We start from the raw sequence: 55,959 nt of genomic DNA, 5'->3' as shown, positions 1-55,959 counted from the left end.
AGGCGCATCGGCGAAGCCATCACCGCAACGGATACCGCCAATACCGTGACCCATGCCGATCTGATGGCCGAAGGCTTCGATCCGCGCTTCAACACGCACGACCAGGCGCTGTTCCGTGGCACCGGCGCACCTCCAGCCGACGTCGCCGCCGAGCAGGCGCGGCTGGATGCTGCCGACACGCTGGTACTGGTCTACCCGCTGTACTGGTGGTCGTTCCCCGCGCTGCTGAAGGGCTGGATCGATCGCGTGTTCACCCAGGGCTGGGCCTACCAGGACGGTGCAGACGGCAAGGTGCAGAAGAAGCTGCAGCGGTTGCGCGTGCACCTGGTCGGCATCGGTGGGGCCGGCGCGGACATGATCGAACGGCGCGGTTACGGCGCGGCGATGAAGACGCAGATCGACATGGGCATCTTCGACTACTGCGGCGCGCACGTGCTGACGTCAGACCTGCTGCTGGATGCCGATACCGGTGCGGCCGAAACGCATCTGCAGACCGCGCTGGCGATCGGCCGTAAAATTGGAACTCCGATGCACTGATCGCCGTGTTCCGCCGATGCCTGCCAACGCCGCTCCCACGCGCCGCCGATTGACCCGCGAGCAACGCGCCCGCCAGTTGCTGGACGTGGCCTGGGCGCTGGTTGGCGAAGAAGGCACCGACGCGTTGACCCTGGGCCGGCTGGCCGAGGCCGCGGGCGTGACCAAGCCGGTGGCCTACGATCACTTCGTGACCCGCAACGGCCTGCTGGCCGCGCTCTACGATGACTACGACGGCCGCCAGACGGTGGTGTTCAACGAGCGCATCGGCCGTGCCCGGGCGCAGTTGGCCGATCGTGCGGCGGCCATCGCCTCCGGCTACATCGACTGCATCCTCAGCCAGGGCAGTGAAGTGCAGGGCATCCTCGCCGCGCTGGTGGGCGCGCCGGAACTGCACGAGGTGCGGCGGCGCTACCAGCAGGATTTCATCGACAACTGCGATACCTGGCTGGGCCCGTTTGCTGCCGACGGCACGGTGCCATTGGCCGGGCGCTGGGCGATTCTCGGTGCGGCCGAAGCCCTGTCCGAAGCCGTGGCAGCAGGCGCGCTGGACAATGCCGCAGCCGAAGCCGAGCTGCAGCGGCTGATCGTGGCAACGGTCAAGCGGCGCTGATCCGCTCAGGCGTCGGCGGTGCTGTCGGCCAGCGCCGCGAACCCGGCGGCCAGCCGCTCGCGCACAAGGGCATCGCGTGCGTCGCGGCTTTCAGAACCCAGCACCACGGTGATCAGGCGCACCGGCTGATCCCGCCCGGGCACTGCCCGGCAGGCGGTGGCGGCCAGGCAGAAGCCTGCGGCCTGGGTGTAGCCGGTCTTCAAGCCATCCACGCCGTGATCGCCAAGCAGGGCGTTCTGGTTGCTGCGGCTGAAGCTGCCGTGCGCGAACACGCGCTGCGCGGTGATCGCCAGGATCTGCGGATGATCGTTCAACAGGCAGGCGGCCAGCACCGCCATGTCGCGCGCGCTGGACGCATGGTGCGGGGTGGTGATGCCGGACACGCTGGCGAACCAGCTGCTGCGCAGGCCGAGCTGGCGCGCGTGCCGGTTCATGCGCTCCAGGAACGCAGGCTGTGATCCGTCCAGATGGCGCGCGATGGCCAGCGCCGCGTCATTGCCGGAGACGATCATCAGTCCTTCCAGCAGGCGCGCGAGGGTGACTGTTTCACCGGGCACCAGGCCCATGCGCGTTTCATCATCGGCTACCGCGTGCACATCCCCGGCGGCGATGGTGACCGCTTCGTCCCACGCGCCTCCGTTCTCTTCGACGCATTCGTACGCGGCATAGGCGGTCATCAGCTTGGTCAGCGAGGCCGGTTGCCTGGCGATGTCCGCGTTGTGCTGGTGAATCACCGCGAACGTTGCCGCATCGAGGGTGATGGAGGACAGCGGTGCACGCGCGGGAGCAGGAGACGGCATGGAAACGAGGATGGCAGTGGGGGCCTGCAGGATAGTGTGCAGCGGCTGCACGAAGCTGCAATATTGCAACGATATAACGTATCGACATTGTGGGCTGCCGATGGCCCGACGGGACACCCGATGACTGCACGCATTCCACGCCGCTGGCTTCATTCTTCGTTGCTGCTCGCGCTGGCCGCACTTGGCGGCTGCCAGCCCAATCTGCGCGCCGAGGCTGTTGCTTCCGGCCCAGCGCGCCCGCACAACGTGATCGTGATGATCAACGACGGCGCCGGTTGGGGCACCTGGGACGCCGCCGCCTACTGGCAATACGGCAGCCGCGAACGGGCGCCGTATGCGGATTTTCCGCAGCGCCTGGCGGTAACCACCTTCCCGTTGAACGCCAGCAGCCAGCCGACCCGCGACAACGCGCAGACCCTGGGCTACGACGCGGGCAAGGCCTGGGATGACACACCGGTTCCTGCGCAGGACCTGCCGTTTGCGGGCTACCAGTACCTGGCTGCGGTGGCTACCGACAGTGCGGCGGCGGGCACCGCGTTGTCCTCGGGCATCAAGACCTACAACAACGCCATCAACTTCAACAACGATGGCAATCCGGTCGAGTTCAATACGCTGCGCGCCAAGCGCCTGGGCATGGCCACCGGCGTGGTGACTTCGGTACCGTTCGCGCATGCCACGCCGGCCGCGTTCGCGGCGCAGAACGAATCGCGCAACAACTATCACGCCATCGCCCATCAGATGCTGGCGCAGGGGCATATGGATCTGGTGATGGGCACCGGAGGCCCGGGCTACAGCGTTGATGGTCGCGCCTGTGACGAGAGTGCCGGCACGGCCAAGGCCGAGGGCTGCGCGAACCCGTGGGAATGGGTGTCGCAGCAGGATTGGCAGCAGCTGGAAGCGGGCAGCACCATCGGCGGCAATCCGTCGGGGCCGTGGCGCCTGATCCGCAGCAAGGAAGCGTTCGCCGCGCTGGCGCAGGGACGGTTGCCGGCCGACCGGCCGCTGATCGGCGTGCCGCGCGTGGCCAACACGCTGCAGCAGGCGCGCCAGCTGCAGGTGCTGGGCAAGGATGCAGCCACGCCTTCGGGAGTGAGGAAGATCGACAGCGTGCCCGATCTGGCGACCATGACGCGTGGCGCACTGCAGTTCCTGCAGCAGCGTTCGTCCAACGGCCTGTTCCTGATGGTGGAAGGTGGCGCCACCGACTGGGCCGCCCATACCAGTGCCTGCGGCACTGAATGGCACTACGGCCAGTGCAGCGACCAGCCGCAGTACGGCCGGCTGATCGAGGAAACCGTGGAGTTCAACGACGCGGTGACAGCAGTGATCGAGTGGATCGAACGCAACGGTGGCTGGGAGCGCAACCTGCTGATCGTCACGACCGACCACGACAACAGCATGCCGATGGGCCCGGATGCACAGAACGTCGCCTTCGAGCCGGTGCGCAACAACGGCCGTGGACGCATGCCCGGGATCAGCTTCCGTCCCACCGGCAACCATTCCAATGCACTGGTGCCGTTGTGGGCCAAGGGGGCGGGCGCGGAACTGCTGGGCCAGCGCGTGCGGGGCGTCGATGCCGGCTACCGCCAGCATGTGCGCTGGAACGACGGCAGTTACATCGACAACACCGACGTGTCTGCCGCGGTGCAGGAAGCGCTGCAGCGTTAGGGGTGTGCCGGCCGCTGGCTGGCAGCTGCAGGTTTCCCGGTCGGCGAGGTTGCCGGCCAGCGGCCGGCACTACCGGGGGCGGTGCTGGGCGTCGGCGACGGGCTGGCCAGCTGGCGTGCCAGCTCGGCGCTGGCCACGTGGCCGTGCAGGAACAACAAGCCGCTGAAGATGTTCATGAGCGTGCCTCCACTTGAGTGGATTGCACGATACGGGCAGCATGGACGGGCAAAAAGCGACATTTCCGCAAGCATGCCTTGAGAGGAATTCAAGCCTGATGTCCCGCCCTCCGCTCCATGCCCTGCAGGGCTTCGTGGCTGCTGCTCGGCTCGGCAACCTGTCGCGCGCGGCGGCGTCGATGAACCTGACCGTCAGTGCGCTCAGCCATCAGATGCGGCAGCTGGAAGAACGGCTCGGGCAGCCGCTGCTGATCCGCCAGCCGCGTGGTGTCACCCTCACCCTTGAGGGGCAGCGCCTGCTCGACCAGGTCGGACCGCATCTGGATGCGATCAACGAAGCCTTCCAGCCCTATGCCGCACGTGCCGAGCACGTGCTGACGATCAGCGCGGTGCCGTCGATGGCGTCGGCCTGGCTGGTGCCGCGCCTGGGTCACTTCGTGGCCGAGCATCCACAGATCGAGATCAACCTGCAGTCGAGTGAACGCCTGATTGATTTCGAGCGGCAGCGCCAGTTCGACGCCGCGCTGCGTCTGGGCAGCGGGCAATGGCCGGGCCTGGTGGTGGAACCGCTGTTCGACGAGTGGCTGGTGCCGATGGCGAGCCCGGCGCTGATCGAACGCATGGGCGGCATTGACCGTGTGCCGTTGACCCGGTGGCCGCTGCTCGGCGATCCGGACGGCGCGTGGGGCGCCTGGTTCGCGTTGAGCGGGCAGAGCCCGCCGTCGCGTTTCGTGGCGGTGCTGGATGATTCGGAAGCGCACCATCGCGCCGCTCTGGATGGCGTGGGCGTAGCGCTCGGGCGGGTGACGCGGGCGCGGCTGCTGCTGGATTCGGGCCAGCTGGTTGCACTGTCCAGCCAGCGCCTGAAGACCGACTGGCCGCATTGGCTGGTGTACCCGCAGCGCTCGGCCAGCCATCGCGGTTTCCTTGCGTTCCGCGACTGGCTGCACGCGCAGGCCGCCGAGCATGTGCGGCACATGGCAGACGCACATCTATAGCGCCGAGCCATGCTCGACCATTGCATCTGGATCTGTAGCGTCGAGCCATGCTCGACTGCTGGTGCTCGACTCTACAGTCATCGCACCAGCGTGACCGCCTGCCCGGCACGCGCGAACGCTTCCTCAAGTAACGGGCCGGCCTTGATCGCCTCCACTTCCTCGAACAACGCCCGCAATGCATCGGCCGGGCGTGAGGCCGGCGCCGCCACTGCCTGCTGGATCGCGGTGAAACGGCCGGCCAGCACACGGTGGCCGGGATGCACCTGCGCCCATGCTTCCAGCGGCTGGCGTACACCGGCGGCGGCATCCAGGCGCTGCTGATCGAACAACGTGATGGCCGCCGCCGAGGTCTCTGCCCGCTCGATCGTGGCATGGCGCAGTTCGCGACTGAGGAACAGGTCATAGGCCGCGCCACGCCCCACCGCGATGCGCAGCCCCTCGCGATCCAGGTCGGCTACCTGCTGCAAAGGGCTGTCCGCGCGAACCAGATAGGTACCTTCGATCTCCAGGTACGGGGCACTGAAGGCAATGCGGTCGGCACGTGCCGGATCGATGGCCAGGAAGGCCAGATCCCAGCCGTCTTCGCCTGCTGCCTCGACCACCGAGGCTGCGGCATCGTGGCAGGTGAAGCGAGCCTGCACCCCCATCCGTTGCGCCAATGCGGTAGCCAGTTCCAGTGAGGGGCCGCGCGGTGAGCGCGCATCGCCCTGTGCCAGCACCGGGTTGCCCAGGTTGATCGCCACGCGCAGGAAACCGTGCGGTGCCAGCGTACTTCGGTGGTCGGCCAGGGACATGCGGGACTCCACGGGGCAGGGGAGACCCAGCATGCCAATAACGGTGTCCGCGTGGCGTGGAATCAGCCGCGCGCGGCGAAGGTGCCGTGGAAGCCCAGTGGTACCGCATAGGGCAGCCAGGCCTGTGCCAGCGGACCGTCGTCCAGGTGGCGGGCATCGAGCACCGCCAGGCCGCTGCGCTTGTTCACCGGGTCAAGCAGGGTGCCGATCAGCCAGCCATCATCGGCGTTGCGGCTGCCCGGGCGCGGTACGAACACATGCTCTTCGGCCATGATGTCCGGGCCATAGTTCCACAGCTGGCGGCGCCCGTGCTCGATGTCGAACGCGGCCACGGCGTTGAAGTACGGCGCATTGGCCGTGCCGTCGATGGTCGGCGCATACAGCCGTGCGCCACGTGTGTTCGCCGAGCGCGGGTCGAACAACGGGAACTCCACTGCGCTGATGCCCAACATCTGCCAGCGGGCCTGGCCACGACGCAGGTCCAGATGCAGCTCGACCAGGCTGGCGCCACTGTTGGCAGCGTGTGCGCCATCACCGGCCATCGCTTCCTTCATCGGCGAGCGCGCCTCATTGATGTCATCGTGGCGCACTGCGCGCAGCACGATGCCGCCATCGCGGGTGAACGCGTCGCCGAAGTGGTAGATCGCCGCGAACGGGGCTTCGAACCACTGCGCCTTGTCCGGCGCATCCTTGGCGACCACCGCGATGCGTACGGGACGCTGCGGTGCGAACTGCATGCGCTCGAAGAAGCTGCCGCCTGCGCCGGTGAAATCGAACGGCATCATCACGAACACCAGGTGCTGGTCGGTCATCGCGAAGGCATGCAGGTAGCCATGCTCGGGTGTTTCGATCACATTGGCGCTGCGCAGCTGGCCGTTCGCACCGATGTGCCAGACCAGCAGGCCATGGCCCCCCATCAGGCTGATCGAGCCGAAGTTCCAGAGGCTGCCGTCGCGGTCGCGCAGCGGGTGCGCCGAGAACGGCAGTGCAGCGAGGTCCGGACGCCAGGTCACCGGACCCAGTGTCTGCAGCGAATCGGGATCTACTTCGAACGCCGAACCGGACTCGCACAGCGCGAACAGGCGGCCATTGATCATGGTTACCGAAGTGTTCGCCACGTTGGCATCGTCGTTGTTTCGAACTGCCAGCGCACCGGGAACGCTGGTGCCGGCAGCCGGATACTGGAAGCGGCCGGCCTTCTGTTCACGGGTGAATTTCGGCGTGGCGACCATGCGCCCGTGATGGGTCAGGCTGCCATCACCATTGAAGCGCCAGCCATGCACCATGCCGTCGCCGTCGAACCAGTGGTCATAGCGGAAGCCATCGCGCTCGGTCCACGCCGGGCCGTTGCGGTACAGCGTACCGGCCAGGCCTGACGGCAGCTTTCCCTGCAACTGCACGGTGGCCGGGCCGAGGCTTTCGCTGCCGACGCTGCGCCAGCCAAGCAGCCACGGGTGTTCCTGCATGCCCTGCGCGAACCGCGCCGGGTCGCCGGCGAAGGCGGGAGCGCTGCGCAGCGCGGTGGCGCCCAGGGCCAGGCAGGCACTGCTGCTGAGCAGGGTACGAAGGAAGCGGCGACGGTCCATGGTGGCCTCGGGTATGGATGCGGAATCAGCGCAGGGTGATGTCGATGGCGGTGCCGGCGGCCGGCACGTCGACGCGCGCCTCGTCGAAGGTCGGCTTGCGCATCACCTGCGGGTTGTTGCTGAAGCCGTAGCCTTCCACCGGCATCCCGACCAGGTTGGTGTCGAGCTTGCCGTTGTCGTTCTCGTCGTGGGTGAGCAGCACGGCATAGCTGCCGGCCGGCACGCCCTTGAACGTGAAGTGGGCACTGTCGCCGCTGGGCGCCGCCTGCTGGGCCTGCACGGGCTTGGCCTTGCCGTCCCAGGCGGCGGCGTTGCCGACCAGCGCAACGCGCAGGGTGCCGGTCTGCGCGCGGACGTCGTGCACGGTCACGGCCAGGTCGGCGGCGTGGGCACTGCCGGCCAGGGCCAGGGCAGTCAAGGCAGTGCTGAGCAGGGCGGTGCGGATCATGGCAGTGGCTCCGGAAGTGTGTGTGGCGGTGTGGAGCCAGTCTGCGTGGGGCGCTGCACCGGGTTCAGGGCCAGTGGTCATCGATTCGACGTGCCAGAAGTCACTTTCTGCGCCGGACCCATTGCCGCCGGCGTGCGCGGCCGTCAGCATCTGGCCATGCCCAGCCTGTTCCGCCATCTGTTGCGTCCGCTCAGCCTTGCCGGCCTGATCACCGTGCTGGTGGTCGGCCTGTCGTTCGCAGTGCAGCGCAGTGGCGCCGGGCTGAGCCTGCTGTTGCTTGCTGTGTTCCTGCTGCTGTTCGTGGTGCACGGCTGGGCGTCGATGCCATCCCGCGTGCGCGCCGCCGCTGCGGTGTTGCAGGCGCTGCTGGCGGTTGTGCTGGTTGCGCTGCAGCCGCGTACCGGTACCGCCCCGGTGCTGCTGGTGGTGCTGGTTGCACAGCTGGCCGAACACTGGCCGCCGCGCTTCGTGCTGGGCGTTGCGCTGCTGGCCAACCTGGCGGTGTATGCCGTGCTGCGCCACAGCGGCTTCAGCCAGCCGCTGCTGGTGGTGCTGCTGTATGGCGGTTTCCAGGCCTTCGCCGCGCTGACCGCGCACTATGCCCGCAGCACGGCGCTGGCCCGCGATGACCTGGCCCGGGTCAACGCCGACCTGCTGGCCACCCGCGCGCTGCTGGCCGACAGCGCACGCGATGCCGAGCGCCTTCGCCTTGCGCGCGAGCTGCACGATGTGGCCGGGCACAAGCTCACCGCGATGCGGCTCAACCTGCGCGCCCTGGCCGCTGACCCTGCGCTGGCCGGTCGCGAAGGGCTGGTGCTGGCCGAACAGTTGTCCGGCGAGTTGCTGGCCGACATCCGCCAGGTGGTGCAGTCGATGCGCGATGATCGCGGCCTCGATCTGGCCACCGCGCTGCATGCGCTGGCCGCACCCTTCCCACGACCGAAGCTGCAGCTGCAGATCGGCGACGGGGTGCGCGTGGCTGACCCATTGATGGCCGAGACCGTGCTGCGGCTGGTACAGGAAGCCCTGACCAACGCCGCCCGGCACGGCAATGCAGACACCGTGTGGTTGACGATCAGTGAAGAGGAATCCCAGTTGCGTATCGATATCCGCGATGATGGCCAGCGCGCCGAACGCATCCGCGAGGGCAATGGCATCGCCGGCATGCGCGAGCGCCTGGCGGCCGTACAGGGGCGGCTGGAGTTGGCCCGAACCGCGCAGGGCGGCATGCATCTGACCGCGCGGTTGCCGGCATGAGCCCGGCCGCAATCCGCGTAGCGCTGGCCGACGACCAGGCATTGGTGCGTGCAGGCCTGCGTGCGCTGCTGCAGGGCCTGGGGGTGGACGTGGTGCTGGAGGCCGAGGATGGCCAGGCCCTGCTGGATGCGCTGGATACGCAGCGCGTGGACGTGGTGCTCAGTGACATCCGCATGCCAGGGCTGGATGGGATCGAGGCACTGCGCCAGCTGCGGGCGCGCGGCGATGCCACGCCGTGGCTGCTGCTGACCACCTTCGATGAAAGTGATCTGCTGCTGCGCGCCAGCGAGGCCGGCGCACAGGGCTTCCTGCTCAAGGATGCCGCGCCGGCCGACCTGCGCGAGGCCATCGAACGCGTTGCCGCTGGCGAGACCCTGCTGCTGCCGGTCAGTACCGATCCGGTGCGCGCGCGTTACCGCTTCCACGATGAAGCGCCGCCCACCGATACCTTCGGCGAACGTGAAGTGGCAATCCTGCGCCTGCTGGCCGGGGGCTACAGCAACAAGGAGATCGCGCGCAGCCTGTTCCTGGCCGAGGGCACGGTGAAGAACTACGTGTCCGCCATCCTGGACAAGCTCGGCACCCGCGACCGTACCCGTGCCGTGCTGAAGGCGATTACCCTGCGCATCATCTGAGTGGAGGTGGCAAGGAGTGTCAGTGAACCCGATCCTGCATGTGGAAATCCCGGCGACTGACCTGGACCGGGCCATCACGTTCTACCAGCGATGGCTGCAGGTTGCGGTGGACGAACCCATCGTGCTGCACGACTGCCGGATGGCCTATCTGCCGTTCTCCGATGAGGCCGCCGGTGCCAGCATTGCGCTGGTGCACGGCGCGGACTATCTGCCTTCCGAGCAGGGCGCGCGCATCTACATCGGCGTCGATGACCTGGATGCCAGCCTCGACCGTGCGCTGCAGGCCGGAGCCGAGCTGCGCTTCGGCCCGGCCGATGCGGGTGACTGGCGTGTAGCCGAGATCCGCGACAGCGAAGGCAACCGTATCGCATTGCAGTCGCGCACAGCGCCGTAACGTCAACGCTGCGGTGCGCGCATCTGTAGAGTCGAGCTTGCTCGACTGATTTTGACGTCGCCGTAGATGCATCAGTCGAGCAAGCTCGACTCTACAGCGTCGCGGCGCGTGAGCGCTGCAGCCAGTCGTTGATCGCGGGATCCAGCCGCGGGTCGTCCGGAAGCTGGATGCCGAAGCGCTGCTCCAGCACGTCGCGCACATCACCCACATCATGCAGCGGGCGCTTGTCCGGTGCCTGTCCGGGGCGGTACTCGGTGTAGTTGCCGCTGCCGATGGTGCGGCGCCAGTCCGGCCCGGTCAGCGACGCGCGCAATTGGCCGGGGAAACTGGAATCGGGATGGGTACATACGTACCAGTTGCCCACCACGTTGTCGATCGGCGCCGGCGCCTGCAGATCGAAGCGGTACATCGCCCGCCAGCCGTCGCTGGATTCGGCCGACAGCATGAAATCACCGCCGTCTTCCAACCGCTGCAACAGATAGCGTTCGTGCGGGGTGGCCTGCGGCTGCGGGTCATGCAGGCGCAGCGGTACGGTCGGGGTCAGGCTGCCAAAACCGGCATCCACCAGCCAGTTATCGCCGTCCACGTGCACGCGCAGCAGCAGATGGGTACGCGCGGTCAGTTCGCCGTCCTGGGCGGCCAGCAGTACGCGCGCGCTCAATGGCTGGGCATCGAAGCCCAAGGCCTGCAGCAGCGCCAGCAACCCACCATTGAGCTCGAAGCAGTAGCCACCGCGGCGCTCGTCAAGCAGCTTGCGCTGCACGCTGTCCAGGTCGATCGGCACCGCATCGCGCAGCAGGCAGCTGAGGGTTTCGAAGGGCAGCAGTGCGTTGTGGCGCTGCTGTAGCAGGGTCAGGCCGGCCAGGGTCCGTGGTGGCGGCGCATCCAGCTGCAGGCGCTGCAGGTAGCGGGGGACATCGAGCGTCGTCATGGGGGCACCGGGCGGGGAAGGGAGGTCCACTGTGCTCCCCCAACCGGGGTTGAGGTCAAGCACGGCGGCCGTGTCATGCCCCCGTCGCCTGCACCCGGTACAAAGACCGCGTCCGCCAGTGACGGGGGACGCAGACGAAAAAAGGCCTAAAGTTGCCCTGAATCCGGCCGATACAGGTGCGTCTTTCCGCCTGGAGTCTGTCATGTCGGCCGTTGTCCCCCACCTCCGGTCCCTGCGCACGCGTCTTGCCACGTTGCGCTCGGCGTCCCCCGGCCTGCTGCTGTGGCTGCAACCACACCGGCTCAGCGTGGCCAACAAGCTCAAGGCGACCCTGTGGGTCTGTGGCCTGGGGCTGGTGGCGATCGCCGCTGTCTACGCCTGGACTGGCCATGCCAACGCCCTGGCCGCGCGCAGCCAGGCCAGCTACCAGCGCGGCAGCGATCTGGCTGCCAGCCTGTCCACGCGGGTGGCCGAAGCGCGCCGCCTGCAGACCCAGTATGCACGCAGTTTCGATGATGCTGACCGCAGCCAGTTGCTGGCAGCACAGAAGGCCCTGCAGGCTGACCTGCAGGCGCTTCGCGCGATGCCGATGGACGCCGGCCGGCGCAAGGCGCTGCAGGTGCTGACCGAATCGGCCGACGCGTTCTCGCAGGGTGTCGCCGCCCTGTTTGAACGGGTCGACGAGATGGGCCGCGGTGAGGCCGGCCTCGCTGCACAGCTGCAGCAGGCCGCCGAAACCCTGCAGGCACAGGTGGATGCGCTGCAGCGGCCGTCGCTGGCGCTGTCCCTGCAGAAGATGCGAAGGCAGGAGGCCCTGCTGCTGCTCGACGGTGATTCCACCCACGCCGACCGCGCCAGCGAGGAAAAGCTGCCGTTCGACCTCGCGCTGGCGGGCCTGCCCGCGGATGCGCAGGACGCCCTGCGCACCGGGATGGAGGGCTATCAACGCGCCCTGCTGGGGTATACCGCTGCCCGCGTCGGCCTGGATGTGGAAGCGCAGTCGCTGCTGGATACCGCCGCGGGCGTAGCGCCGGCGCTTGCCGCTTTCCAGCAGGTGCAGGTGGCAGCGCTGGCCAAGGCGCAGGCGCGCCAGCAGGTCGGCGCGCGCACGATGAGCGTGCTGTTCGCATTGACCCTGCTGCTGGTGGCCGGCGTGCTGATCACCAGCCTGGTGCTGGTGCTGCGTGCGGTGCGCCAGCCGATCCAGGACACCCTGCGTTTCGCCAGCGACATCGCCGACGACCGCCTGGACACCACGCTGCGCGTCTACAACGCCAACGATGAGATCGGCCAGCTGGCCCGACGCCTGGTCGACATGCAGCAGCGCCTGCGTGCGCGCATCGAGACCGAACGTGCTGTGGCGCGCGGCAACACCCGCGTGCGCCAGGCGCTGGACAGTGCGCAGACCGGGCTGATGGTGGTCGATGCCGAAGGCCTGGTGGCGTACGCCAATCCGGCGCTGCTGGAGCAGCTGGAACGTCAGGGCGATGAGCTGGTGGGGAGCGATGCGGTACGCCTGCATCCGGCACTGGTAAGCCTGGCCGGCGTGCGACAACGCGAAGAACGCGAGATCGGCCATTGCGGTGTCCGCTATCAGCTGATCGCCAATCCCATTGTCGACGAGGGGCATTTCCTCGGCGTGGCGGTGGAATGGCGCAGTCGCGCGCTGGAAACCCTGCTGGAAACCGAAGTGGCAGCCCTGGTCGACGCGGCCGCGCACGGTGACCTGCACGGTCGCATCGCGCTGGAGGGGAAGCAGGGCTTTGTGCGTACGCTGTCGACCAGCATCAATCGCCTGTTGACCACCTTCGAGACCAACCTTGGCGATCTGCAGGCGCTTCTGGCCGCGCTGGCCCGCGGTGACCTCAGCGTGCGCATGGAAGGTGAACTGCAGGGCGTGTTCGCGCGCATGCGCGACGATGCCAACGCCACCGTCGCGCAACTGGGCCGCATCGTCACCCGCATCCAGCAGGCCACGTCCAGCCTCGACACCGGTGTTGGTGAGATCGTCGCCGGTCACCATGATCTGTCGCAGCGTACCGAACAGCAGGCGGCCAACCTGGAAGAGACGGCAGCGTCGATGCACGAGCTGACCGACACTGTTGGCCGCAATGCCGATGCCGCGGGCCGTGCGGATGCGCTGGTCAAGGGCGCGGCGGCAGTGGCCCAGCGTGGCGGCGAGGCGGTCGGCCAGGTGGTGGCCACCATGCATGGCATCAGCGAAGCCTCACGGCGGATCGGTGACATCACCCAGCTGATTGATGGCATCGCCTTCCAGACCAACATTCTCGCGCTCAACGCAGCAGTGGAAGCGGCGCGCGCTGGAGAGCAGGGCCGCAGCTTCGCCGTCGTGGCTGCCGAAGTGCGCCTGCTGGCTCAGCGCAGCGCGGAGGCGGCCAAGCAGATCAAGGGATTGATCGAGGATTCGGTGGCGCGTGTGGGCCAGGGCAACCAGCAGGCCGAACAGGCCGGCACCACGATGGGCGAGATTGTCGGCAGCGTGCAGCAGCTGGCGGATCTGCTGGCCGGGATCCGCAGCGCGTCGCAGGACCAGCATGCCGGCATCGCCCAGGTGAACCAGACCATCGTGCAGATGGAGGCCAGTACACAGCGCAACGCCAGTCTGGTGGAAGAGGCGGGGGCCTCGACCGCGCAGATGCAGGCGCAGGTGCATGCCCTGGCAGAAGCCGTGGGCGCGTTCCGTCTGCAGTTGATGCCACAGGCGCGCGCTGCGGCCTGATCCCGCTCCGGTAGTGCCGGCCGCTGGCCGGCACCGTCGATGATCCTGCCGGCCAGCGGCCGGCACTACCCTTGTGGCTCAGTACACGTCGCGCCGGTAGCGCCCGGTCTCCAGCAGCGTTTCCACAACCTCATCGCCCAGCGCAGCGCGCAGCACCTGGTCCACGCCTTCGGCCATGCCCTGCAGCGAGCCGCAGACATGAATCACCGCACCACGCTGCATCCATTCGCGCAGCGCATCGGTGGCGGCATGCAGGCAATCCTGCACGTAACCACCTTCGCCATCGCGCGAGAACGCCAGGTCCACCCGCGCGAGATGGCCATCGGCCTGCCACGCTTCGATCTCGTCGGCGAACAGGAAGTCGTGCGCGCGCTGGCGCTCACCGAACAGCAGCCAGTGCCCGTGCTCGCCTGCATGGGCAGCTTCGCGCAACAAGCTGCGCAGACCCGCGATGCCGGTGCCATTGCCGATCAGCACCATCGGCACACCGCCAATGCGATGGAAACCGGGGTTGCGATGCACACGGGCCACGATGCTGGCTCCGACCGGGGCATGCAGCGCCAGCCAGCCCGAGCCCAGCCCGGCTCGACCCGACAGGTCATGCACCAGGCGCACCACCAGTTCCACCACTTCATCACTCGTGGAGGAGGCGATGGAGTATTCGCGTCCGGGCAGCGTTGGCAATCCGGACAGCCACAGGCAGGCATCCTGCACCGCCAGCGCGGCGTCGGCCTCGGGCAGCTCGCGTTCACTGGCCAGCGCCAGCAGGGTGCGTGGGTGGCCGTCCACCAGCAGCGGCTGCAGCGGATCCAACCCATGTGCCTTCAACACGGCGTTGGCGTGCCGTGCGTTGTGCCGGGGCGCGATATGCAGGATGTCGCCCGCCTGCCACTGCACGTCGGCCGGTGGCGCAAGACGGATGCGCCAGATGGCACCACCGATGCTGCCCGGATTGAGCCGGTCGCGGCCGAGCAGCCGCCACTCATGCATCTGCGTGGCCGCCGGCAGCACGCTGTCATCGGTGACGATGCCGGTCAGCGCGCCCAGCTGCAGCTGCCATTGGCGCAAGGCCGCTACCGAGGCGGCATCGACTTCGATGCGGTCGAACAACGGGCGCGCGCCGTTGCCGAGCAGCCAGCCATCAACCTGGCGACCGAAGCCGCAGTAGTGCGGGTACTGTTGGTCACCCAGCGCCAGCAGTCCAAACTGCAGGCCTGACAGGTCGAGTGTCTGTGCCATCAGCCGTCGTGCAGCGCCTCGCGCCGCATCCGGTGGCTCGCCGTCGCCGAAGGTGCTCAGTACCCACAGCACCTGCGCGGTGCGTGCCAGCTGCGTGGCATCGACGCGGGCCAGTGGCAGCACCTGCACCGCATGACCGGACGCCTGCAGCTGCGCGGCGGCGCGCCATGCCAGTTGTTCTCCCAGTCCACTCTGGCTGGCATGCACCACCAGCCACGGCGTACCACCGCCATCGGCAGGCGTTGCTGGCAGCGACTGGCGCAGGTCACGCGCGGCGCGCTGGCTGCGGCGGCGGTCCAGGTAGAGCATCCAGCCGGTGATGAAGAACAGGCTCATGCCCAGGCTGCTGAGCATCACCACCACGCGCCCGGGCACGCCGAAGTAGCTGCCCGAGTGCAGCGCGAACACGCTGGTGGCCAGCTGCGCGCCGGCGCCCTGGCGCGCATAGGGGCGGGCATCGAGCGTGGCCCCCGTGCCTGGGTCCAGCTGCAGCAGATCATGCGCGCGGTCATGCTGGCCGCCGCGCTGCGACGGATCACCGGCCATCACCCGCACGTTCAGTGCCTGCCCCGGCTTCTCCGGCAGGCGCAGGTCGATGTAGCCGGTGCGCACGCCGGGCAGTGCGTACAGCGTGGCTTCGATGCGTTCCAGGTTCAGGGCGGCTTCGGTGGCGACCTTGTGCCTGGCGGCCGGTGCGACGCCCAGCAGGGTGTTGGCGGCACTGCGATACCAGTCGAACGACCACCACAGGCCGGTCAGCGCACTCATCAGGTAGATCAGCAGCACCCAGGTGCCGACCACCGAGTGCAGGCTCCACAGGAAGCCACGGCCGCTGCGTTTCCATTCCACCGCCAGCCAGCTGCGCCAGTGCCACCAGCGCCGCGGCCAGCGCAGGTAGAGCCCGGACAGGGTGAAGAACAGCAGCGCGATGGCACAACTGCCGGTGATCCATTTGCCGCGCTCGCCGGCGGCGAGGTGGCGATGCAGGTCCTCGACGAAATCGAAGAACGCCTGCCCGCGCAGGGCGCTGAAGCGCTCGCCGGTGTACGGATCGAAGTAGACCCAGTGTTCCTTGCCACCGGCGAAGCGCGCCACCGAGGGCCGTTGCCCGGTGGCATCCACGCGCAGGCGTTGCAGGGGGCGATCACTGCCGGCCTGCAGCAGCGGCACCAGTTCGCTGAGTTCAAGCGGAAGCTGGCCGTCGGCATGGTGCTCGGCGATCTCGGCGAAGCCGGGATTGGCCGCCCGCAGCAGTTCATCCTCGAAGGACAGCACGGCGCCGCTGAGGCCCATCACGGCCAGCACGGCACCAGCGGTGATGCCCAGCAGCCAGTGCAGTTGGAACAGGACGTTCTTGAACATCGAAGGAGGAGGGCCTGGAAGGCTGCCGCCCGCATCCTGCGCAACAGCAAATGAGAATTAGTCGCGGAATTCTCCGTGGCGCCCCGGCTGCGGTCAAGCAGGGGATATCGGCCGGGCGGCGCCCGGCACCCGTGGTAGTGCCGGCCGCTGGCCGGCAACCTCAGAAGCAACAGCCGAAGCAACAGCGGGTTTCCTGTGAGGAGGCGGGGTGGGTCCGGTTGCGGGGGACGGCGTGAATACGTCCATGTAGCCTCGGTCGCGCCATCCATGGCGCTCACGCCCCCTCAACCGGACCCACCCCGCCTTCGACAGTTTCCTGCGATCTGTTGGAAATGCTCTTGGGGATCTGACCCCAGAATTTCATTCGATATCTGACGGATGTGTCGACCAAGGTCGACACCTACCGAAAAGCACCGGGAATCTGTCGGGGGTGGGGCGGTGTGGGGCTGCAGGACCGTTGGCGCCATGGATGGCGCCATCGAGCCCCCATGGACGGGTTTACGGCGTGTCCTGCAGCCTCACACCGCCCCGCCCAATTCTCAGCACTGCAGGGCCGCTTTGGCTGTTGCTGTGGCCTCGGCAGGTGCAGGGCGCAGCCCGCCGAACCCTCACTTCACCCAGCTGTCGATCTCGCCGTGGGCGAACGGTCCCAGCTTCGCCTTCACCAGCCGGCCCTGTGCATCGAACAGCACGCTGTAGGGCAGCAGGCCCTGCGTATTGCCCAGCTGCACGCTGGCATCGCGTGGCCCGGGTGTCTCGATCACGATCGGGTAATCCACCGGTACCCGCTGCAGGAAACCGCGCACGTCTTCCGGCGTATCCAGCGCCAGGCCAAGAACCTGCACACCGTTGTCGCCCTGGGTGTGGGCAAAGCGCGCCAATTCAGGCATTTCTTCAACGCAGGGCGCGCACCAGCTGGCCCAGACATTGATCAACAGCGGGCGGCCGGCAGCGTGCTGGCGCAGGTCCAGCGGTCGGCCTTCAAGATCGGGCAGCGACAGCGCGGGCAGGCTGTCGCCGACCTGCAGGGCGGGTGCCACCGCCGCCACCGCAGGCGCCGCTGGCATGGCCTCAGGCGCAGCCGGCGCGGGAGCCAATCGATGCCCGGCCCACAGGCCGAGGCCGGCGGCCAGCACCGCTGTCCACAGCAGCGCTGGCCGTTGCCATTTCATCGTGCGGTGCGCAGCAGCGCTTCCTCGACCACCGCCTGGGTCAGCAGGGTCGGCAGCACGGTCGGCGGTGCGCCGGGGCCGTACACCACGTACAGCGGCACGCCCACGGCCTTGTGCTCTTCCAGGAACGTGGTGATCTGCGGATCGACGTTGGTGTAGTCACCGCGCATGTACACCGCGTTGGTGCGCTTGAGCAGTTCCTTGAACTCTGGGCGCGACAGCACGGCGCGCTCGTTGGCCTTGCAGCTCACGCACCAGTCGGCGGTCATGTTCACGAACACCACGCGGTTGTCGGCGCGCAGGCGATCCAGCAGCTGCGGCGAGTATTCGACCACGTTGTCAGTCGCCGCCTGTGCGGCACGCGCCGGCGCTGCCAGCTGGGTCACGCCCCAGGCAGGAACCAGTGCACCGATCGCCAGCAGCACGCCGAGCAGGGTGACGGCGCGCGAGCCGGTCCAGCGGTTGCGTTCAAACAGCCACAGACCGAAGGCCAGCAGCAGCAGGCCACCCAGCACCAGCGCCATGCCGTCCACGCCGCGCTGTTTGCCCAGCACCCACAGCAGCCACAGCACGGTGGCATACATCGGGAAGGCCAGCACGTGCTTGAGCGTTTCCATCCACGGGCCCGGCTTGGGCAGGCGGCGCGCCAGCGCCGGCACGAAGCCGATCAGCAGGAACGGCAGGGCCAGGCCCAGGCCGAGGAACAGGAACACGGTCATCGCCTTCAGCGGCGGGGCTATGAACGCGTAGGCAATCGCGCCGCCCATGAACGGGCCGACGCAGGCACTGCCGACCACGCAGGCCAGCGCACCGGTGAAGAAATCACCGGCCGGGCCACTGCGGCTGGCCAGCGACTGGCCGAGGTTGCCGATGCCGCCGCCCAGTGTGAACACGCCGGACAGGCTCAGGCCCACCGCGAACATGATGTAGGCCAGCGCCGCCACCACGCCCGGGTGCTGCAGCTGGAAGCCGATGCCGACGGCGTTGCCGATCGCGCGCAGGCCAACCATCAACGCACCGATCACCGCGAACGCGACCAGTACGCCCAGCGTGTACCAGAGGGCATGGCTGCGCGCGCGCTGCGGGCTTTCGCCACTCTGCGCCAGGCTCAGGACCTTCAGCGACAGGATCGGCAGCACGCAGGGCATCAGGTTCAGTACCAGGCCACCGGCCAGCGCCAGCAGCAGGACCCATACGAACGAACGGTCCGGATTCGGCGTGGTCACCGGCGGTCGCGTGCGCAGCGCGTTGTCACCCTGTGCATCGGCGGCGAACTCACTGCTGGCGGTGCCGTCACCTGCAGCAGGGGTCGTTGCATCCGTATTGGGCACGGTTGGCAGCAGGCGCAGCGGTGCGCCGTTGGCGGCTTCGCGTGGTGCTCCGTTGGCAGCGGGCAGCGGGCTGATCACCTCATTGCGCGGTGGCGCCTGGTCGGCACTGCTGCTGACCTTGCCGGCCGGAATGGACAGCTTCACCCGGCGGGTCATCGGCGGGTAGCAGATGCCATCGGTCTGGCAACCCTGGAAGGTCACCACCAGAGTGCTGTCGACCGCATCGGCGATGGAGCGGCGCAGCGGCAGCGGCACTTCCACCTGGTTGAAGTAGACCGAGACATCGCCGAAGTGTTCGTCGCGATGCGACTGTGCGGCAGGCCAGCGCAGCTTGTCGGCCAGCACCCCGGTGCTGCCGTCCAGCTTCACCGAAGTGCGGTCGCGATACAGGTAGTAGCCCGGCGCCGGGCTGAAGCGCAGCAGCAGGGTATTGCCGTCGCTGGCGATGGCGTCGAAGCCGAACGCCTGCTCCGACGGCAGCGGCAGCGCCTGGCTGTTGTTGGCCGCGCCCGGCAGGCGCAGGCCACCGCTGTTGCCGGCACCGGCCAGCGGGTTGTTGAACGGGCTTGCGGCACCGGCACGCGCGGCAGGCACCGCGGCTGCCGCACCGGCGCCCGGCAGGGTGACCTGCACCACGCGCTTCTGCGGCGGGTAGCAGACACCGGCATCGGCGCAGCCCTGGTAACGCACTTCCAGGCTGATGGTGCCGGCGGCGTCGGTCGGCGTGCCGGGCAGGGTGGCCTGCAGGCGTTCGCGATAGGTTTCGACTTCGCCGAAGAAATCGTCGTGGTGCTTGTCGCCCTTGGGCATCTGCAGCGCGCCGGCATTGAAGGCCGGATCCGCCTTGACGCTGGTGCGGTGGCGATACAGGTAATAGCCCGGTGCGATCTTGAACTGCAGTTGCACCTGGCCCCGTTCGGGGGCGCTGGCGGTCAGCGCGAACGCCTGGTCCACCGGCAGCAGGTCCTTCTCATCCAGCGCGAAGGCCGGCAGCGAGAGCCACAACAGGGCGCACAAGGCGGCGCCACGCGCAAACAGAGTCTTCAATCAGTGTCCTCCCGGGTCTGTGCCCGGATCCAGTCCAGATACGCCGGCAGGCCGGCCCGGGTTTCGACCGCAATGCACTCCGGGAGTTCATACGGATGCAGTTCGACGATCCGGGCAATCGCGTCATCGACGCGGCTCGCGGTGGTTTTCACCAGCAGCTGCAGTTCGGCGTCGGTGGTCACCTCGCCCTGCCAGCGGTAGGTCGACTGCGCGCCATCGAGGCGGGTCACGCACGCGGCCAGGCGCTCGCCAACCAGCGCGTGCGCGATGCGCTCGGCACTGGCCCGGTCCGGGCAGGTGGTCAACAGCAGCAGGACGGGATCGATGGTCGACATGACCGTCGAGTATAGGGCCGCCGCCGGGTCAGGGCCCGGCGGCGGCAGTGGACCGCTGCGTTGCGCGGTCAGTTGGCCAGCTGGCAGGAGGTCGGCTTGGCCGAGGTGAACAGGCCCGGGGTCGCCCACTCGGGGTGGTCGATGAACGGGTTGCGGTTGCCCTGGAAGCTGTAGATCACGTCGTTGCGGGCACGCTCGGCATCATCCGGCGGATCGGACAGGTGCCAGTCGATCAGCGTCGAGAGCAGGCCCATGTAGGCCGGCGAACTGCTGGTCTTGACGATCCTGCTGCGGTCGTCGGTCAGCTCCAGGTCCGGCTCGGACTGGCCGGTGGCCGCATCCTTGCCGCCCTCGTAGCGGATCGCCATGTACATCACCGCACGCGCCATGTCGCCCTTGCGCTTGCCCCACACCTCGAAGGTGCCGGTGTTGCCGTCCGGCGTGCGCACCCAGTTGGAGTTGCCCGGGTAGCCGCCGCTGCCGCCGCCCTGGCCGTTGTTGGCCTCGGTGGCACGTTCGCCGCAGTTGGCGTCGCATTTGCCGAACGGCTTGTTGCCGCGATCGGCGTTCCACTGCGCGTCGGTCAGGTACAGCATGTGGGTGTCGGTGTACGGCGCGTACGGCAGGCCCTTGTCGCCGGTGGTGCTGGCAAAGCCCAGCGAGTTCGGCCAGGTGTGCTCGCGGTTGTACTTCAGGCCGCCGCCGCTGCCGGCGCGGTCGGTCACCTTGGCGTAGCTGCGGTTGCGGTACGCATCCAGGATCCTGCTGCTGTTGTTCGGATCCTCGTCGGCGATTTCCAGGATGGTCCAGGTGCTGGTGCCCGAGCCGCTGTACGGGTAGGCGGTGTGGCCCTTGATGGTGGCGTGCAGCGAGCAGCGCAGCTGGCTGGGGCTGCTGGTATTGACCTTGGAGTAGTAACCGGCCGGCACGCCCGGGTTGCCCGGGTCCGGATTGCCGCCGGTGCTGGCCACGGTGAAGGCGATGCGGCTGTCGGCGGCGGGGTGCGCCCCCTGCAGGTCGGTGATGCGCGCGGCGCGGATGTCGAAGCGGCAGGCTTCACCGGCCACCAGCGCGGTGTTGGTGGACAGCTTCACGCTGCGGCCGCTGGCCGGGTAGGTCAGCGGCACGCTGCCGGAGGTGCCGCAGCTCAGGGCGAAGGCGCCGCTGGCCAGGTTCACCGTCTCGCTGAACACCACTTCCAGGTCGGCGGCGGCCGGGAAGGTGCTGCTGCCCTGCGCCGGGGTGGTGGTGGAGACCGACGGCGGCGTGTTCGGGCCCGGGGTGCCACCCCCGCTGAAGGTCTGGCCGTTGTTGCAGCTGCCAAACGTCTGCTTGGCCGATTCGGCCCAGGTGAAGTGGGCGTACTGGCTGCCGCTGCCGGTCAGCTGAAGCGAGGTGCCCGGGGCCGTGCTGTTGGTCTCGGCCACCGGAATGTTCTGGCTGGTCATGCCGGCGGCAGGGCCACCGGAGGCGGTGATGGCGCCCTCGTAGCTGAGGAACTGGACCACCTTGCCGCTGGCATCGACCAGGGCGATGCCGTCGTTCGGGCCGTTCTGCAGGCCGTTGGTCGGGTAGCTGACCACGGCCAGGGTGGCGCTGCCGCAACCCGCGGCGGTGCCGGCCGGGACCGGATTGTTGGCGTAGACCGTGGCGGCTGAAGGATTGCTGCCGTTGTAGAGATAGAGGCGGTAGCCGGACAGGTCCTCGCCCGCGGTAGCGACCACTTCGATGGCTTCGCCGACGTCACCGGCGGCGGTGCTGTCGTCGTAGTGCAGTTCGTTGATGAAGACCTCGGCCTGGGCCGGCGCGGCGGCCAGCGCCAGCAGGCAGGCGGCGGCAAGCGGGGACAGCAATCGCATCGACTACTCCTTGTGATTGGGAATGCGCGGCCGAGCCTAAGGCCGATCCAGTGACACTTTGTCGTAAATGAACGTCAGATATCTGACAGTGCGACGCGAGTCACCAAAAGTCGAGGATTCCAGAGACAGGGTTGCCGCGTTGCACCGGCCTCCAGGCCTTCACATGGGCGCAGATCGAGTGGGCCCGGGGCAGTGAAATTTTTTCCGCGAGCGGCCTTGAAAGGTCCGGGGCCAGCTCCATCTCTGTCCTGCTCCCGATTCATCGGGCTTTTTCGCGAGCAATGCTGGCAGTCACCTGGGGTGAGTGCTAACATCGCCAGACTTTTTCAGACCAATCAATAACTTAAGAGGTCTCTCATGAGCATCAAGCCGCTGCACGACCGCGTTGTGGTCAAGCCGATCGAAGCCGACGAAATCTCCGCCGGTGGCATCGTCATTCCGGATTCGGCCAAGGAAAAGTCCACCAAGGGTGAAGTCGTGGCCGTCGGCCCGGGCAAGCCGCTGGACAACGGCAGCGTGCGCGCGCCGTCGCTGAAGGTCGGCGACAAGGTCATCTACGGCCAGTACGCCGGCAGCTCGTACAAGAGCGAAGGTGTCGAGTACAAGGTCCTGCGCGAAGACGACGTGCTCGCCGTCATCGGCTGAGCCTCGGCGCGACCTGTTTCAACCTGATCCCCAAATCCCAGCCGCCGGGCATCGTCCGGCGCTACCAATGAGGTAATTGCAATGGCTGCCAAGGATATTCGTTTCGGTGAAGACGCCCGTTCGCGCATGGTGCGCGGCGTCAACGTTCTCGCCAATGCCGTCAAGGCCACCCTGGGCCCGAAGGGCCGCAACGTCGTGCTGGAAAAGAGCTTCGGCGCACCGACCATCACCAAGGACGGCGTCTCCGTCGCCAAGGAAATCGAACTGGCTGACAAGTTCGAGAACATGGGTGCGCAGATGGTGAAGGAAGTTGCTTCCCGCACCAACGACGACGCTGGCGACGGCACCACCACCGCCACCGTGCTGGCCCAGGCCCTGATCCGCGAAGGCGCCAAGGCCGTGGCCGCCGGCATGAACCCGATGGACCTCAAGCGTGGTATCGACAAGGCCGTCGTGGCCGCCGTTGCCGAGCTGAAGACCATCTCCAAGCCGACCGCCGACGACAAGGCGATTGCCCAGGTCGGTACCATCTCGGCCAACTCGGACGAGTCGATCGGCCAGATCATCGCTGACGCGATGAAGGAAGTCGGCAAGGAAGGCGTGATCACCGTTGAAGAAGGCTCGGGCCTGGACAACGAGCTGGACGTGGTCAAGGGCATGCAGTTCGACCGCGGCTACCTGTCCCCGTACTTCATCAACAACCAGCAGTCGCAGACCGCTGACCTGGATGACCCGTTCATCCTGCTGCACGACAAGAAGATCTCCAACGTCCGTGACCTGCTGCCGGTGCTGGAAGGCGTCGCCAAGGCCGGCAAGCCGCTGCTGATCGTTGCCGAAGAAGTTGAAGGCGAAGCGCTGGCGACCCTGGTGGTCAACACCATCCGTGGCATCGTCAAGGTCGTGGCCGTCAAGGCTCCGGGCTTCGGCGACCGTCGCAAGGCGATGCTGGAAGACATGGCCGTGCTGACCGGCGGCACCGTGATCTCCGAAGAAGTGGGCCTGTCGCTGGAAAAGGCCACCATCAAGGACCTGGGCCGCGCCAAGAAGGTGCAGGTCTCCAAGGAGAACACCACCATCATCGATGGCGTGGGTGACAAGGCTGCCGTCGACGCACGCGTCGGCCAGATCAAGACCCAGATCCAGGACACCTCCTCGGATTACGACCGCGAGAAGCTGCAGGAACGCGTGGCCAAGCTGGCCGGTGGCGTTGCCGTGATCAAGGTCGGTGCTTCGACCGAAATCGAAATGAAGGAAAAGAAGGATCGCGTCGACGACGCCCTGCACGCTACCCGTGCAGCCGTTGAAGAAGGCGTGGTCCCGGGCGGCGGCGTGGCCCTGGTCCGTGCGGTCACCGCACTGGCCGGCCTGAAGGGTGCCAACGAAGACCAGAACCACGGCATCCAGATCGCCCTGCGCGCGATGGAAGCCCCGCTGCGCGAAATCGTGGCCAACGCCGGTGAAGAACCGTCGGTCATCATCAACAAGGTCAAGGAAGGCACCGGCAGCTTCGGCTACAACGCCGCCACCGGCGAGTTCGGCGACATGCTGCAGTTCGGCATCCTGGACCCGACCAAGGTGACCCGTTCGGCGCTGCAGAACGCGGCCTCGATCGCTGGCCTGATGATCACCACCGAAGCCATGGTTGCCGAAGCTCCGAAGAAGGACGAGCCGGCCATGGGTGGCGCCGGTGGCATGGGCGGCATGGGTGGCATGGGCGGCATGGACTTCTAAGTCCCCGCATTCGCCCCGCAATGAAAAACCCCGCCGCAAGGCGGGGTTTTTTTGTGGCCGGCTGCAATGGCATCGCTTTTCGAGCGACTTATCCTGCGTCCTGCAGGGTGTGTGTGCCTGCTGCCTGCGGCGTCATCAATGCTGCATGCAACCAGGTCATGAAAGCAGGTATCGCCGCGTTGGCCTCGCCGTCCGCACGCGTCACCGCGTAGTAGGCGAAGGCCTGTGGCCAGGGCTGGTCGATCACCACCTGCAGCCGGCCATTGGCGAGTTCTTCGGCCGCGTGGATGTCGCGCACCAGGGCGATGCCTTGCCCGGCCACCGCCGCGCGGATCAGCAACAGGTCGTCATCGAACGCAGGGCCGCGCTCCAGTCGTTCATCGATGGGCAGATCCAGTGCCTGGAACCACAGCCGCCAGTCGCTGCGGTCGGCGTCCTGCAGCAGCGGCAGCTGCAGGCAATCCTGCACCGTACCCACGGCAGGCGCGCTGGCCAGCAGCGTAGGGCTGGCCACCGGCAGCAGTACCGGCGCCAGAAGATGCTCGGCATGCAGGCCAGGGTAGCGGCCCAGTCCATGACGGATCGCGATGTCCACCCCCTCGCGGCGCAGGTCGACCAATGCCGCGCTCGAGTCCAGCTGCACGTCCACCTGCGGATGCAACGCACTGAACCCGCCCAGTCGCGGCGCCAACCACTGTGCGGCGAAGCTCGGTGCCGCGCTGATGCGTAGCGTGCACCGTGTTTCCCAGCGTTCGAGTGTCTGCAGGCTCTGTGCGATCTGGTCGAAGGCCTGCAGCAGCTCCGGATACACGCGCGCGCCGGCTGCACTGAGCACCACGCCATGCCGGGTGCGGTCGAACAGGCTCACGCCCAGCCGCTCCTGCAGCTGTCGAAGCTGCTGGCTGATTGCACCAGGTGTCACCCCCATCGCATCGGCGGCGGCGGTCAGGCTGCCATGGCGGCCGGTTTCAACGAAGGCCCGCAGGCCCAGCAGCGGCAGCACCGCACCCATCTCCACTCTCCTGTAACCGCGTCGGCACGCGCCGCGCTGCGACAGCATATCGACCGCACTGCAGGCTGTCGCGCGCGCGTCGCGCACGTTGAGCCCCGCTCAACTCCCCGTGCAGAAGACATCGTTTCCCCGCGACTCAGGCCCTTCCTAGACTGCCTGCACGGCTGCTGCAGCGCCCGTTCCCGCATCGCCCGGCCACCTTCAACGGCCGGTGCATGCCGTCGCTCCCTGCGTCCAGGATTCCCATGAACGAACCTTCGCTGCACCTGTACTCCGACAGTTCTCCCAATGGCTTCAAGGCCACCATCGCACTGGAAGAACTGGGTCTTCCCTATCACCTTCACCACGTCCACATCGCCGATGGTGAACATCGCCATCCCGACTTCCTGCGGCTCAACCCGCATGGCCGCATTCCCGTGCTGGAAGATCGCGCGCGCGGCATCGTTGTCTTCGAGTCGGCGGCGATCCTGATGTACCTGGCCGAACAGGGCAATGCGTTGCTGCCTTCCGAACCGGCTGCGCGCTGGGAGACGCTGACCTGGCTGATGTTCCATGCCGCCACCGTCGGCCCGATCCTCGGCCAGCGCGTGCACTTCGAGCATTTCGCTCAACAGCCCGATTCCGCGGCAATCGAACGCTACCGCCGCCTGAGCGACGAGCTGTTCGCCGTACTCGACCAGCGCCTGCAGGGACGCGAGTGGTTGGCTGGCGATCACTACTCGATTGCCGACATCGCCCACTTCGGCTGGCTGCACATCGCCCGCATCATCGACATCGATTTCTCGCGGCATCGCCATCTGGATGCGTGGTACGCGCGGGTTGCAGCACGCCCTGCGGTACAGCGCGGCGTGCAGCTGCCCGAGCCGGCCACCGGACCGTAAGGAGGCGATGCACATGAACGATTCCATTGCAGTGCCGGGCGCGTCGGCGCCGGCCTTTGCCACGCACCCGGGCTACCAGCGCATGTTCCGCGCCGACGCGCTGACCCTGGGCATCTACCTGCCGCTGCGTTTCTACCAGGGCGACATGGCCGTGCTGCAGGGCCAGGCGCGGCTGGTGGAGGATATCGACCGCCATGGCTTCGCTGCGGTATGGGTGCGTGACGTACCGCTGTTCGATCCGTTGTTCGGCGATGCGGGGCAGCTGTTCGATCCATTCACCTACCTTGCGTGGCTGGCAGCGCGCACACAGCGCGTGGCCCTGGCCACCGGCAGCGTGGTGCTGCCACTGCGCCATCCGATCGATCTGGCCAAGGCCGCGGCGTCGATCGATCAGCTGTCCGGTGGGCGGCTGGTGATGGGTGTGGCGTCCGGTGATCGACCGCTGGAGTTCCCGGCCTATGGACTGGAGCACGCGGCGCGCGGAGAGCGTTTCGCCACCGCAATGAACGAGATGCGCCGTTGGCTGCAACCGGGCACGGATGGGCGGATGACACATGCCGGTGCCGAGCAGGGCGTGCAGTTGCTGCCGCCCACGGTCAGTGGCCGCGTTCCGCTGATTGTCACCGGTGGCGCACGCCAGCCACTGGAATGGATCGGCCAGCATGCCGATGGCTGGCTGACCTACCCAGAGGCCACCCATGACAACGCCGGCCCGCAGCGGCTGGCCGCGAAGATCGGCGCTTGGCGCGCGCTGATTCCGGACGGCGGCTTCCGTCCGCACATGACTAACGAGTGGATCGACCTGGTGGATGACCCGGATCATCCACGCACGCCGCTGCAAGGGGGCTATACCCTGCGCACCGGCCGCAAGGGCCTGATCGATCTGTTGCAGGCCTGGCAGCGGGCCGGCGTCAACCATGCCGCACTGGGGATCCAGTTCGCCGAGCGGCCTGCCGGCGAGGTGCTGCAGGAGCTGGCCGAGGAGGTACTGCCGTTGTTCCCGTCGCATCCCGGGCCGGCGGCGAAGGTGATGGACTGGTAGCCACGCCGAAGGGGATGGCATATGATTAGGCGCCTAATCATATGCTCATCACGAGATGATCGAAGCCAAGCACAATGCCCTGCTGGAAGAGGCGCTGCGACGCGGCCATGCCAATGTTGCGCAGCTGCGCCTGTGCTTCCAGCTGCTGTCGTTGTCGTCGTCCATCGACCACGATTGCGCCACCCGGCTGGCGCCACACGGGCTCAGTGAGGGTCGCTTCATCGTGCTGTTCCTGCTGCATGGGGCCGGTGGCACGTTGTCGCCCCACGAGCTGGCCGAACGCGCAGGCGTGACCCGCGCCACCATCAGCGGCCTGCTCGATGGCCTGCAGCGCGAAGAACTGCTGCAGCGTCGCAGCGATGCTGAGGATGGCCGTCGCCTGCAGATCGTATTGACCGCACGGGGAAAACGCTTGGCCGAGACACTGTTTGACCAGCACACACAGTGGATCGGTGGCCTGTTCAATGGTCTGGATACCGATGAACAGCAGCAGCTGTCGCGGTTGCTGCACAAGGTCTGGCAGCACACCGATGCTGGACGAGAGTCTGCAGCATGAGCCCGGCGATTGCGGCGCAACGCCTGCATGAACTCAACACCGGTCGCGTTGCCACCACCCATCTGGCCGAATGCCTGGCAGTGGATTTCGCCGCGTTGCTGCAGGTGGTGGCGCCTGCGCTTGCACCGGAAGCGCTGCAACGCATGCGGGATGCCTCAGGCAAGGGCATCACGCTGCGCATGGCCTTGGCCGCGCAACTGCTGCGTGAGGCGGGGCAGGGCGCGCCTGAGTTCTGGCAGGATCACAGCTCCGATACCGTGCGTGGCTGGGCCTGCTATCTGGTCGGCAGCGATGCCCACGCAACGTTGGCAGAGAAGCTGCAGCAGATGCGCACGCTGGCCGATGACCCACACTTCGGTGTGCGCGAATGGGCGTGGCTGGCGCTACGCACGGACATCGTTGCCGCGCCGATGCAGGCGCTTGAGTACCTGCAACCCTGGACACAGGAAACATCGCCGTACCTGCGCCGCTTCGCCTGTGAAGCGCTGCGCCCACGCGGTGTCTGGGCCACGCATATCGCACTGTTCAAGCAGCATCCGGAACTTGCGTTACCCATGTTGGAAGCACTGGCTGACGACCCGGAACGCTATGTGCAGGATTCGGTCGGCAACTGGCTCAATGACGCCGGCAAGACTCAGCCGCAGTGGCTGCGCCAGCTGTGCACGCGTTGGCAGCACGAGTGCCACAGCGACGCCAACGCCTACATCCGCAAACGCGCATTGCGCTCGTTCCGGTAGTGCCGGCCGCTGGTCGGCAACTCCGCAACCCCGCAACCTCGTAAACCTCAAGGAAGAACCACCATGTCGCACACCTTCATCGAGCTCTACACCGCCACACCAGCCTGGACCACACTCCCGCCCGAGCAGCGGAATGCCTTCTTCGCCCGTATCGGCGCCGGCATGCAGCAGTTCGATCCAGCCCGCATCACGCCGCTGGCGATGGGCCGCATTGCCACGGGCGTACCGCACGGCAGCGATGAGCAGTTCTATGCGGTCTGGCGCTGTGCAAGCCGCGAGGAGGTCGATGCGCTGGTGGCCGGCATCGCCGCGACCGGCTGGCATGCGTACTTCACCACCACCCATGCAGTAGGCGCGATGGACAGCATGGCCCAGCACCTGGCCGACCTGGCCGACCTGGCCGCCCTGTAGCGGGGCGGCAGACGCCGGCAGATCCCGGGCCTCGGCATGGGAGGCACATGCGCCTGTCACCCAGACACTGTAAACAGTGCATTGCCCATGTCCATCCGCAGGGAAGTTGATCATGCAGAGCACGCTCCAGGTCACGCTGTTCGGCCCTCTTGGCGACAGCCCGGCGTTGCAGTTGCCGGGCCTGGAGGGGCCGTCGGTGGCCATCCCGGAATCGGCCCTGCGGCGGTTGGTTTCCGACCTCTACACCGCGCGTTCCCTGCTCAACCCCGAGCAGCTGGACGAAGCCAGGCAGGAGCTGGATCGCGTGCTGGAACGCTGGGCCGACATCCACGAAGGCCTGCTGCTGGACGTGGAAGTGCATGGTAAATGAGCAACTTCGCGTGGCTGCCGCCGCGTAGGCATGGCTGGTGCGCACCTCGCTGAACCGCGTCCCCAGTTGCGGATGAAACATTTTGCACTGCGCAAAAGCTGTGTTATCAATAGATCCCATGAACGCAGCCCCCACCAGCTTTTACTGGTATTACTTTCCGAAGCCACTGGCGGAGGAAGGACTGCGCTCACCCTGAAGAAAGCTTCAGACGCATTCCCGAAAGCCGCCAGCGAACCTGGCGGCTTTTTTCATGCCGCCACGCTGGGGACCCCCAACGTTCCGGAGATCTCCCGCAATGCCCCCGCACACCGGCGACCTGCGTATCCGCACCATCGAACCGCTGACACCGCCTGCCCAGCTGCTGGCGATGCTGCCCTGTGACGATGAAGCCTCCGACACCGTCAGCGCCTCGCGCGCGGCCCTGCACCAGATCCTGCATGGCCGTGACGACCGCCTGGCGGTGGTGGTTGGCCCGTGCTCGATCCACGACCCGAAGGCCGCCATCGAATACGCCCAGCGCCTGAAGCCGCTGCGCGACGCACTGGCCGGCGAACTGGAAATCGTCATGCGCGTGTACTTCGAGAAGCCGCGCACCACGGTGGGCTGGAAGGGCCTGATCAACGATCCGGACCTGGACGGCAGCTTCAGGATCGACAAGGGCCTGCGCATCGCCCGCGGCCTGCTGCGCGACATCAACAAGCTGGGCCTGCCGGCCGGTGTCGAGTTCCTCGACGTGATCTCGCCGCAGTACATCGCCGACCTGGTGGCATGGGGTGCGATCGGCGCACGCACCACCGAAAGCCAGGTGCATCGCGAGCTGGCCTCGGGGCTGTCGTGCCCGGTCGGCTTCAAGAACGGCACCGATGGCAACGTGAAGATCGCCGCCGACGCGGTAGGTGCCGCGTCCAATCCTCATCACTTCCTGTCGGTCACCAAGCAGGGCGGTACCGCCATCGTGTCGACCACCGGCAACCCGGATTGCCATGTGATCCTGCGCGGCGGCAAGCAGCCGAACTACGACGCAGGCAGTGTTGCCGAGGCCTGCCAGGTGCTGGCCAAGGCCAAGTTGCCGACGCGTCTGATGATCGACGCCAGCCATGCCAACAGCCTGAAGAACCCGGAGAACCAGCCGAAGGTGATCGAGGACATCGCCGTTCAGCTGGAAGACGGCGAACAGCGCATCGTTGGCGTGATGATCGAGAGCCATCTGGTCGGTGGCCGCCAGGAACTGGTGGAAGGCCAGCCGCTGGTCTATGGGCAGAGCATCACCGATGGCTGCATCGACTGGGACACCACCGTGACGGTGCTGGAGCGACTGGCTGCGGCCGTGCGCGCCCGTCGCGACGTGAAGGTGTCCGAAGCAGCTTGATGGAAGCCGCCTGAGTGCGGCACGTGTGTGGATGGCGGCCAGCGCCTGCGGGGGTGCGGCCGCGATCAGGGCCGGTCGGAGTTGGAGACCGGCCCATCTGCACCGGCGATGCGCCTGGCGCTGCGCATGAGTGACAGCGCCAGGTACATCGCCGGGGTGGCAGTAGATCCACGCCATGCGTGGACGATTCGCCGTCCCCGGCAATGACGGCTACGACCCGCTGGAGGCCACATTTGTCGCGGGCCCGTCGGGTCGCACCCGGCACGCCAAGTGGTCCAGTCCGCACAGTGCGATGATCCGCCTTGGACACGTAGAGTCGAGCTTGCTCGACTGCGGAAAAACGTGCACCAACGGCAGTCGAGCAAGCTCGACTCTACTCAAGGTCCGCAGTAGATCCACGCCATGCATGGATGTGGGCCACAATGCGATCACTTCTCCTTGCGGCTGCCGCCATGAAAGAACTGATCATCCCTGAAGCTGCCCAACGCGACGAATCTTCGGTCGAGATGATTCGCGTGTGGATCGCTGAGCGCGGGCTGCATGCATCATTGAAAGTGGGGCTGTACGAGGATCGCCCCGACATCCGCGAAGAACGTGCCTGGGGGCGAATTCTTGCAGATGTTGCCCAGCACGTTGCCGACGCGCTGGTGACCAGTGAGGGCATGGACCGTGACGTGGTGGTCGAGGCCATCAAGGCAGCCTTCAACGAGGAGCTGCAGGCGCCATCCAGCGGCCGGTCCGGCGGGTTCGTCGTGCGGCATTGACGGTAGATCCACGCCACGCGTGGATGAATTCCCCGCCCCACCTTCACCGCTTCGCCCGAATCCTCGCCAAGGCCAGATACATCGCCGGGGTCGTGTACAGCGTCAACCACTGGCTGACCAGCAAGCCGCCGACAATCGCAATGCCCAGCGGTTGCCGCAGCTCCCAGCCTTCGCCGTTGGCCAGCATCAGCGGCAGCGTGCCCAGCAGCGCTGCCAGCGAGGTCATCAGGATCGGCCGCAGGCGCAACCGCGCGGCTTCCATCACTGAATCCTGCGCGCTCAGCCCGCGCCGCTCGCCGGCCAGCGCGAAATCCACCAGCAGGATGGTGTTCTTCATCACCACGCCCACCAGCAGGAACAGGCCGAGCAGGGCGATCAGGTTCAGTTCGTTGCCGAACAGCCACAGCGCCAGCAGCGCGCCGACACCGGCCGAAGGCAGGGTGGACAGGATCACCAGCGGCTGCAGGAAGCTCTCGTAGAGGATGCCCAGCACCAGGTACACCGCCAGCGTGGCGCCCAGCACCAGCCATAGCTGGCGCGCGCGCAGCTGATCCAGCCCGCCGGCTTCACCGGACAGTTTTCCCTGGACCGAACGCGGCAGCATCAGTTTCGACATCGCACCATCGATCGCCTGCGTGGCCTGTTCCAGGCCCATCCCCGGTGCCAGCGCGAACTCGATCCAGATCGAGGCGAACTGCTCGCTGTGGTACACCCGGTCCGGTGCCATGCCATAGCGCCAGCTGGCGATGCCCGACAGCGGAATGCGCTGGCCGTTGCCATCGATCACCTGCAGGCGTGACAGCGTGCCCGGGTCCTGGGTGTGCTTCGGGTCCAGCTCCATCACCACGCGGTACTGGTTGAGGCTGTCGTACAGCGTGGCGACCTGGCGCTGGCTGAAGGAGTTGTTGAGCATGTTGGCGACGGTGCGCAGGTCCACGCCGTGGCGCGCGGCTGCTTCGCGGTCGATATCCAGCACCACCTGGCGCATGCCCGCTTCACCCTGTGCTTCCACGTCAACCAGTTCGGGCAGGCCACGCAGGGCGGCAGCCACCTTCGGTGCCCATTCGCGCAGGGGCGCTGTATCGGCTGAAAGCAGCTGGAACTCGTACTTGCCGCTGCTGCCGGCGCCCTCCAGGCGGATGTCCTGGTCCACCCACAGATAGAGATTGCCGCCGGGCAGCTTGGGCAGCCGCGCGCGCAGGCGGTCGATCACCTGCTGGCTGGACACCTTGCGCTCGGCCAGCGGCTTCATCTTGATCATGATGAAGGCGTTGTTGACCCCGTTGCTGCCACCGATGTAGCCGATGATGTCCTCGATGGCCGGATCGGACAGCAACAGCTTCCTGTACGCATCGATCTTCGGTTGCATGGCCTGGAAGGACAGGCCGTCATCGCCGCGCGCGAAGCCACGCAGCTGCGCGGTGTCCTGCTTGGGCACGATGCCCTTGGGCACCTGTTGGAACAACCAGGCGTTGAGGGCGATCACGGCCACGAACGCCAGCAGCGGCCAGCGCAACCGGCGCATGCTGGCCTGCAGGGTGCGCAGGTAGGCGCCGCGCAGGCGCTCGAACAGTGCGTTGCTGCCGCGCTGCCAACGCGAGGGTTGCTGTGCGGCATCCACGAACAATCGTGCGCACAGCATCGGCACCAGGCTCAGCGCGACCAGCACGGAGACCGTCATGGCCGCCACCAGGGTCAACGAGAATTCGCGGAACAGGCGTTCGACGAAGTCGTCCAGGAACAGGATGGAGACGAACACCACGGCCAGTGCAACGTTCATCGACAGCAGCGTGGCACCGACTTCCGATGCACCCCGTACTGCCGCCTGCCAGCGGTCGGCGCCCAGTTCGCGATGGCGGGCGATGTTCTCCAGCACCACGATGGCATCGTCCACCACCAGCACGGCGGCGACGATCAGCGCCATCAATGAAAGCGTATTGAGTGAGAAGCCCATCAGCGCGATCAGCGCCAGCGTGCCGAACAGCACCACCGGAATGGCCACGCTGGGCACCAACGCTGCACGCCAGTGGCCGAGGAAGCCGAGCACCACCAGCACCACCAGCACGATCGCCAGCACCAGCGTGAGCTCTGCTTCGTGCAGGGTGGCGCGGATCACCGGCGAGCGGTCCATCACCAGCCGCATGTCCACGCCGGAGGGCAACAGCGCATGCAGTTGCGGTAGCTGCGCCTGGATGGCATCAACGGTGGCGATGATGTTGGCGCCGGGTTGGCGGCTGACGATCAGCAGCACGGCGGGGCGTTCGTTGTGGAAGCCGCTGGCGTAACGGTCTTCCACGCCATCGGCAACGGCGGCGACATCGCCCAGCCGCAGCGTGCGGTCGTCGCTGACCTTCAATGCCAGTTCGCGGTACTGCGCGGCCTGGCGCAGCTGCAGCGGCGCTTCCAGCTGCCACTGCTGGCGGTCATCGCCCACGGCACCCAGCGGGCGCATGGCGTTGGCGCGGCCGATGGCCTGGGCCACGTCCTCCAGCGCCAGGCCTGCATGGTTCAGTGCATTCGGGTCCAGCGATACACGCACGGCGGGCAAGGCGCTGCCGCCCACCTGCACTTCGCCCACGCCCGGTACCTGCGACAGCTTCTGCGCCAGCACGGTGGAGGCCAGGTCATACAGCTGGCCTGGCGAACGCGTGTCCGAGGTCAGTGCCAGCGCCAGGATCGGTGCCTGTGAGGGATTGACCTTGCGGTACTGCGGCATGCCGGGCATGCCACTGGGCAACTGCCCGCGTGCAAGATTGATGGCGGCCTGCACTTCACGCGCTGCCTCATCGATGTCGCGGCCGAGTACGAACTTCAGTTCGATCTGGGTCTGGCCCTGGGTGCTGGCCGAGTCGATGCGTGAGATGCCGGGCAGGCTGCCCAGTGCGCGCTCCAGCGGCGTGGCGACGGTGGCTGCCATCGACTCGGGCGAGGCGCCGGGCAGGCTGGCACTGACTTCAATGGCCGGGTAATCGACCTGTGGCAGTGGCGCCACCGGCAACAGGCGCAATGCCAGCAGGCCAGCCAGCACCAGCGCCACCGCCAGCAGGATCGTCGCAACCGGGCGCTGCACGCAGGCCTGCGCCAGGCGCGCGATGGGGGTCACGCGCGCGCCTCGTCAACGGCCACCGGGGACGTCGCACGGCCACGCTGCAGGCGATCAAAGGCCAGGTAGATCACCGGCGTGGTGAACAGGGTCAGTACCTGGCTGACCAGCAGCCCCCCCACCATCACCCAGCCCAGTGGCTGCCGCAGCTCGGCGCCGGAACCGCTGGCCAGCATCAGCGGCACTGCGCCGAACAGCGCGGCCAGCGTGGTCATCAGGATCGGCCGGAAGCGCAGCAGCGCGGCCTGATGGATCGCCTCGCGCGGTGACATGCCGCGTGTGCGCTGCGCGTCCAGCGCGAAGTCGATCATCATGATCGCGTTCTTCTTCACCAGGCCGATCAGCAGCACGATGCCGATCACCGCGATCAGGTCCAGGCTGCGTCCGCTTACCCACAGTGCCGCCAACGCACCGACGGTGGCCGAGGGCAGGGTGGAGAGGATGGTGATGGGGTGGATGAAGCTCTCGTAGAGCACGCCCAGCACGATGTACATCACTACCACGGCCGCCAGGATCAGCCACAACGTGGTCGACAGCGAGCTGCTGAAGGCGGCCGCCGCGCCCTGCAGGCGAAGTTCGATACTCTGCGGCAGGTTCACCTGCGCGCGCGCGGCGAGCACGGCATCCACCGCTTCGCCCAGCGAAGCGCCCGGGGCAAGATTGAACGACAGCGTGGCCGCCGGGAACTGGCCCACGTGATTGCGCAGCAGCGCGGACGGACCCACCTCTACACGCGCTACCGAACCCAGCGGTACGGTCTGTCCGGCGCTGTTGCGCACGCGCAGGCCGGTGATGGCTTCCGGTCCCGGCTGGCGCGCCGGATCGGCTTCCAGCACCACCCGGTATTGGCTGGCCTGGGTGAAGATGGTCGAGATCTGGCGCTGCCCATAGGCGTCGTACAGCGCATCGGCTACCGCTTCCACGCTTACGCCCAGGCGCGCCGCCGCATCGCGGTCTATTTCTACGCGCGCCTGCCGACCCTGCATCTGCAGATCGCTGGCGACATCACGCAGTGCAGGCGACTGGCGCAGGGCCTGCAGCAGCTTCGGTGTCCAGCGTTCCAGCGTTTCCAGATCCGGCGTGGTCAGGGTGAACTGGTACTGGGTGCGGCTGATGCGGTCTTCGATGCCCAGCTCCTGTACCGGCTGCAGGTACAGGGTGATGCCGGGGATCTTCGACACGCGCTGTTGCAGGCGCGCCATCACCACGGCGGCGCCATCGCGGTCGCCGTGCGGTTTCAGCTCGATCAGCAGGCGGCCGGTATTGAGCGTGGCATTGTTGCCGTCCACGCCGATGTAGGACGACACGCTGGCCACCGCCTCGTCGGCTTCGATGGCCGCCGCCAGCGCCTGCTGGCGCTCGCGCATGGCCTGGAATGAGATCGCCTGCGGCGCTTCGCTGATGCCCTGCACCAGGCCGGCATCCTGCACCGGGAAGAAACCCTTGGGCACGGCGAAGTACAGCGCCACGGTCAGTGCGAGGGTGGCAACGGTGGCCAGCAACATCAGCGGCTGGCGCTGCAGCACCCAGCGCAGCTGGCGGTCGTAGAGGCCGATGACGCGGTCGAAGACATCGGGCGCATGTCCAGTCTTCTCGTGCGGCTTCAGGAACCGCGCGCACAGCATCGGCGTCAGCGTCAGCGAGACCACCAGCGAAATGCCGATGGCTACAGCCAGTGTCACTGCGAACTCATGGAACAGTGCACCCACCAGGTCGGCCATGAACAGCAGCGGGATCAGCACCGCGATCAGCGAAACAGTCAGCGACACCAGGGTGAAGCCGATCTCGGCTGCGCCTTTCAGCGCTGCATCGCGGGGGCTTTCGCCTTCCTCCAGATGGCGGGTGATGTTCTCCAGCATCACGATGGCATCGTCCACCACGAAGCCGGTGGCGATGGTCAGCGCCATCAGCGTGAGGTTGTTGAGCGAATAGCCGGCCAGCAGCATCACCGCGAAGGTGCCGATGAGCGACAGCGGCACCGCGACGCTGGGAATGAGCGTGGCCGGCAGATTGCGCAGGAACACCCAGGTGACCAGCACCACCAGGCCGATGGCCAGTACCAGTTCTTTCTGCACGCCGCGCACCGACGCCCGGATCGATTCGGTGCGGTCGCTCAGTACATTCATCTGCACGCCGGCGGGCAGCGTGGCCTGCAGCTGCGGCAGCAGCGTACGCACCTGCTCGACCACGGCGATCACGTTGGCGCCGGGCTGGCGCTGGATGTTCACCAGTACTGCCGGCGTGGTACCGCTCCACGCAGCCAACTGGCGGTTCTCGGCGCCATCGGTAATGGTGGCTACATCGCCCAGCCGCAGCGGCGCGCCGTCGCGCCAGGCCAGTACCAGGGCACGGTACTCATCCACGCTGCGCATCTGATCGTTGGCATCGAGCATCACCGCGCGGATCGGGCCATCGAAACTGCCCTTGGGCAGGTTGACGTTGGCGGCGGCGATGGCGGTGCGGATGTGGTCCATGCCCAGGTTGTTGGCGGCCAGCGCCGCTGGATTGACCTGGATGCGCACCGCCGGGCGCTGGCCACCGGCCAGGCTGACCAGGCCGACGCCGGGCAACTGCGCCAGGCGCTGGGCGATGCGCGTATCCACCAGATCGTGCACCTGCGGTAGCGACAGGCCTTGCGAGGTCACCGCCAAGGTCAGGATGGGGGTGTCGGCCGGGTTGACCTTGCGGTACACCGGCGGCACCGGCAGGTCGTCGGGCAGGAAGCTGCCCGCTGCGTTGATCGCGGCCTGCACGTCTTGCTCGGCCACACCCAGCGACACCTCCAGCCCGAACTGCAGGGTGATGACCGAGGCGCCGCCGGAACTGGTCGACGACAGTTGTTTCAGACCGGGAATCTGCCCCAGCTGGCGTTCCAGCGGCGCGGTGATGGTGCGTGTGGTCAGTTCGGGGCTGGCCCCCGGATACAGCGTGGTGATCTGGATGATCGGGTAATCGACCTGCGGCAGCGCCGCCACCGGCAGCAGGCGATAGGCCAGCACGCCGGACAGCAGCAGCGCCACCATCAGGAGAGTCGTTGCGACCGGGCGCAGGATGAACGGGCGCGAGAGGTTCATGCGCCGGCCCTGGTCGCGGCCTCCTCGGTGATGATCTCCACCGCCGTGCCGTCTTCCAGCCCGTCGATGCCTTCGATCACCACCTTGTCCCCTGCGGCCAGCCCGGAGCGCACGGCCACGCGCCCATCATCGGCCGGACCGAGCACCACGGTGCGGCGCTGTGCCTTGCTGTCCTTGTCGACGATATGCACGTAGTTGCCCTGGCTGCCGAACTGCACGGCGGCATCGGGAATCAGCAGCGCGGGCTGCTCGCCCAGCTGCAGGCGGACGTTGACGAACTGGTTGGGGAACAGCGCCAGATCGTGGTTGTCGAAGTGCGCACGCAGTTTCAACGTGCCGGTGGTGGTATCGATGCGGTTGTCGACGCTGGACAGCGAGCCGCGGGCCAGCTGCCGGCGTTCTTCGCGGTCCCAGGTTTCCACCGCCAGTGCCGGTTGCGCCTGCACGGCATCGAGCAGCGCAGGCAGCTCGGGTTCGGGCACCGTGAACAGCACGCTGATCGGCGCGGTCTGCGCCAGCGTCACCAGGCCTTCGGCATCGCTGGCGCGCACCAGGTTGCCCACGTCCAAACGGCGCAGCCCGACGCGGCCACTGACCGGCGCGGTGATGCGGGTGTACTGCAGCTGCAGGCGCGCTTCATCAACAGACGCCTGATCGCTGAGGCGGCGGCCCTGCAGCTGGCGCACCTTGCTCTGCTGGTCGCTCAGTTCCTGCCCGGACACGTAGTTCTGCTTCTGCAGTTCGCGGTAGCGCTGCAGCTGGCGCTCGGCGTTTTCCAGCTCGGCCAGATTCTGCTGCTGGGTACCCTGCGCCTGTGCCAGCTTCACTTCATACGGGCGCGGGTCGATCTGCGCCAGCAGATCGCCGGCCTTCACCTGCTGGCCTTCCTGGAAATGCAGCCGTAGCAGTTCGCCATCCACGCGGCTGCGTACCACCACGCTGTGCAGCGGGGTGACCGTACCGACCGCCTTCAGGCGCAGCACCAGCGGCTCGGCGCTGGCGCGTGCCACGCGTACCGGCACCGTCTTGCCCGGCGCATCGTCGCTGCTGCCGGCACCATTCCGGGGCCACAGCCACCACGCCAGAAGGGCGGCGAGGGCGATGGCCAGCATCGCCCACAACAGGCGGGCACGACGGAAGCGGGAATTTTCGGCGACAGACATGGGGCATCCTGCGCCCTGCGCGCGCAGGGACATGCGGGCCCGTCGGCGCGTTCACGGCACCACGGGCAGCGGGGAGGGAGTTGTCTGGCGGGGCCGCGGGCGCGGCGTGGCTGGATGCCGTCGCGGCAGCGACGGGGTGACAATGGTAGCCAATCACCCCGGCCAATGCCGCATGACCATGGTCATGTTCTGCAATGCGTCGAACGGGCTCGACCAATCTTGTAGAGTCGAGCCATGCTCGACTGCGTCTGCCAGGAATAGTCGAGCATGGCTCGACTCTACGAAGAGGCTCAATGCACTTCGTCGTGGTACACGAACTTCGGCATTTCCCAGCGGTAGTGGATCGCCAGCAGGCGCAGCGCGAAGCCGCCGCCGAGGCAGCACAGGATCGCGGTGGCGTCGGCCACGCCCCAGTGCAGCAGCAACAGGTAGGCCGCGCCGGTCAGCAGCGCGATGATCGCGTACAGCTCCTTCTGGAAGATCAGCGGCACCTCGTTGCAGAGAATGTCGCGCAGCACGCCGCCGAAGGCGCCGGTCAGCATGCCGGCGATCAGCACGATCGGCATGGCATGGCCGGCCTCGCGCGCGATCGAGCAGCCGATCAGGGTGAAGGCGATCAGGCCCAGGCCATCGAGCACCAGGAAGGTGCGGCGGAAATGGTGCATCCAGCGCGCCACCCAGGTGGCGATCAGCGCCGCGCACACGGTGAAGCCCAGGTACTCGGGATGCTTCACCCAGCCCAGCGGGTAGTGGCCGAGCAGGATGTCGCGCAGCGAACCGCCCCCGAGGGCGGTGACGCAGGCGATCATGACCACCCCGAACAGGTCCATGCGGCGACGGCCGGCGGACAGCGCGCCGGTCATGGCTTCGGCGGAAATGGCGATCAGGTAGATGATGGACAGCAGCATGGGACAGGCTCCGGGCGCGGTGGGGCCGGCCATGCGCGACTACCGCCACTGCCTGCGCAATGACGGGATGACGATGACCGGTGCCGCTCCCGCTGTCCTTTTGCCTGAGAGTTCAGCGGCGTTGGCCGCGTGCCCCTTCGGCGGATCGTCCCGGGCGTGCCCGGTGACCTCTCTCCAGCTCGGCGAGTCGAATGCATGGTTGGTGGGATTCCAGCCCACCGGCCTGAGCGATCATGGGAGCCTGCGCCTTCGGCGGGCGCCAGCGCGGCGCCTCTCTCCTGCATTCGGGCGCCAGTATATCCGCTGCAGTGCAGCACGGCATAATCGGGGCATGGCCCCGTCCCTCCGCCCGTGGTTCCTGTACCTGCTCGAATGCCGGGATGGCAGCTATTACGCCGGCATCAGCACCGACGTGGACGCGCGCTTCGCCGCCCACCAGGCCGGCAAGGGCGCGCGCTACACCCGGGCCCGGCCGCCGCTGCGCGTGCTGGCCGTGCGCGAGTACCCGGACCGGGCCGCCGCCTCCCGCGCCGAATGGCAGCTCAAGCAACAGCCGCGCGAACGCAAACTGGCCTGGCTGCAGGCCCCGGTCCTGTAGATCCACGCCATGCGTGGATGGTGTGCTGGGCCATGCCATCATCGCCACATCCATCGACACAGGAAGCGGTCCGATGAAATCCTGCTGGATGCTGATGTTGACGTTCTGTATCCCCCTGTCGGCCTGCGCCCAGACTCCGCCACCGCTGCAGCACGGGCAGATCGGCAGCGCCGCCGAACTGGCCGCACAGCGCGGCCCGGACACGCCCGAGCCCATCCACCTGCGCCGCGACCAGGTGCCGCCCGATCTGGTCGACCTGATCCCGCTGGCCGAAAAATGGGGCATCGGCGATGACCTGCTGCGCGATGAGATGCAGGAACATGCCACCGACGCGGAAAAGCGCGCGATAGCTGATGCGCTGAAGCATCGGCATGCGCGCATCTCCGCCTGGCTCGACAGTTTCCCGCAGGGCCAGCCGATGACCGACGAAGCGGCCGCGTTCCTGTACATGCAGCTGAGCGTCGACGAAATGGGCCTGATGCAGTAGATCCACGCCATGCGTGGATGCGGCTTGCCCATGCGATGATCGCCCCGCGCCCAGAGCCGGAGACCCGGATGTCCACGATTGCCCTGCTGTTCGCTCTTTCCGCAGCAACGAGCCCTGCCGCCGACCCGGCCACCATCGCGGCCATCGAAGCCACCTGCCACGACTACGTCGATGGCCAGCTGGAGGCCGACCCGCAGCGTGTCGCCCGTTCCCTGCACCCGGACCTGGCCAAGCGCGCGGTGCTCGGCGATACACCCGACGAACGCCTGGGCCTGCGCCGCATGTCGAAGGAGGAACTGGTCTCGTTGACGAAACAGGGCGCGCTGAAGACCCCGAAGGATCAATGGGAACGCCGCTGCACGGTGCTGGACGTGACCGGCAACGCGGCCTCGGTGCGGCTGGAAACCCCGTGGTTCGTCGACTACTTCCACATGGGCCGCTTCGACCAGCGCTGGGTCATCGTCAACGCGCTGTGGTACCCGAAACCGAAGGCGCTGTAGAGCCGAGCCCATGCTCGGCTGCACTTCGTTCGGATTGCAGAAGCCGAGCATGGGCTCGGCTCTACAGGGACACGCCGCGCGCGGGCATTACCGTCGGGGTCGCCGGTCTTCCTGGTCATCACCGAAGATGATGCGCGCGCTGCGCTGATAGCTCCAGTACGCCACCGCCCAGTTCAGCAGCACCACGACGCGGTTGCGGAAACCGATCAGGAAGAACACGTGTGCGGCCAGCCAGAACCACCAGGCGAGGACGCCCGAGAGTTGCAGCCTGCCCAGGTGCACGATCGCGGCCATGCGGCCGATGGTGGCCAGGTTGCCGAAGTCGGCGTACTTGAAGGGACCTGGTGCCGGCTTGTCGTCCAGGCGCGCGCGGATCACCTCGGCCACGTACTTGCCCATCTGCTTGGCGGCGGGCGCGACGCCGGGTACCGGCTTGCCGTTGGCTTGATTCAGTGCGGCCAGGTCACCGGCCACGAACAGCTCGGGGTGCCCAGGCAGGGTGAGGTCCGGCTGCACCTGCACGCGGCCGGCGCGGTCCAGCGGCACATCCAGGGTGCGCGCCAGCGGTGAAGCGGCCACACCGGCGGCCCAGACCACGGTGCGGGCCGGCACGAACTGATCGCCGAGCTTGAAGCCCTGGCTGTCGATGTCGCTCACCGGGGTACCGGTCAATACTTCCACGCCCAGTTTTTCCAGTTGCCGCCGTGCCTTCAGCGAAAGCACTTCCGGGAACGAAGACAACACGCGCGGGCCGGCTTCGACCAGCCGCACCTTGGCGCTGGCCGGATCGATATGGCGGAACTCGTTGCGCAGCGTATGCCGCGCGATTTCGGCCAAGGTACCGGCCAGTTCAACACCGGTGGGGCCGCCGCCGACCACGGCAAAGCTCAACCACGCCGCTTTCTTCGCCGGGTCCGGCTCGGCCTCGGCGCGTTCGAACGCCAGCAGCAGCTTGCGGCGCAGTGCGATGGCATCGTCCAGCGTCTTCAGCCCGGGCGCATCATCGGCCCATTGGTCGTTGCCGAAGTAGGCGTGGGTGGCGCCGGTAGCCAGCAGCAGGCTGTCGTAGTCCAGCGTGCTGCCATCGGCCATGCGGATCTGCCGGGCCTGCTTGTCGATGGTCACCACTTCGCCGAGGCGGACTTCCACATTGCGCTGGTGGCCGAGGATGTGGCGCAGCGGCGCGGCGATGTCCGGCGCGGACAGGCCGGCGGTGGCCACCTGGTACAGCAGCGGCTGGAACAGATGGTGGTTGCGGCGGTCGACCAGGGTGATGCGTATGCGCTCGCGGGCCAGGGCACGGGTGGCCCAGAGGCCGGCAAAACCGCCGCCGACAACAACCAGGTGGGGAACGCGCTCGCGACTCATCGACTCACTCCAGTGGGGGCATTGGGGGAAGCGCCTGGCATCTTCGCACGATGGCGCCCTGTCACGTCAGCGCCCGCATGGATCGGCGATACTCGGGTTCAGGCAACCGCCCGTGAGGAGCCCATGAGCGAACCGGAAAAGCGCATCGCCCTGTTGATCGACGCCGACAATGCGCCGGCCTCGAAGATCGACGAGGTCCTGGCTGAAGTCGCCCGCTACGGCGTGGCCAACGTGCGCCGCGCCTATGGCAACTGGAAGAGCCCGCGGTTGAAGGGTTGGGAGGCCGTGCTGCACGAATATGCGATCCGCCCGATCCAGCAGTTCGCCTACAGCAAGGGCAAGAATGCCTCGGACATGGCGATGGTGATCGATGCCATGGACCTGCTGTACGCGCGCAATCTCGATGGCTTCGCCATCGTGTCCAGCGATGCCGATTTCACCCCGATGGTGATGCGCCTGCTGACCGATGGCGTGAAGGTGTATGGCTTCGGCGAGAAGAAAACCCCGGAGCCGTTCGTCAACGCGTGCTCGAAGTTCACCTATCTGGAAGCGCTGGGCCAGACCCATGCCAGCGTGCCGGATACCGAACAGGCGTCCAGCGAACAGGCATCGAACGAGCCGGTGGCCAACGACGATGCGCGCCCGCGCAAGAGTGGTGCGGAAATGCGCAGCGACACGCGGCTGGTGAAGATGCTGCGCCGCGCGGTGTCCGCGGCCGAGGGCGAGGATGGCTGGTCGCATCTCGGCCCGGTCGGCAGCCAGATCGGCAACCAGGCGTCGTTCGACCCGCGCAACTACGGTTACGGCAAGCTCAGTGACCTGCTGGCGGCGATCGGGCTGTTCGAGCTGAAGAAGGACGGCAAGTCCTCCTACGTGCGCGCGCTGCCGAAGAAAAACCGGTAGTGCCGGCCGCTGGCCGGCAGCGCGCAGATGCCCGATTCCACATCCGCCACCCACACACCCACTCCGATCAGGCGTATCGTTGCCGCTCGCATTGCCAGCAAGGAAAAACCCGCATGTTGAAGATCTGGGGCCGCCGCAATTCCAGCAACGTCCGCAAGGTGCTGTGGTGCGCCGAGGAAATCGGCCTGCCGTACGAATCCATCGAGGTTGGTGGCAGCCATGGCGGCACGCAGACGCCGGAGTACCTGGCGATGAATCCCAACAGCCTGGTGCCGGTGATCGAAGACCATGGCCTGCCGCTGTGGGAATCGAATGCCATCGTGCGCTATCTGAGTGCGCGCTACGCGCTGGGCACGCTGTACGCCGAAGACCCGATGGAACGCGCCCAGGCCGAGAAGTGGATGGACTGGAGCACCTCGCGCATGGCGCCGCTGTACACCGACCTGATCTGGGGCATCATGCGCACCGCCCCAGCTGACCGCGACGAAGCGCGCATCAATGCCGCCATCGTGCGTGCCGGTGACTACCTGGCGATGGCCGATGCCACGTTGGCCAGACAGCCGTGGCTGTCGGGCGAGACGTTCGCGATGGGTGACATCCCGCTGGGCTCGCTGATCTATGCCTGGTTCGAACTGCCCATCCAGCGCCCGGACCTGCCGCACCTGGCCGACTGGTACGCCCGCCTGCGCGAACGCCCGGCCTACCAGCGCGGCGTGATGTCGCCGCTGACCTGAGGGGTAGCGCCGGGCCATGCCCGGCGAGCGTGGTATGCGGAGGACCGCCGGGCATGGCCCGGCGCTAGCGTTCGTCTGCCTCAATACAGATCCGTCGGGTCCATACGGACCGACGGTAGAGTCGAGCTTGCTCGACTGTTTCTGGCGCACGGCAGTCGAGCAAGCTCGACTCTACGCAGCATTGGGCAGCGCCCTCAATACAGATCCGTCGGATCCACATCCAGCGACCAGCGCACCTTGCGTGCCTCCGGCAGCGCATACAGCTGCGGCACCAGCTGGGCCAGCACGCCATGCAGCGGTGGCCGCTGAAGCGCGGACAGCAACAGCTGCGTGCGCTGGTAACCGGCACGCCGCGGCATTGGCGCCGGCATCGGCCCGTAGGCCTCGACCACATTCTGTTCCCCCAGCAGTTGCCGCGCCGCCAGCAGGAACGCATTGGCATGCTCGACCTGCTGTGCCTCGGCGCGCATCAGTGCCAGATGCGCGAACGGCGGGAATCCGGCGGCCTGGCGCTGGTTCAACTCGGCCTGCGCGAACGGGTGGTAGCCACCGCTCACCAGGGTTTCCAGCAGCGGATGCCCGGGGTGATGGGTCTGCAGCCAGACCTCACCAGGATCACGTGCACGTCCCGCGCGTCCTGCGACCTGAATCAGCTGCTGCGCCAGTTTCTCGCTGGCGCGGAAGTCCGCGGAGAACAAACCTTCGTCGATGCCCACCACCACCACCAGTGTCAGCTTCGGCAGGTCGTGGCCCTTGGCCAGGATCTGCGTGCCGACCAGGATGCCGGGGTGGTCGCCCAGCCTCGCCAGTTGCTGTTCCAGTGCGTCGCGTCGTGAGGTGGTGCCGCGGTCGATGCGCACCACCGGAAAATCGGCGAAGGCGGCGGTGAGGTGCTCTTCCAGGCGTTCGGTACCGATGCCCTGTGGCTGCAGCGCCAGGCTGCCGCAGGCCGGGCATGCCAGCGGCGCCGGTTGCCGCGCACCGCAGTGGTGACACTGCAGCCGGCGGCCGCCACCATGCACGGTCATCGGAGCATCGCAGCGGTTGCACGGTGCGGTCCAGCCGCAGTCGTGGCACAGCAGCACCGGCGCATAGCCACGGCGGTTCTTGAACACCAGCACCTGCTGGCCACGCTGCAGGTGCTCGCCGATGCCGGCCAGAACATCGGCCGAGAGGCCATCGTGCAATGGCCGTTTGCGCACATCAAGGATGCGCACGCGCGGTGGTCGTGCATCGCCGGCACGCTGCTTCAGGCGCAGGTGGGTGTAGCGCCCGGCATAGGCGTTGTGCAGTGTTTCCAGCGAGGGCGTGGCACTGCCGAGCAGCACGGGAATGCCGAGCGCCTTGGCGCGCACCAGGGCGAAATCGCGCGCGTGGTAGCGGATGCCGTCCTGCTGCTTGTAGCTGCCGTCATGTTCCTCGTCGATGATCAGCAGACCGGCCTGCGGCAGCGGCGTGAACACTGCCGAGCGGGTGCCGACAATGACCCGTGCTTCACCACGTGAGGCGGCTGCCCAGACGCGAGCGCGCTCGTTATCGTTCAAGCCCGAATGCAGCGCATGCACGGCGATGCCGAGGCGGCCGCGGAAGCGTGCCAGGGTCTGCGGAGTCAGGCCGATTTCCGGCACCAGCACCAGCGCCTGCCTGCCCTGTGCCAGGCAATGGATGATCGCCTGCAGGTAGACCTCGGTCTTGCCGCTGCCGGTCACGCCATCCAGCAGGAAAGGCTGGAAGCCGTCGGCGGCGTTGATCGCAGTCACGGCCTCGGCCTGGTCCGGGTTGAGCGTGGGCCCGGGCAACGGCTGCGCATGCTGCGGTGCCACCGTCATCGCCACGCGCTCGGCCAGTGCACGCTTGGCCAGACTGCGTGCGGCGGTGCGCCAGTCCTCCATGCGTTCGCCCAGTACGTCTTCATCCACCACGGCCTCGGCCAGCAGTTCGGCCAACTGCCGCGGGCGGCTGCCGGCGCGCAGCTTCCCGCGCTGGGCATGGCCTTCGGGTGTCAGTTGCCAGCCCCAGTGATGGGTGTCGGGCAGGGCCTCGCCGTGGCGCAGCGGGCCGGGCAGGGCGGTGCTGAGTACTTCGCCCAACGGCGCGTGGGTGTAGCGCGCCAGCCACTGCAGGCTCTGCCACAGCTCACCCTGCAGCAGCGGCTGCGGGTCGCACCAGGTCAACGCCTGGCGGAGTCCCTGGCCGTCGTCGGTCTGGCCGTGTCCCACCACCACACCGACCAGCTCACGGTTGCCGAACGGCACCTTCAGGCGGCAGCCGACCGCAACCGTGGGGGCCACGCCCTCCGGCGACAGGTAGTCGAACAGGCGGGGCAGGGGGACGGGCAGGGCGACCTGCAGGGTCGGAATCGGTGAAAGCATCGGGCCAGTGTACCGGGCCATGCGCGCGCGAATGGCGGGGTGGGCGGCGGCGGGACGGCGCCCGTTGAATCATAAATGTCACCTAAATATCGGTGTCCATTGGAGATTCAGTCTTATCCACATGTTCTGTGGATAACGCTGTGCGTTACCGGTCGGCGGGCGCGCAGGAGGCCGATGGCGACGGCCTCACGCTCCGGTTGGTCAAAAAATCGCCATACTTTAAAATCCATCAAAATCAATTGCTTAAGTGTGAAACAATGCTGAAACAGAGTGAATTCAGCTGGATGCCACAGTTTCCTGCGCAGGCAGCGTGGTGCTGTGCACAACCTGCAGCACGAAGTGCCTGTGGGCGCAAGTCCTACGGGCGCCGATTGCCTGCCGCTATCATGCGGGCAGACCTTTGGAGTGATCGATGACGGCTGTGCCCGCCCCTGTTTCCTCGACCGCGGCCGGCGCGCTGTCGGCGTTCCTGCGAGGTGTTGAACGCCGCGCCCTGGTGGTGGCTGAACTGCAGTGCGGCGATGCTGCCCGGGCCGAACAGACACTGGTGGCGGTGATGCGCGCGTTTGCGGCGGTCGCCAGTGACCTGCCGATGGCGCAGTGGCCAACCCGCTTCTGGACCCTGCTGGGCCAGCGCCAGGCGCTGCGTGAGCCGGTGGGCGGCCAGTGGGAGCCGCCGCTTGCCGCCTTGGGCCAGATGGGACCGTTGCCGCGCCTGGCGCTGTTGCTGCGGGTGGGCGGCAGCCTGGATGAAGGTATCGCCACGCGCGTGCTCGACCAGGACGAAGCCGGCTACCAGCAGTTGCTGGCCGATGCCTGCCCGCGTGACGCGCACGGCCAGCCCGACGCCTCGGCCTGGCGCCAGCTGGCCGAACAGGTGCAGCTGCGCATCCGCGATCTGCCCGTCAAACGCCTGCAGCAGCTGCAACAGCCGGCCGCACCGACGAACAGCAGTGAAGCGCCGACCTCCAGCTGGCGCACCCCGCAGCGCGACGAGCGGGCTGCAGCCACTGGCAAGCGCCGCCGCGCCAATGCCAAGCCGCGCTGGCGCGGTCCGTTGATCCTGCTGATAACCGTGGTGGTACTGCTGGCCGCCGCGCTGGGCTGGCGCCATTGGCAGGGACATTCGTTCGGCAGCGACGCACCGCTGCCGGAAGGCGTGGTTGGTGAGGCGGGTCCCGTCACGGTGGAAGCACTGCCGCCGAGCAAGGTCAATGCCACGCCGGACGCGACCCCTGCGCAGGCGACGGACGACGCCACGATGCTGGCCGACCGCGACTATCCGCTGGTGGCCGATGCCGATCTGTATGCGTGGACCGCCGCGGGCGGCCCGCTGCCGGTGGACGAGTCGCAATCCAAGCCGAGCCGGCCGGAGCCGGCCAGCGCCACGCTGGAAACCGCTGCTGCCGATGAATAAGACCGTATTCGCCAGCCTGCTGCTGGCCCTGCCGTTGTCGCTGTCCGCCGCGCCGCAGACCTTGAACGTGCCGCTGCCGCCGCCAGTGCCGGGCAGTTCACCGGTGGCCCCGGCCACCACGGGTACGACGCCCGCTGCGTTCGCCCAGCTCGATGCCCAGCAGCAGCGCCAGCGCCGCGCCGACTACGCCGCATGGCGGGCATTGCCGGAGGGCGAGCGTGAGCGGATCCGTCAGGCCGCTGCGCGATTCAATGCGTTGCCGGCCGACCAGCAGCAGCGCCTGCGCCAGCAGTTCCAGGCGCAGGACCAGGCCTTCCGCGAAGGCTGGCGGCTGGGCCCGCAGCTGGGCCTGGAGTTCCCCAAGCTGCACGGCCTGTTCGGCTTCGTGCCGCCGGAACAGCGCGAGGCCGCGCTGGCCGTGCTGCGCCAGCTCAGCCCGGCGCAGCTGGCCCAACTGACCCTGGTGGCACAGCGCACGCCACCGCAGGAGCGCGACAAGGTCCGCGGCGCGTTCCTCGCGGTGCCGCCGGCCGAGCGCGATACCTGGCTCAAGCGCCAGGCTGGGCAGTAGAAAGAAAAGGGGACGGAGGGGATTAAGTCGTATTCGGCACAGTCGGGCTTGAAACGACTTAATCCCCTCCGTCCCCTTTTTCTGTTCGTAACGCGATCGCAACGCGTGATGCCGGGGCCTGCCGGAACCCAGCATTCACGCCATGTCATGGGAATGCGCGCGCTGCACGCGTAAGATGGCGGCCCGCAACCCGGTGCCTGTGCCCTTCGCGCGCAACCGTAGTTCGCGTCAAGCACCTTATGTCTACTGCAACCTCCACGCCGCGCTTCAGCAAGGAAGTCGGCGCTACCGGTCTGCTCGCCCTGCCGCTTGTGCTCGGGCATGTGTCCACCGGTCTGATCTCCTTCGTCGACAACGTCATTGCCGGCCACCACGCCACGGCGACCCTGGCCGCGGTGACCATCGGCACCGCCCTGCTGTGGCTGCCGATGCTGATCCCGATCGGCACCCTGATCTCGCTCACCGCCTCGGTGTCGCAGCTGCATGGCGCCGGCCGCGAGCGCGAGATCGGCCCGCTGTTCCGCCAGGCACTGTGGCTGGCGCTGGGCCTGGGCCTGATCATGTTCACCTTCCTCACCGTGGTGCCGCCGCTGCTGCCTGCGTTCGGCATCGCACCGGACATCGTGCCGGGGGCCACCGCGTTCCTGCATGCGGTGCGCTGGGGCGGACCTGCGCTGACCCTGTACTTCTGCATGCGCTATCTCAGCGAGGGCATGCACTGGACGCTGCCGACCATGCTGCTCGGCTTCGGTGGCCTGCTGGTGCTGGCACCGATGGGCTACGTGCTGGCCAACGGCAAGCTCGGCTTCCCGGAAATGGGCGCCGAGGGCCTGGGCATCGCTTCGGCGGTGATGATGTGGCTGCAGGCGATCGCCTTCGCCACCTACCTGTGGTTCACCAAGCGCTTTGCCCACCTGCAGCTGTTCTCGCACTTCGAAGGACCGCGCTGGAAGGCGATCTGGGACCTGCTGCGCACTGGCCTGCCGATCGGCATCACCGTGCTGATGGAGGGCGGCCTGTTCATCGTTACCGCGCTGCTGATCGGCCGCCTTGGTGCCAATGAAGCGGCCGCGCACCAGATTGCGATCAACGTCGCCCAGCTGTGCTTCATGATCCCGATGGGCGTGGCCGAGGCCACCACCGTGCGCGTCGGGCATGCGGTCGGCCGTGGCGATGGCTTCGGCGTGCGGCGCGCGGCCTGGGCCGGCTACGCGATCATCATGGGTACGCAGACGTTGTCGGCAGCGGTGCTGCTGTTCGGCCATGACGCCATCGTCGGTGTCTACACCAACGACCTGGCGGTGGCCGGCCTGGCCTCCACCCTGCTGCTGTACGCGGCCACCTTCCAGTTCCCGGATGGCATCCAGGTGCTGTCGGCCGGCGCGCTGCGCGGGCTGAAGGACACCCGCGTGCCGATGTTCATCGCCATGTTCGCGTACTGGGGCCTGGGCATGCCGCTCGGCGCCGGGCTCGGCCTGGGCCTGGGCATGGGCCCGCAGGGCATGTGGATCGGCCTGATCGTCGGCCTGACCGCCGCCGCCATCCTGATGGGCTGGCGCCTGCGTCGCAGCAGCCTGCGCATCGGCCAATCGATGTTGTCCTGATCGTCCCGCCCGCCCTGCCGACCCATGGCGGGCGATCCCCTGACTTGTGTCCGATGCCGCATCACACGGCACCGGCTATGCTGGCACCACGGCAAGAAGCCATCCGGAGCGTTCCATGAATCAACCCGTGCCCCCGCTGCCCCCGGCGCGTCGCAACCCCGTCGCCAGTTTCTTCATCGGGCTGTGGGACGTCATGAACTTCACCCGCCGGTTGATCCTCAACCTGGTGTTCTTCGGCCTGCTGTTCCTGCTGCTGGTGATGTTCGTCATCGCCGCCGGCATGGGCGCCGGTGCCAGCAAATCGCTGCAGGACCGTACTACCCTGGTGATCGCGCCGGAAGGCCGCCTGGTCGAGCAGTTCAGCGCTGACCCGGTCAGCCGCGCGCTGGCCAAGGCGGTGGGCGACAACGGTGCCGAAGAGATCCAGCTGCGCGACCTGCTGCGGGTGATCGAGTCGGCCAAGGAAGACAAGAAGATCGAGCGCGTGGTGCTGGAGCTGGACAAGCTGCAGCCGTCGGGCTTCGCTTCGCTGCGTGAAGTGGCCGCGGCACTGCAGGACCTGCGTGCGTCCGGCAAGCAGCTGGTGGCCTACAGCGAGAGCATGGGCCAGTCGCAGTACCTGCTGGCCGCACAGGCCGACGAGGTCTACCTGGACCCGATGGGGTCGGTGGTGCTCGAGGGCCTGGGCCGCTATCGCCAGTACTTCCGCACCGGCCTGCAGGACAAGCTGGGTGTGGACGTGCACCTGTTCAAGGTGGGCGAGTACAAGTCCGCCGCCGAACCCTACGTGCTCGACGCCGCTTCGCCGGCCTCCAAGGAAGCCGACCTGTTCTGGATGAACGACGTGTGGCAGCGCTACCTGGGCGACATCGCCAAGGCCCGTCGCCTGGATCCGGCACAGCTGGCCGCCGGCATCGACACGCTGCCGGAAGGCATCGCCGCTGCCGGTGGTGACCTGGCCAAGTTCGCCCTGCAGCAGAAGCTGGTGACGTCGCTGAAGACCCGCGAGGAATTCGAGGATCTGATGATCGAGCGCGGCGTGGCTGACGACGATGCCGACGGTGGTTTCCGCAACATCGACTTCGGCTCCTACCTGGGCCAGCTCGATGCGCGCCGCAACCCGGTCGACAGCCGTCCGCAGGTGGCGGTGGTGGTGGCTGCCGGCGAAATCAGCGGTGGCGACCTGCCGGCCGGCCGCATCGGTGGCGAATCGACCTCGGCGCTGCTGCGTGCCGCGCGTGACGACGAGAACGTGAAGGCCGTGGTGCTGCGCGTGGATTCGCCGGGTGGTGAAGTGTTCGCCTCCGAGCAGATCCGCCGCGAAGTGGTGGCCCTGCAGGCCGCCGGCAAGCCGGTGGTGGTGTCGATGGGCGACCTGGCCGCCTCCGGTGGCTACTGGATCAGCATGAATGCCGATCGCATCTATGCCGATCCGTCGACCATCACCGGTTCGATCGGCATCTTCGGCATGGTGCCGAACTTCAGCCGCGCGCTGGACAAGATCGGCGTGCACACCGACGGTGTCGGCACCACCCGTTTCGCCGGTGCGTTCGATGTCACCCGCCCGATGGATCCGGCCGTGGGCCAGGTCATCCAGTCGGTGATCAACAAGGGTTACGCCGACTTCACCGGTCGCGTCGCCGACGCCCGCAAGAAGCCGGTCGAGGCCGTCGACGAAGTGGCCCGTGGACGCGTGTGGAGCGGTGCGCAGGCCAAGGAACGTGGCCTGGTCGATGCCTTCGGTGGCCTGAAGGATGCGGTGGCCGATGCCGCCAGCCGCGCCAAGCTGGGCAAGGCTGATGCCTACCGCGTGCGTTACATCGAGAAGGCGGCAACGCCGTTCGCGCAGTTCGTCAGCGGTTTCGCCGGCAGCCGTGCAGGTGCCTGGATGCTGTCCGACTCGGGCATGGCGCGGATGGTGCTGGCGCGCACGATGCCGGAAGTGGATACGCAGCTGCGCTTTGTCGAGAACGCGGCCCGCGAGAAGGGCAACGGCACGCCGGTGAAGGCGCTGGCGTACTGCTTCTGCGGGTTCTGATCGGAAGCCATCCACGCACGGCGTGGATCTACTGGAAGCGCCCGGCCTCGGCCGGGCGTTTTCGTCTGCGGGGTTACTGCGTCGCGTCGGCCTCGGCCTTGCGCTCACGCGCGGCGGCATCGTCCACGGTCTTCTGCACGCCCTTGGCGCGGTCCAGCGGTTCGTTGATTGCGCGCGACATCGCCCGGGGCACCGGTGGCTTTTCCGGGTTCGGCGCCGGTGGGCGCTGGCAGCCCGCCAGTAGCGCGGTGGCCAGCAGGGACGTGGACAGGATCAGGATGCGCATGGCGGCACTCCGTGATGGGCGTGCGGGCAGTGTCGCATCCTCGGCAGGGGGCGGCCGTGAGCGCGTATCCTTGCCGCATCGAAACACAGCGGGCGCGGCCCGGGAGAACACATGACCCAGCAACGGTGGCGCCTGGACGGCCAGACCGCCCTGATCACCGGCGCCAGCGCCGGCATCGGCCTGGCCATCGCGCATGAACTGGCTGGCTTCGGCGCCGATCTGATGATCGTCGGCCGTGATATCGACATGCTGGAGACCGCGCGCGACGAACTGCTGGACGTGTATCCGCAGATGCAGGTGCATGCGCTGGCCGCCGATGTCTCCGACGACGAGGACCGCCGCCAGATCCTGGACTGGGTGGAGGACCATAGCGATGGCCTGCACATCCTGGTCAACAACGCCGGCGGCAACGTCACCAAGGCGGCCACGGAGTATTCCGAGGACGAATGGCGGAAGATCTTCGAGACCAACCTGTTCTCGGCCTTCGAGCTGTCGCGCTATGCACATCCGTTGCTGGCACGCCACGCGTCGTCATCCATCGTCAACGTCGGCAGCGTGTCCGGCCTGACCCATGTGCGCAGCGGCGTGGTCTACGGCATGACCAAGGCGGCGATGCATCAGATGACCCGCAACCTGGCCGTCGAGTGGGCCGAGGATGGCATCCGGGTCAACGCGGTGGCGCCGTGGTACATCCGCACGCGGCGCACGTCCGGTCCGTTGGCGGACCCGGACTACTACGAGGAAGTGATCAACCGCACGCCGATGCGTCGTATCGGCGAGCCGGAGGAAGTGGCCGCAGCCGTGGGCTTCCTGTGCCTGCCGGCGGCCAGCTATGTGACCGGCGAGTGCATCGCGGTGGACGGCGGTTTCCTGCGCTACGGGTTCTGATCTTTCAGCAGGTAGTGCCGGCCGCTGGCCGGCAACTGCAACCATCTGAAGATCCTGTGGTTGCCGGCCAGCGGCCGGCACTACCGGTGGGTCTCACCCTGGTACCGGGCAGTTGCTGGCCTCCAGCACGCCCTGCAGCCGTTCGCGTTCACCGCGCGCGGTATCGCGGTTCTCCGGCGCGGCGAAGCGCTCACGGCCGCGGGCATCGCGGAAGCGCTGCTGCCAACCACCGCAGCGCTGCGCTTCGGGAAGCGCTTCGCAGTGGTCGCGCACCACTTCACAGCTGGCGGCATTCACCGGCGTCACTCCGCCAAGGCCCTGTACCGTCATCAGCTCGCAGCGGCCGGGCGCGGCTTCGTACTCGTACAGGTAGCCGCCGCCCTGGCTGTCGGTGCACTGGAAGATCGGAGGAAGCGGCGGCTTCGGTGGACCGTCACCTGCGGCGGCGCGGGCCTCGGCATCGCGGCGCAGCGTCGCGCTGTCGAGGATCTGGTCGTCTCCTGCGTGTTCGACCATGCCTGCTTCCATGATCGTGCGTCCTTCGTCCGCGCGTCGTGGTTCTGCTGGGGCCGCAGGGGCAACGGCCGGTCCGGACGGCACCGGCGCGGGTGTTTCAACGGGCGCGGATGCAGGTTCGGCGGCTACAGGCGCAGCGGCGGCCGGCTGCGAGTTGGCCGGGTCGGGGATGCGCAGCACCTGCTGCTTGCTGCCGGTGGCGCACGGCGTGCGCTGCAGGGTAGGGACGTCACTGCTGCTGGAGGTACAGCGGTAGATCACGCCCTCTTCGGCCAACGCGCTTCCGGGCAGCAGCACCAGGAGCAGCCAGATCACTCGGTTCATGCGCACAGCGTACAGGCTGCGACGGCGTGCTGCGCTCAGCGTTCGCAATCGCGCGACAGGCGCGCATCGATACCGCGCTGTTCGTTGCTGATGGCGGTGCGTTCACTCTGCAGCGCGCTGTTGTAACGGCGATCCAGCTCCCAGCGGCGGTCACTCAGCCGTGCGCAGACTTCCTGTGGTGGCAACGCATGGCAGCTGTCGCGGACCAGCACGCTGCCGGCCGGCACCTGCACGCCCATGCCGATCGAAGGGGGGCGATAACCTGTGCCTTCGCTGATCGGCGTGCCGATGGCCGGGCGTGGTCCGGGGTAGGCCGGACCACGATGACCGTGTGGCAGCCAGACGCTGGTCCACAACGGCACCCAGCGCGGATTGCCCTCGTTGTTGTCGCTGGTATAGCGCTGGCCGTCCTCGCTCACGCACTCGTACATCGGCTGCGGCGGCTGGATGTAGACGTGGCGGACTTCACGCTCGCGGATGACCGGGGTTTCGCTGGGCGGCGGAGGCGTGGCATCACTGCGCACCACCCGTGGAGCGGGATCGCGCGGGCGCTGCAGGTCGCGCACCTGCTGGCGGCCGCTGTTGCACGGCCTGTCCTGCAGGGCGACGGCACCGTTGCTGGCAACGCAGCGGTAGACACGCACGTCCTCGGCCGCGGGTGCCGTCCACGGCAGCAGCAGGCACAGGCTCAAGGTGGTGCGCAGCAGGGTCATGGCGGCAGGGTGCGTGATTGTCCGCAGCAGCGCAATCGCCGGCTCAGGAGCGCAGCACGTTGCCGCTGAGCGCGTCGCGGATCGGGGTGGGCTGGGCCAGGCCGCCGGTCTGCCCATCGAGGATGCCGTCGAGCAGGCGCAGCAGGCGCGGGTCCAGTTCTTCGCGGCTGCGTGCCGGTGGTTCGCCGGCCAGGTTGGCGCTGGTGGAGACCAGCGGGCCGCCCCAGGCGCGGCAGAGTTCGGCCACCAGCGGGTGCGCGCTGATGCGCACCGCGATACCGCTGTGTTCGCCGGTGACCCAGGGCTGCGCGCGCGGGCCGGCAGGCAGGATCCAGGTGTTGGCACCGGGCCAGCTGGCCAGCACCGCGCGCTGGCGGGCGTCGGGCAGCGCCTGCAGCCGCACCCAGCCTTCCAGCTGCGCCAGTTCGGCCGCGACCAGGATCATGCCTTTCTCGATCGGGCGCTGCTTCAGCCGCAGCACCATGTGCACCGCAGCTTCGTGCGAGGGATCACAGCCCAAGCCCCAGACCGCTTCGGTCGGGTAGGCGATCACGCCGCCCGCGCGGAGCGTGGCGACAGCAGAGTCCAGGGTGAGTTCTTTCATGGCGGCGACCGGCCCGGCGTGGGCCTTCATTATCCCCCTGCCGCGTGCAGAAGGGGTGGACCCTGGCACCCGGTAGTGCCGGCCGCTGGCCGGCATCAGCGGTAGGTAATGACTGCTCATGGTGGGTGCGGACCGTTGGTCCGCCCCCCTCATCTACGCATGGCGTGGATCTACTTCTTTGCAGCGGCCTTCTTCGCCGGGGCTTTCTTCGCAGCAGCCTTCTTCACCGCTTTCTTTGCCGGGGCCTTCTTGGCAGGCGCTTTCTTTGCAGCGGCCTTCTTCGGCGCCGCTTCCTTCTTCACCGCGGCCTTCTTTGCCGGGGCCTTCTTCGCGGCAGCCTTCTTGGCGCCG

Annotated in this window: 51 protein-coding genes and 2 riboswitches (2 of these 53 cut by a window edge); of the genes, 28 read left to right on the top strand and 23 right to left on the bottom strand. The window is 67.5% G+C overall.

Features of this window, described 5'->3' with window-relative positions; all coding sequences use genetic code 11:
* On the top strand, window positions 1-537 hold the 3' portion of the coding sequence (locus N7573_RS03685) for an NAD(P)H-dependent oxidoreductase (RefSeq protein WP_279912987.1). 60 nt of this gene lie to the left of the window's left edge; the window shows 537 of its 597 coding nt (coding positions 61-597); its start codon lies beyond the left edge, outside the window; the stop codon is at window positions 535-537.
* 16 nt (window positions 538-553) lie between these two features.
* Window positions 554-1,147, top strand: a complete 594-nt coding sequence (locus N7573_RS03680; RefSeq protein ID WP_279912988.1) for a TetR/AcrR family transcriptional regulator — start codon at window positions 554-556, stop codon at window positions 1,145-1,147.
* A gap of 5 nt (window positions 1,148-1,152) precedes the next feature.
* Here N7573_RS03680 and N7573_RS03675 read toward each other — a convergent pair whose 3' ends face one another.
* A complete protein-coding gene (locus N7573_RS03675; protein WP_279912989.1) occupies window positions 1,153-1,947 on the bottom strand; it encodes a D-alanyl-D-alanine carboxypeptidase family protein in 795 nt (264 codons plus the stop codon).
* Between the two features lie 120 nt (window positions 1,948-2,067).
* Here N7573_RS03675 and N7573_RS03670 point away from each other — a divergent pair, with 120 nt between their 5' ends.
* Window positions 2,068-3,615, top strand: coding sequence for an alkaline phosphatase (locus N7573_RS03670; RefSeq protein WP_279912991.1), 1,548 nt, complete (start codon window positions 2,068-2,070; stop codon window positions 3,613-3,615).
* On the opposite strand, the gene N7573_RS03665 is transcribed toward N7573_RS03670, so the two are convergent.
* Entirely contained in the window at window positions 3,612-3,791 is a 180-nt protein-coding gene (locus N7573_RS03665) for a hypothetical protein (RefSeq protein WP_049401736.1), read from the bottom strand. The genes N7573_RS03670 and N7573_RS03665 overlap by 4 nt on opposite strands.
* Window positions 3,792-3,889: 98 nt before the next feature.
* Between N7573_RS03665 and N7573_RS03660 the strand changes: the two genes are divergently transcribed.
* Window positions 3,890-4,789: a LysR substrate-binding domain-containing protein gene (locus N7573_RS03660; RefSeq protein ID WP_049401735.1), complete on the top strand. Its 900-nt coding sequence runs from the start codon at window positions 3,890-3,892 to the stop codon at window positions 4,787-4,789.
* A gap of 77 nt (window positions 4,790-4,866) precedes the next feature.
* Here N7573_RS03660 and N7573_RS03655 read toward each other — a convergent pair whose 3' ends face one another.
* The 3 genes from N7573_RS03655 to N7573_RS03645 all read right to left on the bottom strand — a co-directional run bounded on the left by N7573_RS03655 (window position 4,867) and on the right by N7573_RS03645 (window position 7,617).
* Window positions 4,867-5,583 carry an ABC transporter substrate-binding protein gene (locus N7573_RS03655; RefSeq protein WP_279912992.1) on the bottom strand — a complete coding sequence of 239 codons (717 nt, stop codon included), beginning with the start codon at window positions 5,581-5,583 and terminating at the stop codon, window positions 4,867-4,869.
* A 62-nt stretch (window positions 5,584-5,645) separates the two neighbouring features.
* Window positions 5,646-7,169, bottom strand: coding sequence for a carotenoid oxygenase family protein (locus tag N7573_RS03650; protein WP_279912993.1), 1,524 nt, complete (start codon window positions 7,167-7,169; stop codon window positions 5,646-5,648).
* A gap of 25 nt (window positions 7,170-7,194) precedes the next feature.
* On the bottom strand, window positions 7,195-7,617 hold the full coding sequence (locus tag N7573_RS03645; protein WP_049463271.1) for a DUF2141 domain-containing protein: 423 nt from the start codon (window positions 7,615-7,617) through the stop codon (window positions 7,195-7,197).
* Between the two features lie 156 nt (window positions 7,618-7,773).
* Between N7573_RS03645 and N7573_RS03640 the strand changes: the two genes are divergently transcribed.
* Genes N7573_RS03640 through N7573_RS03630 form a run of 3 tightly spaced genes read left to right on the top strand, consistent with a single transcriptional unit; the run spans window position 7,774 to window position 9,903 of the window.
* Window positions 7,774-8,874, top strand: coding sequence for a histidine kinase (locus tag N7573_RS03640; protein ID WP_049463270.1), 1,101 nt, complete (start codon window positions 7,774-7,776; stop codon window positions 8,872-8,874).
* Window positions 8,871-9,509: a response regulator transcription factor gene (locus tag N7573_RS03635; RefSeq protein ID WP_032129575.1), complete on the top strand. Its 639-nt coding sequence runs from the start codon at window positions 8,871-8,873 to the stop codon at window positions 9,507-9,509. Before N7573_RS03640 ends, N7573_RS03635 begins: the two co-directional genes overlap by 4 nt.
* Window positions 9,510-9,531: 22 nt before the next feature.
* A complete protein-coding gene (locus N7573_RS03630) occupies window positions 9,532-9,903 on the top strand; it encodes a VOC family protein (protein WP_279912994.1) in 372 nt (123 codons plus the stop codon).
* Window positions 9,904-9,994: 91 nt separating this feature from the next.
* On the opposite strand, the gene N7573_RS03625 is transcribed toward N7573_RS03630, so the two are convergent.
* The gene (locus tag N7573_RS03625) at window positions 9,995-10,834 is read right to left on the bottom strand and encodes an arylamine N-acetyltransferase (RefSeq protein WP_279912995.1); all 840 of its coding nucleotides are present in this window, start codon (window positions 10,832-10,834) and stop codon (window positions 9,995-9,997) included.
* A 202-nt stretch (window positions 10,835-11,036) separates the two neighbouring features.
* Between N7573_RS03625 and N7573_RS03620 the strand changes: the two genes are divergently transcribed.
* Window positions 11,037-13,574 carry a methyl-accepting chemotaxis protein gene (locus tag N7573_RS03620; protein ID WP_279943079.1) on the top strand — a complete coding sequence of 846 codons (2,538 nt, stop codon included), beginning with the start codon at window positions 11,037-11,039 and terminating at the stop codon, window positions 13,572-13,574.
* 78 nt (window positions 13,575-13,652) lie between these two features.
* On the opposite strand, the gene N7573_RS03615 is transcribed toward N7573_RS03620, so the two are convergent.
* From N7573_RS03615 to N7573_RS03595, 5 genes are all read right to left on the bottom strand, one after another.
* Window positions 13,653-16,175, bottom strand: a complete 2,523-nt coding sequence (locus N7573_RS03615) for a sulfite reductase flavoprotein subunit alpha (RefSeq protein ID WP_279943078.1) — start codon at window positions 16,173-16,175, stop codon at window positions 13,653-13,655.
* 608 nt (window positions 16,176-16,783) lie between these two features.
* Window positions 16,784-17,347, bottom strand: coding sequence for a TlpA disulfide reductase family protein (locus tag N7573_RS03610; RefSeq protein ID WP_121504276.1), 564 nt, complete (start codon window positions 17,345-17,347; stop codon window positions 16,784-16,786).
* The gene (locus tag N7573_RS03605) at window positions 17,344-19,725 is read right to left on the bottom strand and encodes a protein-disulfide reductase DsbD (protein ID WP_279913810.1); all 2,382 of its coding nucleotides are present in this window, start codon (window positions 19,723-19,725) and stop codon (window positions 17,344-17,346) included. The genes N7573_RS03610 and N7573_RS03605 overlap by 4 nt, the downstream gene beginning before the upstream one ends.
* Window positions 19,722-20,060 (bottom strand): divalent-cation tolerance protein CutA, encoded by a 339-nt coding sequence (gene cutA / locus N7573_RS03600; protein WP_100443413.1) that lies wholly within the window; start codon window positions 20,058-20,060, stop codon window positions 19,722-19,724. Before cutA ends, N7573_RS03605 begins: the two co-directional genes overlap by 4 nt.
* 68 nt (window positions 20,061-20,128) lie before the next feature.
* Window positions 20,129-21,919 carry an endonuclease gene (locus N7573_RS03595; protein ID WP_279943077.1) on the bottom strand — a complete coding sequence of 597 codons (1,791 nt, stop codon included), beginning with the start codon at window positions 21,917-21,919 and terminating at the stop codon, window positions 20,129-20,131.
* 357 nt (window positions 21,920-22,276) lie between these two features.
* On the opposite strand from N7573_RS03595, the gene N7573_RS03590 reads away from it, so the two are divergent.
* A complete protein-coding gene (locus N7573_RS03590; RefSeq protein ID WP_006396661.1) occupies window positions 22,277-22,564 on the top strand; it encodes a co-chaperone GroES in 288 nt (95 codons plus the stop codon).
* Between the two features lie 81 nt (window positions 22,565-22,645).
* Window positions 22,646-24,295, top strand: a complete 1,650-nt coding sequence (gene groL / locus N7573_RS03585; protein WP_014038666.1) for a chaperonin GroEL — start codon at window positions 22,646-22,648, stop codon at window positions 24,293-24,295.
* A gap of 88 nt (window positions 24,296-24,383) precedes the next feature.
* Here groL and N7573_RS03580 read toward each other — a convergent pair whose 3' ends face one another.
* A complete protein-coding gene (locus tag N7573_RS03580) occupies window positions 24,384-25,307 on the bottom strand; it encodes a LysR substrate-binding domain-containing protein (RefSeq protein ID WP_279913514.1) in 924 nt (307 codons plus the stop codon).
* A gap of 245 nt (window positions 25,308-25,552) precedes the next feature.
* On the opposite strand from N7573_RS03580, the gene N7573_RS03575 reads away from it, so the two are divergent.
* From N7573_RS03575 to N7573_RS03540, 8 genes are all read left to right on the top strand, one after another.
* A complete protein-coding gene (locus tag N7573_RS03575; protein ID WP_279913515.1) occupies window positions 25,553-26,188 on the top strand; it encodes a glutathione S-transferase family protein in 636 nt (211 codons plus the stop codon).
* A 13-nt stretch (window positions 26,189-26,201) separates the two neighbouring features.
* Window positions 26,202-27,230 carry an LLM class oxidoreductase gene (locus tag N7573_RS03570; protein WP_279913516.1) on the top strand — a complete coding sequence of 343 codons (1,029 nt, stop codon included), beginning with the start codon at window positions 26,202-26,204 and terminating at the stop codon, window positions 27,228-27,230.
* A 55-nt stretch (window positions 27,231-27,285) separates the two neighbouring features.
* The gene (locus N7573_RS03565; protein ID WP_049462801.1) at window positions 27,286-27,786 is read left to right on the top strand and encodes a MarR family transcriptional regulator; all 501 of its coding nucleotides are present in this window, start codon (window positions 27,286-27,288) and stop codon (window positions 27,784-27,786) included.
* Entirely contained in the window at window positions 27,783-28,523 is a 741-nt protein-coding gene (locus N7573_RS03560) for a DNA alkylation repair protein (RefSeq protein ID WP_279913517.1), read from the top strand. Before N7573_RS03565 ends, N7573_RS03560 begins: the two co-directional genes overlap by 4 nt.
* A 63-nt stretch (window positions 28,524-28,586) precedes the next feature.
* The gene (locus N7573_RS03555) at window positions 28,587-28,934 is read left to right on the top strand and encodes a DUF6616 family protein (protein ID WP_279913518.1); all 348 of its coding nucleotides are present in this window, start codon (window positions 28,587-28,589) and stop codon (window positions 28,932-28,934) included.
* Between the two features lie 112 nt (window positions 28,935-29,046).
* A complete protein-coding gene (locus N7573_RS03550; protein ID WP_005414620.1) occupies window positions 29,047-29,304 on the top strand; it encodes a hypothetical protein in 258 nt (85 codons plus the stop codon).
* A gap of 295 nt (window positions 29,305-29,599) precedes the next feature.
* Window positions 29,600-30,673: a 3-deoxy-7-phosphoheptulonate synthase gene (locus N7573_RS03545; RefSeq protein ID WP_279913519.1), complete on the top strand. Its 1,074-nt coding sequence runs from the start codon at window positions 29,600-29,602 to the stop codon at window positions 30,671-30,673.
* Window positions 30,674-31,125: 452 nt separating this feature from the next.
* The gene (locus tag N7573_RS03540; protein ID WP_080356512.1) at window positions 31,126-31,437 is read left to right on the top strand and encodes a DUF5076 domain-containing protein; all 312 of its coding nucleotides are present in this window, start codon (window positions 31,126-31,128) and stop codon (window positions 31,435-31,437) included.
* Window positions 31,438-31,480: 43 nt separating this feature from the next.
* Here N7573_RS03540 and N7573_RS03535 read toward each other — a convergent pair whose 3' ends face one another.
* The 4 genes from N7573_RS03535 to N7573_RS03520 form a co-directional block, all read right to left on the bottom strand.
* A complete protein-coding gene (locus N7573_RS03535; RefSeq protein ID WP_279913390.1) occupies window positions 31,481-34,540 on the bottom strand; it encodes an efflux RND transporter permease subunit in 3,060 nt (1,019 codons plus the stop codon).
* Entirely contained in the window at window positions 34,537-37,614 is a 3,078-nt protein-coding gene (locus N7573_RS03530) for a multidrug efflux RND transporter permease subunit (protein ID WP_279913389.1), read from the bottom strand. The genes N7573_RS03535 and N7573_RS03530 overlap by 4 nt, the downstream gene beginning before the upstream one ends.
* Complete coding sequence (locus tag N7573_RS03525) at window positions 37,611-38,777, bottom strand: MdtA/MuxA family multidrug efflux RND transporter periplasmic adaptor subunit (protein WP_279913388.1); 1,167 nt, start codon at window positions 38,775-38,777, stop codon at window positions 37,611-37,613. Before N7573_RS03525 ends, N7573_RS03530 begins: the two co-directional genes overlap by 4 nt.
* Before the next feature lie 290 nt (window positions 38,778-39,067).
* A complete protein-coding gene (locus N7573_RS03520; protein ID WP_005411215.1) occupies window positions 39,068-39,685 on the bottom strand; it encodes a trimeric intracellular cation channel family protein in 618 nt (205 codons plus the stop codon).
* A gap of 84 nt (window positions 39,686-39,769) precedes the next feature.
* A riboswitch (glycine riboswitch) is annotated at window positions 39,770-39,873 on the bottom strand.
* 13 nt (window positions 39,874-39,886) lie between these two features.
* Window positions 39,887-39,976: riboswitch (glycine riboswitch) on the bottom strand.
* Between the two features lie 40 nt (window positions 39,977-40,016).
* Here N7573_RS03520 and N7573_RS03515 point away from each other — a divergent pair.
* The 3 genes from N7573_RS03515 to N7573_RS03505 all read left to right on the top strand — a co-directional run bounded on the left by N7573_RS03515 (window position 40,017) and on the right by N7573_RS03505 (window position 41,270).
* The gene (locus tag N7573_RS03515) at window positions 40,017-40,283 is read left to right on the top strand and encodes a GIY-YIG nuclease family protein (protein WP_005419660.1); all 267 of its coding nucleotides are present in this window, start codon (window positions 40,017-40,019) and stop codon (window positions 40,281-40,283) included.
* 73 nt (window positions 40,284-40,356) lie between these two features.
* Window positions 40,357-40,770 carry a hypothetical protein gene (locus N7573_RS03510; RefSeq protein ID WP_049400991.1) on the top strand — a complete coding sequence of 138 codons (414 nt, stop codon included), beginning with the start codon at window positions 40,357-40,359 and terminating at the stop codon, window positions 40,768-40,770.
* Between the two features lie 68 nt (window positions 40,771-40,838).
* A complete protein-coding gene (locus N7573_RS03505) occupies window positions 40,839-41,270 on the top strand; it encodes a nuclear transport factor 2 family protein (protein WP_134952007.1) in 432 nt (143 codons plus the stop codon).
* Window positions 41,271-41,357: 87 nt separating this feature from the next.
* On the opposite strand, the gene N7573_RS03500 is transcribed toward N7573_RS03505, so the two are convergent.
* Entirely contained in the window at window positions 41,358-42,638 is a 1,281-nt protein-coding gene (locus tag N7573_RS03500; protein WP_164160837.1) for an NAD(P)/FAD-dependent oxidoreductase, read from the bottom strand.
* Window positions 42,639-42,761: 123 nt separating this feature from the next.
* Between N7573_RS03500 and N7573_RS03495 the strand changes: the two genes are divergently transcribed.
* Window positions 42,762-43,541 carry an NYN domain-containing protein gene (locus N7573_RS03495; RefSeq protein WP_005411210.1) on the top strand — a complete coding sequence of 260 codons (780 nt, stop codon included), beginning with the start codon at window positions 42,762-42,764 and terminating at the stop codon, window positions 43,539-43,541.
* A gap of 113 nt (window positions 43,542-43,654) precedes the next feature.
* Entirely contained in the window at window positions 43,655-44,275 is a 621-nt protein-coding gene (locus N7573_RS03490; RefSeq protein WP_049461958.1) for a glutathione S-transferase, read from the top strand.
* 194 nt (window positions 44,276-44,469) lie between these two features.
* On the opposite strand, the gene N7573_RS03485 is transcribed toward N7573_RS03490, so the two are convergent.
* Window positions 44,470-46,647 (bottom strand): primosomal protein N', encoded by a 2,178-nt coding sequence (locus N7573_RS03485; RefSeq protein WP_279913642.1) that lies wholly within the window; start codon window positions 46,645-46,647, stop codon window positions 44,470-44,472.
* Between the two features lie 412 nt (window positions 46,648-47,059).
* Between N7573_RS03485 and N7573_RS03480 the strand changes: the two genes are divergently transcribed.
* The 4 genes from N7573_RS03480 to sppA all read left to right on the top strand — a co-directional run bounded on the left by N7573_RS03480 (window position 47,060) and on the right by sppA (window position 52,277).
* On the top strand, window positions 47,060-48,064 hold the full coding sequence (locus tag N7573_RS03480) for a hypothetical protein (RefSeq protein WP_032129681.1): 1,005 nt from the start codon (window positions 47,060-47,062) through the stop codon (window positions 48,062-48,064).
* Window positions 48,057-48,635, top strand: coding sequence for a DUF3106 domain-containing protein (locus N7573_RS03475; RefSeq protein ID WP_277778272.1), 579 nt, complete (start codon window positions 48,057-48,059; stop codon window positions 48,633-48,635). Before N7573_RS03480 ends, N7573_RS03475 begins: the two co-directional genes overlap by 8 nt.
* A gap of 239 nt (window positions 48,636-48,874) precedes the next feature.
* A complete protein-coding gene (locus N7573_RS03470; protein WP_032129679.1) occupies window positions 48,875-50,239 on the top strand; it encodes an MATE family efflux transporter in 1,365 nt (454 codons plus the stop codon).
* 115 nt (window positions 50,240-50,354) lie between these two features.
* The gene (sppA, locus tag N7573_RS03465) at window positions 50,355-52,277 is read left to right on the top strand and encodes a signal peptide peptidase SppA (protein WP_049400998.1); all 1,923 of its coding nucleotides are present in this window, start codon (window positions 50,355-50,357) and stop codon (window positions 52,275-52,277) included.
* Window positions 52,278-52,350: 73 nt separating this feature from the next.
* On the opposite strand, the gene N7573_RS03460 is transcribed toward sppA, so the two are convergent.
* Window positions 52,351-52,563 (bottom strand): hypothetical protein, encoded by a 213-nt coding sequence (locus N7573_RS03460; protein ID WP_049400999.1) that lies wholly within the window; start codon window positions 52,561-52,563, stop codon window positions 52,351-52,353.
* Between the two features lie 111 nt (window positions 52,564-52,674).
* On the opposite strand from N7573_RS03460, the gene N7573_RS03455 reads away from it, so the two are divergent.
* Window positions 52,675-53,451 carry an SDR family oxidoreductase gene (locus tag N7573_RS03455; RefSeq protein WP_010481164.1) on the top strand — a complete coding sequence of 259 codons (777 nt, stop codon included), beginning with the start codon at window positions 52,675-52,677 and terminating at the stop codon, window positions 53,449-53,451.
* Between the two features lie 93 nt (window positions 53,452-53,544).
* Here the strand turns inward: N7573_RS03455 and N7573_RS03450 are convergent, their stop codons facing one another.
* From N7573_RS03450 to N7573_RS03435, 4 genes are all read right to left on the bottom strand, one after another.
* Complete coding sequence (locus N7573_RS03450) at window positions 53,545-54,291, bottom strand: hypothetical protein (protein WP_121504299.1); 747 nt, start codon at window positions 54,289-54,291, stop codon at window positions 53,545-53,547.
* A 35-nt stretch (window positions 54,292-54,326) separates the two neighbouring features.
* Complete coding sequence (locus N7573_RS03445; RefSeq protein ID WP_279943076.1) at window positions 54,327-55,004, bottom strand: DUF4124 domain-containing protein; 678 nt, start codon at window positions 55,002-55,004, stop codon at window positions 54,327-54,329.
* Window positions 55,005-55,047: 43 nt separating this feature from the next.
* Entirely contained in the window at window positions 55,048-55,638 is a 591-nt protein-coding gene (locus tag N7573_RS03440) for a Sua5/YciO/YrdC/YwlC family protein (protein WP_019338925.1), read from the bottom strand.
* A gap of 140 nt (window positions 55,639-55,778) precedes the next feature.
* Window positions 55,779-55,959: the 3' portion of a DNA topoisomerase I gene (locus N7573_RS03435; protein WP_279912493.1), read on the bottom strand. It continues 2,306 nt past the right edge of the window; the window shows 181 of its 2,487 coding nt (coding positions 2,307-2,487); its start codon lies off the right edge, out of view; it ends in the stop codon at window positions 55,779-55,781.

It is taken from the genome of Stenotrophomonas sp. GD04054 (assembly GCF_029836955.1).
Classification (GTDB): domain Bacteria; phylum Pseudomonadota; class Gammaproteobacteria; order Xanthomonadales; family Xanthomonadaceae; genus Stenotrophomonas; species Stenotrophomonas maltophilia_A.
The sequence above is the reverse complement of the archived record's forward strand: the minus strand, read 5'-3'. Positions and strand labels throughout refer to the sequence as shown.

What these genes read in the sequence shown, in the direction of transcription:
- N7573_RS03680 (WP_279912988.1), top strand. Translation starts at nt 554, where the DNA reads ATGCCTGCCAACGCCGCTCCCACGCGCCGCCGATTGACCCGCGAGCAA.
- N7573_RS03675 (WP_279912989.1), bottom strand. Translation starts at nt 1,947, where the DNA reads ATGCCGTCTCCTGCTCCCGCGCGTGCACCGCTGTCCTCCATCACCCTC.
- N7573_RS03670 (WP_279912991.1), top strand. Translation starts at nt 2,068, where the DNA reads ATGACTGCACGCATTCCACGCCGCTGGCTTCATTCTTCGTTGCTGCTC.
- N7573_RS03665 (WP_049401736.1), bottom strand. Translation starts at nt 3,791, where the DNA reads ATGAACATCTTCAGCGGCTTGTTGTTCCTGCACGGCCACGTGGCCAGC.
- N7573_RS03660 (WP_049401735.1), top strand. Translation starts at nt 3,890, where the DNA reads ATGTCCCGCCCTCCGCTCCATGCCCTGCAGGGCTTCGTGGCTGCTGCT.
- N7573_RS03655 (WP_279912992.1), bottom strand. Translation starts at nt 5,583, where the DNA reads ATGTCCCTGGCCGACCACCGAAGTACGCTGGCACCGCACGGTTTCCTG.
- N7573_RS03650 (WP_279912993.1), bottom strand. Translation starts at nt 7,169, where the DNA reads ATGGACCGTCGCCGCTTCCTTCGTACCCTGCTCAGCAGCAGTGCCTGC.
- N7573_RS03645 (WP_049463271.1), bottom strand. Translation starts at nt 7,617, where the DNA reads ATGATCCGCACCGCCCTGCTCAGCACTGCCTTGACTGCCCTGGCCCTG.
- N7573_RS03640 (WP_049463270.1), top strand. Translation starts at nt 7,774, where the DNA reads ATGCCCAGCCTGTTCCGCCATCTGTTGCGTCCGCTCAGCCTTGCCGGC.
- N7573_RS03635 (WP_032129575.1), top strand. Translation starts at nt 8,871, where the DNA reads ATGAGCCCGGCCGCAATCCGCGTAGCGCTGGCCGACGACCAGGCATTG.
- N7573_RS03625 (WP_279912995.1), bottom strand. Translation starts at nt 10,834, where the DNA reads ATGACGACGCTCGATGTCCCCCGCTACCTGCAGCGCCTGCAGCTGGAT.
- N7573_RS03620 (WP_279943079.1), top strand. Translation starts at nt 11,037, where the DNA reads ATGTCGGCCGTTGTCCCCCACCTCCGGTCCCTGCGCACGCGTCTTGCC.
- N7573_RS03615 (WP_279943078.1), bottom strand. Translation starts at nt 16,175, where the DNA reads ATGTTCAAGAACGTCCTGTTCCAACTGCACTGGCTGCTGGGCATCACC.
- N7573_RS03610 (WP_121504276.1), bottom strand. Translation starts at nt 17,347, where the DNA reads ATGAAATGGCAACGGCCAGCGCTGCTGTGGACAGCGGTGCTGGCCGCC.
- cutA (WP_100443413.1), bottom strand. Translation starts at nt 20,060, where the DNA reads ATGTCGACCATCGATCCCGTCCTGCTGCTGTTGACCACCTGCCCGGAC.
- N7573_RS03595 (WP_279943077.1), bottom strand. Translation starts at nt 21,919, where the DNA reads ATGCGATTGCTGTCCCCGCTTGCCGCCGCCTGCCTGCTGGCGCTGGCC.
- N7573_RS03590 (WP_006396661.1), top strand. Translation starts at nt 22,277, where the DNA reads ATGAGCATCAAGCCGCTGCACGACCGCGTTGTGGTCAAGCCGATCGAA.
- groL (WP_014038666.1), top strand. Translation starts at nt 22,646, where the DNA reads ATGGCTGCCAAGGATATTCGTTTCGGTGAAGACGCCCGTTCGCGCATG.
- N7573_RS03580 (WP_279913514.1), bottom strand. Translation starts at nt 25,307, where the DNA reads ATGGGTGCGGTGCTGCCGCTGCTGGGCCTGCGGGCCTTCGTTGAAACC.
- N7573_RS03575 (WP_279913515.1), top strand. Translation starts at nt 25,553, where the DNA reads ATGAACGAACCTTCGCTGCACCTGTACTCCGACAGTTCTCCCAATGGC.
- N7573_RS03570 (WP_279913516.1), top strand. Translation starts at nt 26,202, where the DNA reads ATGAACGATTCCATTGCAGTGCCGGGCGCGTCGGCGCCGGCCTTTGCC.
- N7573_RS03565 (WP_049462801.1), top strand. Translation starts at nt 27,286, where the DNA reads ATGATCGAAGCCAAGCACAATGCCCTGCTGGAAGAGGCGCTGCGACGC.
- N7573_RS03560 (WP_279913517.1), top strand. Translation starts at nt 27,783, where the DNA reads ATGAGCCCGGCGATTGCGGCGCAACGCCTGCATGAACTCAACACCGGT.
- N7573_RS03555 (WP_279913518.1), top strand. Translation starts at nt 28,587, where the DNA reads ATGTCGCACACCTTCATCGAGCTCTACACCGCCACACCAGCCTGGACC.
- N7573_RS03550 (WP_005414620.1), top strand. Translation starts at nt 29,047, where the DNA reads ATGCAGAGCACGCTCCAGGTCACGCTGTTCGGCCCTCTTGGCGACAGC.
- N7573_RS03545 (WP_279913519.1), top strand. Translation starts at nt 29,600, where the DNA reads ATGCCCCCGCACACCGGCGACCTGCGTATCCGCACCATCGAACCGCTG.
- N7573_RS03540 (WP_080356512.1), top strand. Translation starts at nt 31,126, where the DNA reads ATGAAAGAACTGATCATCCCTGAAGCTGCCCAACGCGACGAATCTTCG.
- N7573_RS03530 (WP_279913389.1), bottom strand. Translation starts at nt 37,614, where the DNA reads ATGAACCTCTCGCGCCCGTTCATCCTGCGCCCGGTCGCAACGACTCTC.
- N7573_RS03525 (WP_279913388.1), bottom strand. Translation starts at nt 38,777, where the DNA reads ATGTCTGTCGCCGAAAATTCCCGCTTCCGTCGTGCCCGCCTGTTGTGG.
- N7573_RS03520 (WP_005411215.1), bottom strand. Translation starts at nt 39,685, where the DNA reads ATGCTGCTGTCCATCATCTACCTGATCGCCATTTCCGCCGAAGCCATG.
- N7573_RS03515 (WP_005419660.1), top strand. Translation starts at nt 40,017, where the DNA reads ATGGCCCCGTCCCTCCGCCCGTGGTTCCTGTACCTGCTCGAATGCCGG.
- N7573_RS03510 (WP_049400991.1), top strand. Translation starts at nt 40,357, where the DNA reads ATGAAATCCTGCTGGATGCTGATGTTGACGTTCTGTATCCCCCTGTCG.
- N7573_RS03505 (WP_134952007.1), top strand. Translation starts at nt 40,839, where the DNA reads ATGTCCACGATTGCCCTGCTGTTCGCTCTTTCCGCAGCAACGAGCCCT.
- N7573_RS03500 (WP_164160837.1), bottom strand. Translation starts at nt 42,638, where the DNA reads ATGAGTCGCGAGCGCGTTCCCCACCTGGTTGTTGTCGGCGGCGGTTTT.
- N7573_RS03495 (WP_005411210.1), top strand. Translation starts at nt 42,762, where the DNA reads ATGAGCGAACCGGAAAAGCGCATCGCCCTGTTGATCGACGCCGACAAT.
- N7573_RS03490 (WP_049461958.1), top strand. Translation starts at nt 43,655, where the DNA reads ATGTTGAAGATCTGGGGCCGCCGCAATTCCAGCAACGTCCGCAAGGTG.
- N7573_RS03485 (WP_279913642.1), bottom strand. Translation starts at nt 46,647, where the DNA reads ATGCTTTCACCGATTCCGACCCTGCAGGTCGCCCTGCCCGTCCCCCTG.
- N7573_RS03480 (WP_032129681.1), top strand. Translation starts at nt 47,060, where the DNA reads ATGACGGCTGTGCCCGCCCCTGTTTCCTCGACCGCGGCCGGCGCGCTG.
- N7573_RS03475 (WP_277778272.1), top strand. Translation starts at nt 48,057, where the DNA reads ATGAATAAGACCGTATTCGCCAGCCTGCTGCTGGCCCTGCCGTTGTCG.
- N7573_RS03470 (WP_032129679.1), top strand. Translation starts at nt 48,875, where the DNA reads ATGTCTACTGCAACCTCCACGCCGCGCTTCAGCAAGGAAGTCGGCGCT.
- sppA (WP_049400998.1), top strand. Translation starts at nt 50,355, where the DNA reads ATGAATCAACCCGTGCCCCCGCTGCCCCCGGCGCGTCGCAACCCCGTC.
- N7573_RS03460 (WP_049400999.1), bottom strand. Translation starts at nt 52,563, where the DNA reads ATGCGCATCCTGATCCTGTCCACGTCCCTGCTGGCCACCGCGCTACTG.
- N7573_RS03455 (WP_010481164.1), top strand. Translation starts at nt 52,675, where the DNA reads ATGACCCAGCAACGGTGGCGCCTGGACGGCCAGACCGCCCTGATCACC.
- N7573_RS03450 (WP_121504299.1), bottom strand. Translation starts at nt 54,291, where the DNA reads ATGAACCGAGTGATCTGGCTGCTCCTGGTGCTGCTGCCCGGAAGCGCG.
- N7573_RS03445 (WP_279943076.1), bottom strand. Translation starts at nt 55,004, where the DNA reads ATGACCCTGCTGCGCACCACCTTGAGCCTGTGCCTGCTGCTGCCGTGG.
- N7573_RS03440 (WP_019338925.1), bottom strand. Translation starts at nt 55,638, where the DNA reads ATGAAGGCCCACGCCGGGCCGGTCGCCGCCATGAAAGAACTCACCCTG.